48 protein-coding genes (1 of these 48 only partly in view) are annotated in these 49249 nt (G+C 72.0%); 26 read left to right on the top strand and 22 right to left on the bottom strand.

Going from position 1 to position 49249, the window contains the following annotated elements; translation table 11 throughout:
* Positions 1–82: 82 nt before the first annotated feature.
* Together OP04_RS56530 and OP04_RS27760 are read left to right on the top strand one after the other, a co-directional pair.
* Positions 83–292: an OmpA family protein gene (locus OP04_RS56530; protein ID WP_269746708.1), complete on the top strand. Its 210-nt coding sequence runs from the start codon at positions 83–85 to the stop codon at positions 290–292.
* Between the two features lie 57 nt (positions 293–349).
* Complete coding sequence (locus OP04_RS27760; RefSeq protein WP_157240428.1) at positions 350–2233, top strand: OmpA family protein; 1884 nt, start codon at positions 350–352, stop codon at positions 2231–2233.
* A 15-nt stretch (positions 2234–2248) separates the two neighbouring features.
* On the opposite strand, the gene OP04_RS27755 is transcribed toward OP04_RS27760, so the two are convergent.
* The 4 genes from OP04_RS27755 to OP04_RS27740 form a co-directional block, all read right to left on the bottom strand.
* Positions 2249–2866, bottom strand: coding sequence for a response regulator (locus tag OP04_RS27755; protein ID WP_033342826.1), 618 nt, complete (start codon positions 2864–2866; stop codon positions 2249–2251).
* Between the two features lie 70 nt (positions 2867–2936).
* Entirely contained in the window at positions 2937–4052 is a 1116-nt protein-coding gene (locus OP04_RS27750) for a sensor histidine kinase (RefSeq protein ID WP_033342825.1), read from the bottom strand.
* A complete protein-coding gene (locus OP04_RS27745) occupies positions 4049–4873 on the bottom strand; it encodes an ABC transporter permease (RefSeq protein WP_033342778.1) in 825 nt (274 codons plus the stop codon). Before OP04_RS27745 ends, OP04_RS27750 begins: the two co-directional genes overlap by 4 nt.
* Positions 4870–5703 (bottom strand): ABC transporter ATP-binding protein, encoded by an 834-nt coding sequence (locus OP04_RS27740; RefSeq protein WP_157240425.1) that lies wholly within the window; start codon positions 5701–5703, stop codon positions 4870–4872. The genes OP04_RS27745 and OP04_RS27740 overlap by 4 nt, the downstream gene beginning before the upstream one ends.
* 94 nt (positions 5704–5797) lie before the next feature.
* On the opposite strand from OP04_RS27740, the gene OP04_RS27735 reads away from it, so the two are divergent.
* The 6 genes from OP04_RS27735 to OP04_RS27710 all read left to right on the top strand — a co-directional run bounded on the left by OP04_RS27735 (position 5798) and on the right by OP04_RS27710 (position 12147).
* Entirely contained in the window at positions 5798–6625 is an 828-nt protein-coding gene (locus OP04_RS27735; protein WP_198153999.1) for an alpha/beta hydrolase, read from the top strand.
* Positions 6626–6642: 17 nt separating this feature from the next.
* On the top strand, positions 6643–7431 hold the full coding sequence (locus OP04_RS27730; protein ID WP_033342777.1) for an isocitrate lyase/PEP mutase family protein: 789 nt from the start codon (positions 6643–6645) through the stop codon (positions 7429–7431).
* A gap of 13 nt (positions 7432–7444) precedes the next feature.
* Complete coding sequence (locus tag OP04_RS27725; RefSeq protein WP_033342776.1) at positions 7445–8560, top strand: NAD(P)H-dependent flavin oxidoreductase; 1116 nt, start codon at positions 7445–7447, stop codon at positions 8558–8560.
* Entirely contained in the window at positions 8557–10044 is a 1488-nt protein-coding gene (locus OP04_RS27720; RefSeq protein ID WP_051799171.1) for an acetyl-CoA acetyltransferase, read from the top strand. Before OP04_RS27725 ends, OP04_RS27720 begins: the two co-directional genes overlap by 4 nt.
* A 351-nt stretch (positions 10045–10395) precedes the next feature.
* The gene (locus tag OP04_RS27715; protein ID WP_051799169.1) at positions 10396–11634 is read left to right on the top strand and encodes a PLP-dependent aminotransferase family protein; all 1239 of its coding nucleotides are present in this window, start codon (positions 10396–10398) and stop codon (positions 11632–11634) included.
* 93 nt (positions 11635–11727) lie between these two features.
* Positions 11728–12147 carry a MarR family winged helix-turn-helix transcriptional regulator gene (locus tag OP04_RS27710; protein ID WP_033342775.1) on the top strand — a complete coding sequence of 140 codons (420 nt, stop codon included), beginning with the start codon at positions 11728–11730 and terminating at the stop codon, positions 12145–12147.
* A gap of 239 nt (positions 12148–12386) precedes the next feature.
* Here OP04_RS27710 and OP04_RS27705 read toward each other — a convergent pair whose 3' ends face one another.
* From OP04_RS27705 to OP04_RS27695, 3 genes are all read right to left on the bottom strand, one after another.
* Positions 12387–13142, bottom strand: a complete 756-nt coding sequence (locus OP04_RS27705; RefSeq protein ID WP_051799167.1) for an ABC transporter permease — start codon at positions 13140–13142, stop codon at positions 12387–12389.
* Between the two features lie 94 nt (positions 13143–13236).
* A complete protein-coding gene (locus OP04_RS50175; RefSeq protein ID WP_051799165.1) occupies positions 13237–14061 on the bottom strand; it encodes a class I SAM-dependent methyltransferase in 825 nt (274 codons plus the stop codon).
* A 4-nt stretch (positions 14062–14065) separates the two neighbouring features.
* Positions 14066–15175, bottom strand: a complete 1110-nt coding sequence (locus tag OP04_RS27695) for an ABC transporter substrate-binding protein (protein ID WP_033342773.1) — start codon at positions 15173–15175, stop codon at positions 14066–14068.
* Positions 15176–15482: 307 nt separating this feature from the next.
* On the opposite strand from OP04_RS27695, the gene OP04_RS27690 reads away from it, so the two are divergent.
* Complete coding sequence (locus OP04_RS27690) at positions 15483–15731, top strand: winged helix-turn-helix domain-containing protein (RefSeq protein ID WP_033342772.1); 249 nt, start codon at positions 15483–15485, stop codon at positions 15729–15731.
* 91 nt (positions 15732–15822) lie between these two features.
* Here the strand turns inward: OP04_RS27690 and OP04_RS27685 are convergent, their stop codons facing one another.
* Positions 15823–16584: a PilZ domain-containing protein gene (locus OP04_RS27685; RefSeq protein ID WP_033342771.1), complete on the bottom strand. Its 762-nt coding sequence runs from the start codon at positions 16582–16584 to the stop codon at positions 15823–15825.
* Between the two features lie 59 nt (positions 16585–16643).
* Here OP04_RS27685 and OP04_RS27680 point away from each other — a divergent pair, with 59 nt between their 5' ends.
* On the top strand, positions 16644–17951 hold the full coding sequence (locus OP04_RS27680; protein ID WP_051799164.1) for an ABC transporter substrate-binding protein: 1308 nt from the start codon (positions 16644–16646) through the stop codon (positions 17949–17951).
* On the opposite strand, the gene OP04_RS27675 is transcribed toward OP04_RS27680, so the two are convergent.
* Positions 17948–18982, bottom strand: coding sequence for a sugar ABC transporter substrate-binding protein (locus OP04_RS27675; protein ID WP_033342770.1), 1035 nt, complete (start codon positions 18980–18982; stop codon positions 17948–17950). The two genes, OP04_RS27680 and OP04_RS27675, sit on opposite strands and share 4 nt — an antisense overlap.
* Before the next feature lie 80 nt (positions 18983–19062).
* Here OP04_RS27675 and OP04_RS27670 point away from each other — a divergent pair, with 80 nt between their 5' ends.
* From OP04_RS27670 to OP04_RS27665, 3 genes are all read left to right on the top strand, one after another.
* A complete protein-coding gene (locus OP04_RS27670; protein WP_051799162.1) occupies positions 19063–21024 on the top strand; it encodes a putative bifunctional diguanylate cyclase/phosphodiesterase in 1962 nt (653 codons plus the stop codon).
* Positions 21025–21144: 120 nt separating this feature from the next.
* On the top strand, positions 21145–21432 hold the full coding sequence (locus OP04_RS54845; protein WP_051799160.1) for a hypothetical protein: 288 nt from the start codon (positions 21145–21147) through the stop codon (positions 21430–21432).
* Positions 21429–22394, top strand: coding sequence for a protein kinase family protein (locus OP04_RS27665; protein ID WP_051799158.1), 966 nt, complete (start codon positions 21429–21431; stop codon positions 22392–22394). The genes OP04_RS54845 and OP04_RS27665 overlap by 4 nt, the downstream gene beginning before the upstream one ends.
* Here the strand turns inward: OP04_RS27665 and OP04_RS27660 are convergent.
* The 3 genes from OP04_RS27660 to OP04_RS27650 are packed head-to-tail and all read right to left on the bottom strand — an operon-like array spanning position 22367 to position 25023.
* Positions 22367–23122 carry an SAM-dependent methyltransferase gene (locus tag OP04_RS27660; RefSeq protein WP_033342769.1) on the bottom strand — a complete coding sequence of 252 codons (756 nt, stop codon included), beginning with the start codon at positions 23120–23122 and terminating at the stop codon, positions 22367–22369. The two genes, OP04_RS27665 and OP04_RS27660, sit on opposite strands and share 28 nt — an antisense overlap.
* Before the next feature lie 45 nt (positions 23123–23167).
* On the bottom strand, positions 23168–23917 hold the full coding sequence (locus OP04_RS27655) for a PH domain-containing protein (protein ID WP_198153998.1): 750 nt from the start codon (positions 23915–23917) through the stop codon (positions 23168–23170).
* A 53-nt stretch (positions 23918–23970) separates the two neighbouring features.
* Entirely contained in the window at positions 23971–25023 is a 1053-nt protein-coding gene (locus OP04_RS27650; RefSeq protein ID WP_051799156.1) for a serine hydrolase domain-containing protein, read from the bottom strand.
* A 250-nt stretch (positions 25024–25273) separates the two neighbouring features.
* Here OP04_RS27650 and OP04_RS27645 point away from each other — a divergent pair, with 250 nt between their 5' ends.
* The 4 genes from OP04_RS27645 to ligA all read left to right on the top strand — a co-directional run bounded on the left by OP04_RS27645 (position 25274) and on the right by ligA (position 31632).
* Positions 25274–27085, top strand: coding sequence for a rhamnogalacturonan lyase (locus tag OP04_RS27645; RefSeq protein ID WP_033342767.1), 1812 nt, complete (start codon positions 25274–25276; stop codon positions 27083–27085).
* Between the two features lie 166 nt (positions 27086–27251).
* Positions 27252–28262 (top strand): hypothetical protein, encoded by a 1011-nt coding sequence (locus OP04_RS27640; RefSeq protein WP_033342766.1) that lies wholly within the window; start codon positions 27252–27254, stop codon positions 28260–28262.
* A gap of 277 nt (positions 28263–28539) precedes the next feature.
* Positions 28540–29355: a SigB/SigF/SigG family RNA polymerase sigma factor gene (locus OP04_RS27635; RefSeq protein ID WP_033342765.1), complete on the top strand. Its 816-nt coding sequence runs from the start codon at positions 28540–28542 to the stop codon at positions 29353–29355.
* A gap of 168 nt (positions 29356–29523) precedes the next feature.
* Positions 29524–31632, top strand: coding sequence for an NAD-dependent DNA ligase LigA (gene ligA / locus OP04_RS27630; RefSeq protein WP_085066819.1), 2109 nt, complete (start codon positions 29524–29526; stop codon positions 31630–31632).
* A 104-nt stretch (positions 31633–31736) separates the two neighbouring features.
* On the opposite strand, the gene OP04_RS27625 is transcribed toward ligA, so the two are convergent.
* Both OP04_RS27625 and OP04_RS27620 read right to left on the bottom strand, forming a co-directional pair.
* The gene (locus OP04_RS27625) at positions 31737–31919 is read right to left on the bottom strand and encodes a hypothetical protein (RefSeq protein ID WP_033342764.1); all 183 of its coding nucleotides are present in this window, start codon (positions 31917–31919) and stop codon (positions 31737–31739) included.
* Between the two features lie 148 nt (positions 31920–32067).
* Entirely contained in the window at positions 32068–33072 is a 1005-nt protein-coding gene (locus OP04_RS27620; RefSeq protein ID WP_232323756.1) for an alcohol dehydrogenase catalytic domain-containing protein, read from the bottom strand.
* A 63-nt stretch (positions 33073–33135) separates the two neighbouring features.
* Between OP04_RS27620 and OP04_RS27615 the strand changes: the two genes are divergently transcribed.
* Together OP04_RS27615 and OP04_RS27610 are read left to right on the top strand one after the other, a co-directional pair.
* Complete coding sequence (locus OP04_RS27615; RefSeq protein WP_033342763.1) at positions 33136–33564, top strand: MarR family winged helix-turn-helix transcriptional regulator; 429 nt, start codon at positions 33136–33138, stop codon at positions 33562–33564.
* A 497-nt stretch (positions 33565–34061) separates the two neighbouring features.
* Entirely contained in the window at positions 34062–34802 is a 741-nt protein-coding gene (locus OP04_RS27610; protein WP_051799154.1) for a siderophore-interacting protein, read from the top strand.
* Positions 34803–35194: 392 nt separating this feature from the next.
* Here OP04_RS27610 and OP04_RS27605 read toward each other — a convergent pair whose 3' ends face one another.
* From OP04_RS27605 to OP04_RS27595, 3 genes are read right to left on the bottom strand one after another with little or no spacing between them, the layout of a single operon-like run.
* The gene (locus tag OP04_RS27605) at positions 35195–37813 is read right to left on the bottom strand and encodes an ABC transporter permease (RefSeq protein WP_033342762.1); all 2619 of its coding nucleotides are present in this window, start codon (positions 37811–37813) and stop codon (positions 35195–35197) included.
* Positions 37814–37817: 4 nt separating this feature from the next.
* Positions 37818–38552, bottom strand: coding sequence for an ABC transporter ATP-binding protein (locus OP04_RS27600; protein ID WP_033342761.1), 735 nt, complete (start codon positions 38550–38552; stop codon positions 37818–37820).
* Entirely contained in the window at positions 38552–38776 is a 225-nt protein-coding gene (locus tag OP04_RS27595) for a hypothetical protein (RefSeq protein ID WP_157240422.1), read from the bottom strand. Before OP04_RS27595 ends, OP04_RS27600 begins: the two co-directional genes overlap by 1 nt.
* Before the next feature lie 195 nt (positions 38777–38971).
* On the opposite strand from OP04_RS27595, the gene OP04_RS27590 reads away from it, so the two are divergent.
* Both OP04_RS27590 and OP04_RS27585 read left to right on the top strand, forming a co-directional pair.
* On the top strand, positions 38972–40174 hold the full coding sequence (locus OP04_RS27590) for a sensor histidine kinase (protein WP_033342759.1): 1203 nt from the start codon (positions 38972–38974) through the stop codon (positions 40172–40174).
* Positions 40162–40818, top strand: coding sequence for a response regulator (locus OP04_RS27585; RefSeq protein WP_033342758.1), 657 nt, complete (start codon positions 40162–40164; stop codon positions 40816–40818). The genes OP04_RS27590 and OP04_RS27585 overlap by 13 nt, the downstream gene beginning before the upstream one ends.
* Here OP04_RS27585 and OP04_RS27580 read toward each other — a convergent pair.
* On the bottom strand, positions 40815–41639 hold the full coding sequence (locus tag OP04_RS27580; protein WP_033342757.1) for a helix-turn-helix transcriptional regulator: 825 nt from the start codon (positions 41637–41639) through the stop codon (positions 40815–40817). The two genes, OP04_RS27585 and OP04_RS27580, sit on opposite strands and share 4 nt — an antisense overlap.
* Positions 41640–41728: 89 nt before the next feature.
* Between OP04_RS27580 and OP04_RS27575 the strand changes: the two genes are divergently transcribed.
* From OP04_RS27575 to OP04_RS27560, 4 genes are all read left to right on the top strand, one after another.
* Positions 41729–42613 carry an LLM class flavin-dependent oxidoreductase gene (locus OP04_RS27575; protein WP_033342756.1) on the top strand — a complete coding sequence of 295 codons (885 nt, stop codon included), beginning with the start codon at positions 41729–41731 and terminating at the stop codon, positions 42611–42613.
* 140 nt (positions 42614–42753) lie between these two features.
* The gene (locus OP04_RS48620) at positions 42754–44286 is read left to right on the top strand and encodes an NB-ARC domain-containing protein (protein WP_051799152.1); all 1533 of its coding nucleotides are present in this window, start codon (positions 42754–42756) and stop codon (positions 44284–44286) included.
* Between the two features lie 54 nt (positions 44287–44340).
* Positions 44341–44784, top strand: a complete 444-nt coding sequence (locus OP04_RS27565; protein WP_033342755.1) for a peptidoglycan-binding domain-containing protein — start codon at positions 44341–44343, stop codon at positions 44782–44784.
* An 80-nt stretch (positions 44785–44864) separates the two neighbouring features.
* Positions 44865–45266, top strand: a complete 402-nt coding sequence (locus tag OP04_RS27560; RefSeq protein ID WP_033342754.1) for a peptidoglycan-binding domain-containing protein — start codon at positions 44865–44867, stop codon at positions 45264–45266.
* Positions 45267–45312: 46 nt separating this feature from the next.
* Here OP04_RS27560 and OP04_RS27555 read toward each other — a convergent pair whose 3' ends face one another.
* From OP04_RS27555 to OP04_RS27540, 4 genes are read right to left on the bottom strand one after another with little or no spacing between them, the layout of a single operon-like run.
* Positions 45313–45981 (bottom strand): HAD family hydrolase, encoded by a 669-nt coding sequence (locus tag OP04_RS27555; protein ID WP_051799150.1) that lies wholly within the window; start codon positions 45979–45981, stop codon positions 45313–45315.
* Positions 45978–47063, bottom strand: a complete 1086-nt coding sequence (locus tag OP04_RS50165; RefSeq protein ID WP_051799147.1) for a glycosyltransferase family 4 protein — start codon at positions 47061–47063, stop codon at positions 45978–45980. The genes OP04_RS27555 and OP04_RS50165 overlap by 4 nt, the downstream gene beginning before the upstream one ends.
* Positions 47056–47442, bottom strand: coding sequence for a 6-pyruvoyl trahydropterin synthase family protein (locus tag OP04_RS27545; protein WP_033342753.1), 387 nt, complete (start codon positions 47440–47442; stop codon positions 47056–47058). The genes OP04_RS50165 and OP04_RS27545 overlap by 8 nt, the downstream gene beginning before the upstream one ends.
* A gap of 4 nt (positions 47443–47446) precedes the next feature.
* Entirely contained in the window at positions 47447–48394 is a 948-nt protein-coding gene (locus OP04_RS27540) for a zinc-dependent alcohol dehydrogenase (RefSeq protein WP_157240420.1), read from the bottom strand.
* A 108-nt stretch (positions 48395–48502) separates the two neighbouring features.
* On the opposite strand from OP04_RS27540, the gene ribA reads away from it, so the two are divergent.
* Positions 48503–49249: the 5' portion of a GTP cyclohydrolase II RibA gene (gene ribA, locus OP04_RS56850; protein ID WP_085066816.1), read on the top strand. 555 nt of this gene lie beyond the right edge of the window; 747 of the gene's 1302 nt are visible here — the first part of the coding sequence; its start codon is at positions 48503–48505; the stop codon falls past the right edge of the window.

Below are 49249 nucleotides of genomic sequence, written 5' to 3'. Positions count from 1 at the left end.
ACGCTCGACGCACCGCTGACCGGTGCGAAGGCGACGGTCAGCGGCGGCGGCCTGCAGCCGGAATCGCCCTACGTGCTGAACGATCACCGGCTACACGGAGACGGACAGCAAGGGCAAGGCCGCGACCAAGGCCAACAAGCGCCTGGCGCTGAAGCGCGCGAACGCGGTCCGTGACCAGTTGCGCAAGCTCGGTGTGAAGGCCCCGATCTCCACGGTCGGCGCCGGTGGCGTCAACGGGCTGGGCAAGGGCCAGAAGTTCAACCGGCGCGTCGTGATCGTCGTCCGCTACTAGTAGGTGTGATTCAGGGGGCGGCAGCGGCGACGCTGCCGCCCTGTCCCGGGGGGACTGATGAGGCTTTCTCGCAAGGGCTGGGTGGTCCTGGCCGTCGCAGCCGGGCTGCTGGCGGCGGCCGGCACGGTGCTGCCGTCGGCCGCGGCGCCGAACACCGGGTTCTACCTGTCGTACGTGGCCGGCAACCAGGTGAGCGGCCCGCCGGTGCCGGGACCGCAGGCGACCGCCACGCACCTCGCCTCGCCGCGCGACATGGCGTTCGACCCGGACGGCAATCTGTACGTGGCCGACACCGGCAACTGCGTCATCGAGAAGATCACCCCGCAGGGCGCGCTGTCGATCTACGCCGGCGCGGTCGGCGACTGCACGCCGGCCGGGCTGGACCAGCCGGTCAGCCTCGCCTGGACCAGCGGCTCGCTCTTCGCGGGCGTGGCGGACGACGGCTACATCTACCGGGTCGCCGCGAACGGGACGCTGACGCCGGTGGCCGGCACCGGTGTGCAGGGCACGCCGTCGAACGGGCCCGCGACCAGCCGGCAGATCGGCACGCCGGCGCAGATGGTCGGGCAGGGCGCGTTCCTCTACTTCGGAGACACGTCCGCGCACCTGGTCGTGCAGGTGGACCTGGACTTCAACGAGATGACGGTCCTCGGTGGCAACGGGCTGCCCGGTGGCGGTCCGCCCACGGTGTTCCAGTACGCGACCGACTCCTCGATCGACAACCCGTCGAGCATCGCGGTCAACGGGACCGGCTACGTCTACGTGGGTGACGCCACCAGCGACCTCATCTGGGAGATCATCCCGAGCGGTCTGCTCACCAACGCGTTCTCCTTCCCGGACCCGACCGCGATCATGATCGACTCGTACGAGCGGTTCTACGCGGGCAGCGCCGACGGCCACATCCGGCAGGTCGACTGGATCGGCGGTGTCGCGCACGAGATCGTGGGCGGGGCAGGGACCATCCCGGGCACGGTGCAGCAGGGGGCGGCGCTGGACACCTACCTGGGGACGGCGACCGGTCTGGAGGCCGGGCCGGGCGATGCGATCTACGTCGCGCTGGCCGGCAGCCACCTGGTCGCGAAGCTGGACCGGACCTGGCCGCCGTCACCGTCGGCCTCCTCGACGACGGACCCGCCGTTCACCGGCCCGGACACGCCGGTGGTCACCACGACTCCGTCGACCGCACCGGCCACCACCGCGGCACCGCCGACGATCGCACCACCGACGACCGCAGTGCCGACGCCGATCGTCACCACGCCGGTGCCCGTGCCGCCGAACCCGCCGCGGATCAACCTCAACCTTGCGCTGACCCTGGACGCACCGCTCAACGGCGCGAAGGCCACGGTCAGCGGCGGCGGCCTGCAACCGGGATCGCCCTACGTGCTGACCATCAACTCCACACCGGTCGAGCTGGCCCGCGGCACCACGAACGCGGCCGGCGCGTTCAACGCGGTCATCACCGTGCCGGCCAGGGCGTGTGTGAAGGGCGGCTCGCACCGGCTCGTCCTGACCGGTGTCGCACCCGGCGGCGCCACGGTCGAGGACTCCAGCTACGTCGTCCTGTCGGACACGTGCAAGGCGAAGAGCATCTCGAACATCGCGCCGCCGGTGAACAACACGGTGGTGCTGCAGTCGTTCACGTTCCCGCACCTGTCCGCCACCCTGCGGCCCAAGGCGCTGCGCACGCTCAACGACCTGAAGGGAGCGCTGTCCGGGGCCAAGGACATCACGATCACCGGCTACACGGAGACGGACAGCAAGGGCAAGGCCGCGGCCAAGGCCAACAGGAAGCTCGCGCTCAAACGTGCCAACGCGGTCCGGGCCCACCTGCGCACGCTCGGCGTCAAGGCCCCGATCACCACGATCGGCGCCGGCGGCGTCGACGGGCTGGGCAAGGGCCAGAAGTTCAACCGCCGGGTCGTGATCGTCGTCCGCTACTGACCGGACCGGCCGCGGTCACAACAACCCGCGTGACATCGCGGTGGTGACCGCGGCCGTCCGGTCCGACACGTCCAGCTTCGCGAACGCGCGCAGCAGGTGCGTCTTCACGGTCGCCTCGCTGATGTGCAGGCGGCGGCCGATCTCCGCGTTCGTGTGCCCCTGCGCCACGTGCCGCAGCACCTCCACCTCGCGCCCGGACAGCTGCGGCGCCGCCGGTTGCCGCACCTGCCGGACCAGCCGCCCGGCCACGGACGGCGCCAGCACGGTCTCACCGCGCCCGGCCGCCCGGATCGCGTCCGTCAGATCCGCCCGGCTGGCGTCCTTGAGCAGATAACCGGACGCGCCGGCCTCGACCGCGCGCAGGATGTCCGCATCCGTGTCGTAGGTGGTCAGCACCACGACCTTGACCAAAGGCAACTCGGCCAGGATCAGGCCGGTCGCGGTCGCCCCGTCGACGCCGGGCATGCGCAGGTCCATCAGCACCACGTCCGGTCGCAGCGCCCGCGCGGCGGTCACCGCCTCCGCGCCGGAACCGGCCTCGCCGACCACGTCCAGGTCCGGCTCCGCGCCCAGCATGCCGCGCAGCCCGTCCCGGACCACCGGATGGTCGTCGACCAGCAAAATCTTGATCATGCCGGACACTCCTCGACGCTGCGGTTTCGCCGTGGTCGGCGCTGAGCTGATGATTCGCTCGCAAGCTCGTTCAAGCGGGTACGTCCAGTTCGATCGTTGTTCCGGCCCCTGGCGCGGACGTGACCGTGAGGCGGGCGCCGATCTGCGCGGCCCGGGAACGCATGCCGCGCAACCCGTACCCACTGTGCTCTTGATCTGTGAAACCCACGCCGTCGTCGCTGATCGTCAGGTGGGTGCCGACCAGATCGATGGTGACCGTGGACGCGTGCGCGTGCTTGCGGATGTTGGTCAGCGCCTCCTGCACCGTGCGGACGATCACCACCTCGACCGCGGTCGGGAACTCGCCCGCGTCGATGAAGACGGTGGCGTCGTGCGCGGCGGCCAGCCGGGACAGCACCTGCGCGAGCGTGCGCCCGCTCAGGTCGGCCGGGGCCAGCACGGTCACCATCGCGCGCGCCTCGGCCAGGTTCTCCCGCGCCGTGCTCAGCACCAGCGCCAGATGCCGGTCGGCCGCGGCCCGGTCCGTGTCCAGTTCGGACTCGATGGCCTGGGCGAGCGTGACGATGCTGGTGAAGCCCTGCGCCAGCGTGTCGTGGATCTCCGCGGCCAGCCGGGACCGTTCCGCCGCCACGCCCGCGTCGTGCGACAGCGCCGCGACCTGCGCCCGGGACGCCTCCAGCTGGTCTATCAGCCGCGCGCGTTCCCAGCTCTGCCGGGAGATCCGGTTCGTGGTGCCGCCGATCAGCACGGAGAACGCCAGGCCGATCACCGCGATGCCGGCGTCGAGCCGCAGCTCCTCCCAGCCCGCCTGGGTGATCAGGTCGACCGGCAGCGGCGTGAGGTTCAGCCCGGCGGCGGTGAGCAGCGCGGGCCGGTGCGGCAGGCACAGGAACGGCATCGGGCACAGGCCGAACAGCGCGAACGTGCTCATCTCGTCCGCCGTCACCGCGACCACCAGCAGCCCGACCAGGACCAGCCCGAACCACGCGTTCCCGCCGACCGGGTACTCGCCCTCGCGCCGCGCGATCCGGCGGCCCCAGAACAGCCAGGCGGCCACGGTCAGCGCGAGCGCGGTCACCGCCACCGCGCGGGCGGCCGGGGACGCCTCCTCGTGCCGGGCGACCATCAGGATCACCAGCAGCAGCGCGGTGACGAGGAACGCGTCCCACGGCCAGAGCCATCTCACCGCGTGCGCCGGTCCGTCCACCGGAACGTCGCCAGGCACAGCGCCAGGCCCACCAGGCACCAGGCGATCAGGACCAGCGCGATCCTGCCGTGCTCCCACGAGCCCGCCACCTCCTGCGAGGCCACCGCGTCCGGCAGGAACACCGACCGGAAGCCCTGACCCATCCACTTCACCGGGAACCACGACGACACCGCCAGCATCGCATCCGGCAGCGCGGACACGTGCACGAAGATCCCGGACGTGAACTGCAACGCCAGGACCGGCAGGTTCATCACGGCCGGGGCGCTGCGCGCGGACCTGGCCAGCGTGCTCGCCGCGATCCCGAGCAGCGTGCACACGATCACGGACAGCGCCAGCAGCCAGCCGAACGTCACCCAGCGCCCCGTGTCGCTCGGCAACTCCAGGCCGAACAGCAGCACCCCGGCCGTGAGCATCAGCGCGACCTCCGCGACCGTGGTCACGGCGACCAGCACGATCTTCCCGATCAGATATGCGGAGGCCGTGGTCGGCGTGCCGCGCAACCGCTTCAGCGTGCCGTCCTCGCGGTCCCCGGCGATGCCCACGCCGACGCTGATGAACGCGGTCGACAGGATGCCGAACGCGATCATCCCGGCCGCGAACACCTGGCTGACCCGGACGTCCGTCGCACCGTCCAGCGGCTCGTCGAAGATGAACCCGAGCAGGATCAGGATCACCGTGGGCAGCGCGAACGTGAACACCACGGCGTCGCGCTCGCGGAAGAACTGGCGTACCTCGGCCCCGCCGCGGGACAGGCCGATGCGCAGGGTGGACGGCAATGCTTTCTCGGCAACCGCGGTCATTTGGCCTCTCCGATCAGTTCCAGGTAGACGTCCTCCAGGCTGCGGGGCTGGACCCGCAGGTCGGTCACCGGCGTCGCACGGCCGGTCAGCGCGGCCAGCAGCGGCAACGGCTCGTCCGTCACCACCCGCTGCGCGCCGTTCCCGTCGTGCCAGCTGATGATCGACTCAGCGGTGCGGCCGCCGATCGTGCCCGGCGTCCCCTCCGCCACGATCCGCCCGCCGGACAGCACCGCCAGCCGTGTGGCCAGCGCCTCCACCTCGTCCAGGTAGTGGCTGGTCAGCACGATCGTGGTGCCGTCCTCGGCCAGGTCCCGGATCAGCGCCCAGAACGCCCGCCGCGCCTCCGGGTCGAACCCGGTCGTCGGCTCGTCCAGGAACAGCAACTCAGGCCCGCCCACGATGCCGCAGGCCACGTCCACCCGCCGCCGCTGCCCGCCGGAGAGCGTGCGCAGCCGCGCGCCCGCCTTCTCCTCCAGGCCGCACCGCGCGATCACCTCCTCCGGGTCCCGCGGCGCCGGGTAGAAGCTCGCCACGTGCCGGACCATCTCCCGCACGGTCAGCTCCGCGCCGTCCTGCGCGCCCTGCGGCACGATCCCCAGCCGGGACCGCCACCGCCGCCCCGCCGAGTCCGGATCCTCGCCGAGCACGCGCACGTCGCCGCCGTCGCGCCGCCGGTAGCCCTCCAGGATCTCCACCGTGGTCGTCTTGCCCGCGCCGTTCGGGCCGAGCAGGCCGAACACCTCGCCGGGCGCGATGGCCAGCGCTATGCCGTCGACGGCGGTGTGCCGCCCGTACCGCTTCAGTAGCCCCTGCACCTCGATGACTGCCATGCCCTGAATTCTTCGGCCGTCGCGGGCCTGCCGGGACGACCGACGGACGGAATCGTCTGTCCACCGATCGACGGACACGGGTTAGATGGGTGTCATGCCGCTCGATGCGTACTACACCCGCCACCTCTCCGGGCCCGCCGCGCCGCTGCCGCCCTGGGTGCATCCGGCGGTGTCGACAACCGAAACCACGGCCGAGGGGGTACGCCTCCGCGTCTACACCCCGCGCGACGGCTTCACGCGCGCGCTGCTCTGGGCGCACGGCGGCGGATTCACCCGCGGCGACCTGGACATGCCGGAGGCGCACACGGTCGCGGGCGAGCTGGCCCGGCGCGCGGGCACGCTCGTGGTCAGCGTCGACTACCGGCTCGGCCACTACCCGGCCGGGCTGGACGACCTCGGCACGGCCTGGGCCTGGCTGCGGCGCGAGCACCAGGACCTGCCGGCCGCGATCGGCGGCGCGTCCGCGGGTGCGAACCTGGCGCTGGCCGCTGCCGTGCGTGCCGGCGACGCGCGAGGGCTGCTGCTGGCGTACCCGGTGGTGCACTTCCCGGTCCCGGAGCTGGACGACGTCACCCGGGTGGAGATGATGAGCCTGCCACCGGGCTTCCGGCACCCGCCGGCGTCGGTCGAGAAGATGTACCGCTCCTATACCGGACGGATCTCCGGCCTGCCGGACGGCGTCGTGCCCGGCAACGGGCCGCTGGACGGGCTGCCACCGGCCACGATCCTGCTCGGCGAGTACGACGACCTGCGCCCGTCCGGCGAGCTGCTGGCCCGGCAGCTGGACGAGCTGGGCGTGCCGGTCGGCATGCTGCTGGTCCGCGGCGTGCTGCACGGCCACCTCAACCACCCGGGCGACGTGCCCGCGTTCGAGGATTCGCTGAATTTCCTCGCCGAAGCCCTTACCGCGGTGCGTGCCTGATCTGTAAGGGTGTGCGCATGACCGATCTTCGCGACCGCTTCCGCGCGCTGCACGAGTCCGGCACGTTCCTGCTGCCGAATCCGTGGGACACCGGCTCGGCCCGCCTGCTGGAGAGCCTCGGCTTCGCCGCGCTGGCCACGACGTCCTCCGGGCTGGCCGCCACGCTCGGCAAACAGGATCAGCAGGTCACGGCGGACGAGCTGGTCGCGCACGTCGCCGCGCTCACCGGCGCGGTCGGTGTGCCGCTCAACGTGGACGCGGAGCGCTGCTTCGACGACATCACGGCCACGGTCGACGCGCTGGCCGGTGCGGGCGCGTCCGGCATCTCCATCGAGGACTACGACCCGGCCGCCGGTGCCGTCGAGCCGTTGGAGACCGCGGCGGCCCGGGTCGCCACCGCGGCCGGGGCCTGCGCCCGGCACGGCATCGTGCTCACCGCCCGCGCGGAGAACCACCTCTACGGCCACGCCGATCTGGACGACACCATCACCCGGCTGCGCGCCTACCGCGCGGCCGGGGCGGACGTGCTCTACGCGCCCGGCCTGCGTGATCCGGCCGACATCGCCCGGGTGGTCGCGGCCGTGGACGGCGCGCCGGTCAACGTGCTCGCGGTCGGCGGCGCGCCCGCCGTGCCGGAGCTGGCCGCGCTCGGCGTCCGCCGCGTCTCCACCGGCGGCGCGCTGGCCTGGGCGGCATATGGCGCGGCCCGGGACGCCGCACTCGAGCTGCTCGGGCCCGGCACCACCACGTTCCGGGAACGCTCCCTGACCGGGGCGGAGATCGACTCCGCCTTCGGCCGCGACTGAGAGGACACCGCTGATGCGCACCGCCTTCACCGACCTGCTCGGCGTCCAGCATCCGATCGTGGGCTTCAACCGGTCGCCGGCCGTGGTCGCGGCCGTGACGAACGCGGGCGGGTTCGGCGTGCTGGCCGCGTCCGCCTACGCGCCGGAGGAGCTGGACGCGCAGCTCACCTGGATCGAGGAACAGGTCGGCGGCCGGCCGTACGGTGTGGATCTGCTCGTCCCGGAGAGGTTCGCGCCCGGCGACCCGGACGATCTGATCGCCAGCCTGCGCGCGCAGATCCCGGCCGAGCATCTCGCGTTCGTGGCGGAGCTGCTGGACCGTTACGACATCCCGGCGACCGCCACCCGCGACATCGCGGACGAGTTCGCGGCCGGTGTCAGCCCGACCGGCGTGGCCGCGCTGCTCGACGTGGCGTTCGCGCACCGCATCGCGCTGATCGCGAACGCGCTCGGCACCCCGCCACCCGACCTGGTGGCCCGCGGCAAGGCCGCCGGCGTGGTCGTCGCGGCGCTGGTCGGCGCGCCCAAGCACGCGGTCCGTCAGCTCGCCGCCGGCGTCGACCTGCTCGTCGCACAGGGCACCGAGGCGGGCGGCCACACCGGCACGATCGCCACCATGGTCCTCACGCCGGAGATCGTCGACCTGGCCGGTGACCTCCCGGTCCTCGCGGCCGGCGGCATCGCGGACGGACGGCAGATGGCGGCCGCACTCGCCCTCGGTGCGGCCGGCGTCTGGTGCGGCTCGGTCTGGCTGGCCAGCCACGAGGACGTCGCGATCGCCGCGATCAAGTCCAAGTTCCTGGCCGCCACCAGCGCGGACACGCTGCGTTCACCCACCCGCACCGGCAAGCCCGCCCGCCAGCTGCGCAGCGCCTGGCACGACGAGTGGGAGCGGCCGGGCAGCCCCGCGCCGCTGCCGTTGCCGTTGCAGCCGCTGCTGACCGGCGAGGCGTGGCAGCGCATCGACGACGCGGCCGAGGCCGGCCACGAGGGCGCGCTGCGGCTGGAGTCGTTCTTCATCGGCCAGGTGGTGGGCTCGTTCACGGAGCTCCGCGGCGCCGCGGAGATCACCCGGACCATGGCGGAGGAGTGCGAGGCCCGGATCGCCGCGCTGGGGAAGGCGCTGTGATCGACGACCGCACGCCCGTGATCATCGGGGTGGGAGAGGCGTCCGAGCGGCTGGGCGAGCCCGGTTACCGGCGTCGCTCGGCGGTGGATCTCGCGGCCGCCGCGGCCAGGGAGGCCGGCGCTATCAAGATCAACATTATGGCGGGGGTACGGCAGTTCGAGATCTCCACGCCGTGGTCCCATGCGCCGCTCGGCCGTGCGGACAACTTCCCCCGCGCGGTCGCGGCCCGGCTGGGAGCCGATCCGCAGCGGGCGATCCTGGAGGTCACCGGCGGGCAGGCGCCGCAGAAGCTGGTCGCGGAGCTGGCCGGGGAGATCGCGGCCGGGCGGGCCGAGACCGCGCTGATCGTCGGCGCCGAGGCGATCTCCACGGCCGCCGCCTACGCCCACGCGGACGACCGGCCCGACTTCACCGAGACCGTCGACGGACAGCTGGAGGACCGGGGTTACGGGCTGGACGGGCTCGCGCCGAAGCAGCTGGCCGCGCACGGGCTGCTCGACCCGCCGGGGCAGTACGCGTTGTTCGAGCACGCCCGCCGCGCCCGCCTCGGGCTGTCCGGGGCGGACTACGCGGCCGCGATGGGTGCGCTCTTCGCGCCGTTCACCACCGTGGCCGCGGCCCACCCGCACGCGGCCGCGCCGACCGTGCGCACCGCGGCCGAGCTGACCGCGCCCACGCCGTCGAACCGGGTGGTCGCGGAGCCGTACCCCCGCTATCTGGTCTCCCGCGACAAGGTCAACCAGGGCGCGGCCGTGCTGCTGGCCTCCGTGGGCGAGGCCCGGCGGCTCGGCGTGCCGCAGGACCGGTGGGTGTTCCTGCACGGGCACGCGGACCTGCGCGAGCGCGACGTGCTCGACCGCCCGGACCTGTCCGCCTACCCGGCCGCGGTCGCCGCGATCCGGCACGCGCTCGGCCTGGCCGGGATCGGGCTCGCCGACCTGGACGTGATCGACCTCTACAGCTGCTTCCCGATCGCGGTGTTCGCGGTCTGCGACGGTCTCGGGCTGCCGGTCGACGACCCGCGCGGGCTCACCGTCACCGGCGGGCTGCCGTTCTTCGGCGGGCCGGGCAACAACTACGCGCTGCACGCGATCGCGGAGGTCGTCCGGCGGGTCCGGCGCGCGCCCGGCACGTTCGGGCTGGTCGGGGCGAACGGCGGGTTCCTCAGCAAATACTCCGCCGGCGTCTACTCGACCGCGCCGGCGCCGTGGCGGGACTCCACCGACGCCGCGATCCAGGCCGGGCTCGGCCGGGTGCCGCCGGTGCCGCTGTGCGACGACCCGTCCGGGCCCGCCGTCGTGGAGACCTACACCCGCAAACCCGGGCAGGACGCGGTGATCATCGGGCGGCTCGGCGACGGGCGGCGGTTCGTGGCCGCGGGCCCGCCCGACGGGGGCGATCTGCTCGGCGCGCGCGGGCACGTCGGCACCGCGGACGGGCGGGTGACATTTTCCCGGGAATTGCCGCCGGGGCCATCCGCGTAGCGCGGTTCGCCCCGTCCATCGAGACATATACGGAGACCTACGCCTGTTCTGCGCGAAACGATGCTCCACACTGGATTCACTCACGTTTCGCGGGACGCCCGCATGATGGAATTCCCATTCAAAGTGAAACCCGCTGAGCAGGGAAAACGGTAATTTACGCAGAGTCGAGGCGTTGATGAATGCCACTGCGATCCCGCACTCGCAGGTGGCATACCTTCAATATCACCGATCGGTGCGGCACGATATGAGCACGGACTGCGGCGATCCGATTACTCACGTAGAGTCCCTCTCTGCACGCCCTAGGCTGCCGCGGCCCGCAGCACCCGTGCCCCGAGGAGGACCGTGCAAGCCGTGGTCGACGTTGAGGATCTGCTGACCGCCGGACTCGACGCCCTCTCCAGCCACCAGCGCCGCGCGGCCCGGGTCATCTCCCTCGTCCCGACGGAGAACGCGGGCTCCCGCCTGGCCCGGGGCGCCTACGCCACGGACGCCGGGGCCCGCGCGTTCTACAACATCGACGGTGACCCGGACGGCTGGACGCTGCCGTCCCGCCGGCACGCCGCCCGGATCGAGACCGAGCTGACGCTGCCGCTGCTGCACCACGTGACCGGCGCGTCCTACGTGTCCGCCCGGCCGCTGTCCGGCATGCAGTCGACCGCGCTCGTGCTCGCCTCGCTCGGCGCGCCGCCGGGCACGGCCGTGCTCGTGGTGCACGCGGCGCACGAGGGCACCTGCCGCACGTCGCGGCTGGTGCGCCGGATGCGGTTCACGGCCGTGCACCTCACGCACCGGGACTGGTACCGGCCGGATCCCGGCGCGCTCACGGCCGCGGTCACGGCGCACCGACCGGCGCTGGTGATCTTCGAGGACGGCGGGCTGTTCCCGCTGCCGCTGGCCGCGCTGCTGCCCGAGGCCGCGGGCGCCCGCACGCACGTGGACATCTCCGCCACCATGCCGCTCATCTTCGGCGGCGTGCTGCCCAGCCCGCTCGGCCTCGGCGCGGACAGCATCGGCGGCGCCACCCACGCCGCGTTCCCCGGCCCGCAGCACGGGCTGCTCGCGATGCGGACCGCGCCGGTCGCGGAAGCGGTCTTCGCGGCCGAACGCGACCTGGTCGCCTCCCACCACCTGGCCTCGGTCTGCGCGCTCGGGTTCGCGCTGGCCGAGTTCGAGTCCCGGGCCGGCGTGCGGTACGCGCGGGCGATCGTGCACACGGCCCGCGCGCTCGGCGCCGCGCTCGCGGCCGAGGGGCTGACCCCGCAGGCGGCCGAGCGCGGCTACACCGGCGGTCATCAGCTCTGGGTGGACACCCGGCCGGTCGGCGTGGACGCCGCGATCGCCGGTGAGCGCCTGGCGGCGGGCGGCATCGACGTCGAGATCCGCTACGACCTGCCCGGCTTCGGCGGTGTCCCCGCGCTCAGTCTCGGCGTCGCCGAGGCCGTTCACGCCGGCCTCGGCGAGCAGCACGTCGCCCGCCTCGCCGGCCTGATGGTGCTGGCCATCCGCGACCCCGACGCCCGTGACCGTGTCGCCTTCGACGTGCGTGCCCTCCGCCAGCACCTCCGCAGCCCTTACATGCTGCCCGGCTGAGGGTCCGCCGGTGTGCCGGCCCCGTCGCCGCGGACAGCGCCTCGGCCGGCGGCGATAGACTGGGCGCCCGGCACCGGACGAGGGCAGGCGGCCATGGACCACGGCGACACGCTCTTCTGGCTCTCGGTCCTGATCCAGCGCAGATATGCGCAGATCTGCGCCGAGCTCGACCTGACCCCCACGCAGGCCACGCTGCTGTGCGCGATCAGGAACGAGCCGAAGCGGATGACGTACCTCGCCACGTCGCTCGGCATGACCAAGAATGCGCTGAGCCAGCTCGTCGACCGCACCGAACGGCGCGACCTGGTCAACCGGGTGAGCTCGGAGCAGGACCGGCGGGTCGTCATGCTCGGCGTCACGCCCGCGGGGAAGGTGCTCGCCGAGGCGGTGTTCGCCGAGACCGCCACGCGCCTGCCCGACATCGCGGTCGGCCTCAGCGCCGACGACCAGCGCGCCCTCGCACGCGTGGCCGCGCTGGTCGTGGACGCGGCCGGCCTTCCACCGTCCACCTAGAGCGGCCTGGATCGCGGGCCGGTGCGCGCGGCCGGGACGTGGTGGCGGCGCGGCTCGCGGCGCTCTTGACCGTGTGACGCGGAACCGGCTCCGATCGGGGGTCGGAAGCGGAGCGCCAGCGGAGTCTTCCGATTCCCGGAGGTTGGCCCGCGGGAGCATGCGGGCGGTACCCCGCTGGGAGCGGGAAGATCGGGTTTGAGGTTGTCGCCTTCGGGGCGTGTGCGGAATGGGCTCGCGCGTCAGCCGCTCGTGTCCCTGGCCCAGGGGAGCAGCAGGCGTTCGATGAGGGCGACGCCGTAGAACAGGGCCACGGAGATCACGGCGAGGAGCACGATCGCGGCGAACGCGGCGGGCGTGTCGAAGTTGGAGGTGCTGCGGCTGATCACGGTGCCGAGGCCGCGCTCGGGGTTGGAGAGTTCCGCGACGACGGCGCCGATCACGGCCAGGTTGATCGCGGTCTTGAGGCCCAGGAAGATCTGCGGCAGCGCGTAGTGGATGCGGATCTTCAGGAACGTCTGGCCGCGGGACGCGCACAGCGACGCGGCGAGTTCCAGCGACTCGATCGGCGCGGACGTCAGGCCCTGCTTCACCGCGAGCAGGATCGGGAAGAAGCACATGATCGCGACCAGCGTGATCTTCGGGGGCAGGCCGAAGCCGAGCCAGAAGAGCAGCAGCGGCGCGAGCGCGACCTTCGGCACCGCGTTCAGCGCGACGAAGACCGGCAGCGTCACCCGGTCGGCGGTACGTGACGCGGCCAGCGCCACGCCGATGAGCAGCCCGGCCGCGGCCGCGATCGCGAAACCGGCCAGCGTCTCGATCAGCGTGATCCAGGCCTCGCCGAGCAGGTAGTCCGGCTTGGCCAGGAACGCGTCGAAGATCTGCGGCGGCGACGGCAGGAAGAACTCCGGCACGTCGCCGAGCGTGGTGAACGACCACCAGGCCAGCACGACGCCCACGATGCCGGCGACGGGCAGCAAGGCCGCGCGGTGAGTCACAAGAGCCTCCACTTAGGATGTGCCGGGCGTGCGCGGGCACACCGGGAAGATGGCGGTCCCGGTGTGCTCGGGCACGCCCGGCACGGTGACGGACTCAGGCGCGCTGAGCGACGACCGAGAAGACCTCATGGCCGTGGATCAGCGTTGCGGGTTGCGCCATGATCTCCGGCACCCGGTCCAGTCGGGCCTTGTCCATGCCGGCGGCGAGCACCTTGTCGTAGGTCTGCGCGTGGATCGCGGTCACGAAGCGTGCGCCCGCATTGCCGCCACCCCAGTACGAGCTGAACGTCTTCGTCTCCACATCGGTCATGCCGAGACCGGTGAGCGTGGCGTGGATGCCCGGCGCCCAGCCCCGATCCGTACCGTGGGCGTCGAAGACCTTCATGCCGACGGTCCGCTGGAACTCCTCGATGATCTCGGCGCCGTCCCCGGCCACGGCGATGTTCTCCCGCCGCGCCCGGAAATCCTCCAGGCACAGCCATCCACCGGGTACGAGACGCTCGATCAGCCGCGCCGTGATGGCCTTGCGCGGCGGCAGGTGACCGAGCGTGAGCCGCGCGTGGATCAGGTGGAACGGCCCCTCCGGCAGTGGCGCGTCGGAGAGCAGGTCCAGCTGCACCACGTCGAGGTTGCCGTCCGGTGCGATCGCGGGGTGCAGGTCCAGCGCGACGACCCGCCCGGAGTCGCCGACCAGGTAACGCATCTTCTGCGCCACGCTGCCGGCGCCGGCGCCGACCTCGAGCATGCGGGCGCCGGCCCAGGTGCCGGACGGCAGCCCGGTCGCCGGGAAGGTCTCCCGGTCGATCAGGCCGGTGATCCGGTACATGGTGTCGTCGTCGAGCAGGTCGCTGAGCGCGTCGTGGTGCGAGCTCGACGTCGCGTGCAGGTTGCTGAGCGGGTACGGCCGGATGTCGGTCATCCGGTCACTTCGCCGCGGACGGGTTCGCGGCGGGCGTGCCACCGGGAACGAAGCTGAAGTCGATCATGTCGGCCACGTCCACCGGCGGCAGCTGCAGCACGCCCTCCAGGATCGCGGCGCCCTTCGCGGCCCGGTTCACGTCGATGAAGCCGATCGGCTGCGCCGGGTCCTGCGGGTAGACGTAGGACTTCATGATGGTCAGCTCCGCGGCCGCCACCTCGGGGTCGGTCTCCGGCACCTGCTCGGCCAGGATCTTCGCGGACTCCTCCGGGTTCTTGACCGCGTAGTCCAGGCCCTTCATCAGCGCGTTCGTGAAGTCGCGGACGAGTTGCGGCTGCTCCTGGATGAGCTGGGTGCGCGCGGTGAGCACGTTGCCCATCAGGTCGTTGAGGCCGTCGCTGTAGGGGAGCACCACCAGGTCCTGGTCCTTGGTGATCAGGCCCTTGCCGATCGCGGCCTTGCGCACGCCGGGCGTGCCGGCCACGAACAGGCCGATCGCGTCCACCTGACCGGCGATCAGCAGGCCGGCCACCTGGTCCGGCGCGACCTCCTGCCACTGCACGGTGTTGAGCTGCGCCTGGTCGATGTTGAACGCGGACGCGTAGGCGGGGAAGACCGACTTCGGGGCCGCGCCGGCGCCGACGCCGATCTTCTTGCCCATCAGCTGGCGTGCGCTGGTGATGCCGGCGCTGGGCAGCGTGACCATCGAGATCAGCGTCTGGGCGTGGATGGCGGCCACGATCTTCACGGCCTTGCCGCCCTTGGCGTACCGCGGGACCGCTCCGGACCAGTCCACCGCGCCGAAGTCGACCTTCCCGGACTCCATCGCGGCGTAGTTCTTCTCACCGGCCGCGCCGGCGATGATCTCGACGTCCAGCCCGGCCTCCTTGAAGAAGCCCTTGCCCTTCGCCACCGCCCCGGCCGCCTCCCGGCCCGGCAGGCCGAACGCGGTCATGTAGGTGGTCTTGCGCAGCTCACCCGGGGGCGTCTGCGCGGACGGGGTCTCCTCCGACGAGGTGCATCCGGCGGCCAGGCCGGTCAGACCGACGCCCGCCACGGCGCTGCCTGCCAGCAGCGCGCGGCGGCTCAGGGGCCGGTTCAGCAGTGAAGCCACTGCAACATCCCTTCCTGGAATTCCTAGCATTCTAAGTTGTCGCGGAGCGGCCGCGGGTGCGGCGAGGGGGGTCTCCTACGGCAACGCGGTGCGGGGCGGTCGCGGACCGCCCTCAAGGCGAGGGGGAGGGCCCGCCGTCGTCACCCAAAGTTGCTGACCAAGAGCAAACAGGAGCGGACCCTCGGCACGAAAACCTAGAATGCTTCTCATTCCAAGTCAACCGGGTCCGTTGAGGATTCTTGGGATGCTTGTTATCCGAGGTTGAGCGTGATGTCATGGCAGGCGCTGACCAAGGGAGTCCCTCACCATGCCCGCCACCCCCATCTACCAGCAGATCATGGCTGACATCCGCACGAAGGTCGCCTCCGGCGAGCTCAAGCCCGGTGACAAGCTGCCCTCCATCGCCGAGCTGACCGTGGCGTACGAGTGCAGTGCTGAACCGGTCAAGATGGCGCTCCGCATGCTCAACACCCTCGGTGAACTTCAGGGTCACCAGGGGCGCGGCGTCTATGTGCCCTCCGGCGCCGCGACGCCGTCCCGGCCCCAGGCGATGTGACCGCTTAACCGCTTTTCCTGCGTTACTTAATGTAATTGCTTGGTTGCTGAAATGGGTCGACTACGGAGTGCTATCCGTCATTCGAGTGACATCAGTCGTCCCATGCGAGACGCGGCCGCCCGCCCGCGAGTGATACCACGCGCGCCAGAAGCAATTTGTCGTCGATGGCGACCACGACCCGTTCGCCGCGCTGCACCTTCAGCCCCTCGCCGCTGACCGCGCCGCCGAGCGCGGTCGCGTCGAACGTGACCTGCGCCGAGCCGGCGGTCGCCCACAGCCAGGCCGGCCCGCTGGGCACGCTCGCGCCGTCCGCGCCGGTGGTCCAGGTGATCGCCGCGACCATGTCGCGGTCCGCCGGGCGCAGGTGGGTGAACGCGAACCGGGCCCGCCCCACCCGGCCGTCGATCGTGGCCGCGATGCAGGTCATCGGCGAGTCGCCGAGCGAGATCCGGGCCGCGATCGTGACACCGGCCGGCACCTCGCGGTCGAGCTGGGCGGAGAAGCCGCCGACGGACATGTCGGTGGTACGGCCGGCCGCGGGCTCGTCCGCGCCGGGCCACCACACCGTGATCGTCGAGGCGACCGACTGGCGGGCGTAGCGGCGGCGGTCCGCGCCGGTCGGCCGCGGGATGCCCAGCTGCAGCTCCGCGCCGTCGACGCCGCGGACCGCGGCCCACCAGCGGCCCAGTGGGGTGACGCGGACCAGCGAGACGGTGTCGAACGGCTGCAGGCCGGTCCAGTCGCCGCTCCCGCGCCGCAGTCGCAGCGCCCGGTCCTCGGCCGAGATCACGGTCGCCTCGCCGCCGGGCTCCACGCGTACGGGCACGTCCACCCATCCCTGAAGATCCGCCATGACACTATCGTGTCTGAAACATACCGATAAATGCTCCTAAAATGGGCTAAGAAAGTAGCGTGAAGATCGCAGAAGAGATCCCTGCCGTGCCGGTGTCCCGTCGGCGGGTGCTGCGTGCCGCCGCAGGCCTCGCGCTCGCGTCCGTGGCCGGATGCGGCGGTGGCGAGGGCGCGGCCGCGGCCGACGCGGAGACCGTGCTCTGGTACTGGCCGGGCGGCCTCAGCGACACGCTGCTCAAGGAGGCCGTGGACCGATTCAAGGACCGGACCACGCTCAAACCCACGCTGATCGAGGGCGACTTCCGCGCCCAGCTGTCCGACGTGCTGAACGGCCCGCCCGAGGGCGTGCCGTCGATCGCCGGGCTCAAGGGCGAGGAGATCGCGTCGTTCCTGCCGCGCGCGGACCTGTTCGCGGACCTGCACACGCTCGGCGCGGACGACATCGCCGGCGAGTACCTGCCGTGGAAGTGGCAGCAGGCCAGCGCGCCGGACAACCGGCTGATCGGGTTCCCGATCGACATCGGCCCGACCGCCATGTACTACCGCGCGGACGTGTTCGAGAAGGCCGGCCTGCCGGTCGAGCCCGGCGAGGTGGCGAAGAAGCTCAGCACCTGGAACGACTACTTCGAGGCCGGCATCCAGATCGGCCGCGAGGTGCCCGGCGCGAAGCTGCTGCGCAACGCGGGGGAGCTGTTCACCATCGTGATCTGCCAGGGCGCGCAGCGCTTCATCGACGAGGGCAACCACTTCGTCGGCGACGCCACACACGTGCGCGCGGCCTGGGAGACCGCGGTGCGGCTGGTCAGCACCGGCGGGAGCGCGAAGATCCCGGTCCACGACGAGGTGGCCTGGAAGGCCGGCATGAACGACGGCTCGCTCGCCACCGAGCTGGGCGCGGCCTGGCTGGGCTACGACATCAAGGCCGGCGCGCCGGACGGGGCCGGGAAGTGGCGGGTGGCGGCCGGGCCGGCGTCCGGTGCGAACTACGGCGGATCGTTCCTGTCGCTGCCGCAGAACGGCCGGGACCCGGCGCTGGCGTACGAGATCGTCGCCTGGCTGCTCTCGCCGGAGAACCAGGCCCGTGCGTTCACCGACGCCGCGCTGTTCCCGGCCGCGCCGGCCACGTACACGATGGCGGCGCTGCGCGAGCCCGACCCGTACTTCGGCGGGCAGGTCACGGTCGAGGTGTTCGGCGACTCGGCCCAGCGTGCGCACCGCGTCTACGAGGCACCGGCCGACGGCGACGTGCACAAGCTCTACGTAAGTCAGCTGGAGGCGTACGAGCGCGGCGACAAGACCGAGACCGAGGCCTGGCGCGACGCGGTCGCGGAGGGCCGCAAGCTGGCCGCCAGCCTCGGCGTCAACTAGCTGGCCTCGCCGATCGGCCGCAGGTACTGCTCCGGGGAGCGGACGATCGCGTCCGCGGTGTCGTCGAACCACTCCGCGCGACGCGTCTCGGACAGCTGCCGGCCGATCACCGCTGCCGCGTTCACGTTGTCGATCAGCAGGCCGGGCGTCTGGATCCAGCCGATCGGCAGGGGCCGCCCGGTCTTCGCGGACAGCGCCTGCAGCCGCCCGGTCACGTCACCCTGCAGGTAGCTCTCCGTGGACACCAGCACCATCCGCCCCTTCCGGGTCAGCTCCAGCGACTGGTCGTCGAACCCGAACGCGCCGGCCACCCACGGCTCGCTGCTGTAGGCGCGCAGCGACCCGAGGGAGCTGACGTCCCGGCCGCCGACGCCGACGAACGCGACCGCGCCCGGGTTCGCGTTCCGCAGCGTCTGCCAGGCGCGCAGGTTCGCGGACGGCTCCTGCTTGGTGTCGAACGGGCCGGCCACGACCACGCTCGGCAGCAGCCGGCTGATCGCGTCCCGCACGCCGTCGACGCGCTGTTCCAGCGACGACACGCCCGGCGAGGTCGACCCGATCACCACCACGCCGCCGCTGCTGTGCGGCAGCCGGTGCGCGACCGCCTCGCCCAGCATCTCGCCGAGCCGGTAGTTGTCGTTACCGATGAACAACGACACGCCGGACCCGGGCGCGGGCGGCGCGTGCACCGCGACCACCGGCAGGCCGGCCGCGGCGGTGGCGCCCAGCGTGTCCGCGAACAGCTCCGGGCTGAGCGTGAAGACCGACAGGCCGGCCGGCCGGTCGCGCCGCAGGTCCGCGTACTCCTTCAGCTCGGCCGTGCTGTCCGCGACCCCCGGGCCGGACTCGGAGTGCGCGACGCCGCCGATGTCCTCCACGCCGTGCGCGAACCCGAGCGTCATCTCCTGCACGAAGTTGAACTGCCGGCTCCCGACCAGGAACACCACCGCGCCCGGCCGCCGCCCGCTCCCGGAGCAGCCGGACAGCGTCACCGTGAGCAGTGCCGTGAGCAGCACGCCGAGAAGCCGCATACGTATCTCATCGGCACGGTTCCGGATTCACTCAAGGAAACCGGACTCCGGTCGATGTGCGCAGGTGAGGGAGGTGCTGGATGCGTCACTGGTTGCAGCGCCGTGCCGTGGCGCGCAGCGCCATCGTCGCCCTCACGATCGGCCTTGCGCTGCTGGCCGGGCTGGCGTTCTTCAGCGCGCGCAGTACCGCGCAGGCATCCGCCAGCGTCGCCTCCCGGCAGCAGGTCAGCCAGCAGTGGAACGAGATCTACCTCAAGATCAATATTGAGTACGAGCTGCTGGTCGACTTCCTGGACCAGCAGAGCGCCCAGGGCCGCGCCGTGCTCACCGGCTCGATCGGGTCCGCCGAGGTGAACCTGCGCTGGCTCAACGCCAACGGCGGCCCGGAGGACAGCGCCCAGGCCCGCGCGCTGCAGAACACCTACGGCGGCTACAGCTACACGCTGCGGAACCTGGTCGACGCCACCCGCGGCACCGACGCGGAGCTGGTCGTCCAGCAGGCCCGGCAGGCCGCGCTCAGCGCCGCCGCGCTCCGCAAGCAGGCCTCGCTCAACATCGCCCGCAACAACCTGGAGATCGGCGACCGGCTCCGCGAGGCGCAGCAGGACAGCGGCCAGATCAAGCTGGCCGTCGGCGTCATCTCGCTCGCCGACCTGGCGCTGGTCGGCTTCTGCACCGTGGTGCTGCTCGTCTACCAGCGCAGCACCGAGCGCCAGGCCGCGGAGAGCCGCTACCGGGCCAGCCACGACGGGCTCACCGGCGTCGCCAACCGCAACCTGCTCACCGAGAGCATCGAGAAAGCCATCGCGCGTACGGTCCCGGGCGGCCCCGGCGTCGGCCTGCTCCTCATCGACCTCAACCGGTTCAAGGAGGTCAACGACACGCTCGGCCACCACGCCGGCGACCTGCTGCTCCAGGAGGTCGCCCGGCGGCTCACCGGCGCGTCCCGCGGCACGGACGTGGTCGCCCGGCTCGGCGGCGACGAGTTCGCCGTGCTGCTCTCCGAGGTCCAGTCCGCGGACGAGGTCATGGAGATCGGCCGGCGCATACTGGCCGGACTCTGCGGCCCGGCCGAGCTGGAAGGCCTCACGCTCGACATCAGCGGCAGCATCGGCGTCGCGTTCTACCCCACGCCCAGCACCAGCGCGGCCGAGCTGCTCCAGCACGCGGACGTCGCCATGTACGCGGCCAAACGCGGGCACAGCGGCATCAGCATGTACGACCCGGAGGCCGACCAGAACAGCTTCGAGCAGCTCACCCTGCTCGGCGAGCTGCGCCGCGCCATCGAGAACGGCGAACTGGAGCTGCACTACCAGCCGAAGGTCCGCGTCGGCACCCGCGCGCTCTGCGGCGCGGAGGCGCTGGTCCGCTGGCGGCACCCGACCCGCGGCCTGCTCGGCCCGCACCTGTTCATCCCGAGCGCGGAGCAGAGCGACCTGATGCGCCCGCTCACCGAGGCCGTGCTGGAGGAGGCGCTCGCGCAGCACCAGCGCTGGCGGCACGAGGGCCTGCTGACGCCGGTCTCGGTGAACGTCGGCGCCTCCAACCTGCTCGACCCGGCCTTCCCGGCGAGGGTCGGCGCGCTCATGGACCACTACGGCACCGCCGCCGGCCAGCTCACCATCGAGATCACCGAGTCCGCGCTGGTCGACGACCCGGCCCGCGCGGCCGCCGCGCTGCGCGACATGCGCGACCGGGGCGTGCTGCTCTCCATCGACGACTTCGGCACCGGCTACTCGTCGATGAGCTACCTCCAGGTCATGCCGCTCGACGAACTCAAGATCGACCGCCAGTTCACCACCGAGATCCTCTCCACCAGCCGCGGCCGCCCCATCGTCACCGCCATCGTCGACCTGGCCCACGCGCTCGGCCTCCAGGTCGTCGTCGAGGGCGTCGAGGACGAACGCACCCACGCCATGATCGGCGACATGGGCTGCGAGATCGCCCAGGGCTACCTCTTCTGCCGCCCCCTCCCCGCCGACGACTTCGCCCGCTGGGCCGTCTCCTGGTCCACCGAACCGGTCTCCGCAATGCCGTCCTAGCGACGGCGGCAGAGTCACCCGGCATCGCATCGGGTTCACAGGGAACCGGCAGGGCGGTCACAGGGTGGTGTGGACATGATCGCTTACCGTGGGTGGGGGTCGTCGAGGGGATGGGGTGCGGTGAGCGGATTCGTCAAGCGGTTCGTGCTGTCGATGGTGGCGTCGAAGCTGCAGCGCAGGGCGCATCGGGGCAACCCGATCGCGAGCGGGCTGCTCGGCATGGTCAACCGGCGGCTGCACGGACACCACGGCGGCCACGGTCACGGCGGTTACGGGCACCAGCCTTACGGGCCGCCGCCCGGTTACCACCACGGCGGCGGGTTCCGCGGCCACTACCGGCATCGCGGGCACTACCGTCACAAGGGGCACTACCGGCACAAGGGCCACTACCGCCGCAAGTTCTGGTGAGCCGGCTGGCACGGCACCGGGCGCTGTCGGCGTCGCTCGCGGCCCGTGACGACGCGGAGATCGCCGCGCTGGCCGGCGCCGCATCGACGGAAGGCATCGGCGGCGCGACCGGCACGATCGAGATCGACGGCGTGCCGGTCTTCGTCAAGCGCGTGCCGCTGACCGCGCGCGAGCTGGCCAGCCCCGGATCGACCGCGAACCTGTTCGGCCTGCCGCTCTTCTACCAGTACGGTGTGGGCTCCACCGGCTTCGGCGCGTGGCGCGAGCTGGCCGTGCACACCATGACCACCGAGTGGGTACGCGACGGGAGCTTCGACGGCTTCCCGCTGCTGCACCACGCCCGCGTGCTGCCGTACGCGTCGTCCCCCGCCGACCCGGCCGAGATCGACCGCTGGACCGCGTACTGGGCGGACGATCCCGCGGTCCGGGACCGCCTCACCGCACTCGCCGGCGCCACGTCCGCGCTCACGCTCTTCCTCGAGCACGTCCCGCACACGCTGGACGCCTGGCTGCGGCACCACCCCGACTACGCGTGGGCCGACGACGCGCTGCACGAGGCCGTCACCTTCATGGCCGCGCACGGGCTGATCCACTTCGACGCCCACTTCCACAACGTGCTGACCGACGGCGAGCGTGTCTACCTTGCCGACTTCGGTCTCGCGCTGCACGACGGCTTCGCGCTGTCGCCCGAGGAACGCGCCTTCCACCGGGAGCACCGCGACTACGACCGCATCTACACCGCCTCGCACCTGGTGCACTGGCTCCTGACCCACCACCTGGACGTGCCCTGGCGCGATGCCTCGTCCTGGCTGACCGCCCACCCCGACGGCGACGGCCTGCCACCCGGCGCCGCCGCGATCGTGGCCCGGCACCGCGAGGCCGCCACGCTGATGGGCGGCTTCCTGCGCGGGATGGTGGAGGGCGACAAGCGCGCTCAGTCCTTGCGCGCCACCGCGCCGTAGGCGTCGATCGGTTCGACCTCGGGGGAGGCCGGCCGCCAGCCGGAGATCTGGGTGAGACCGGGCTCCACCATGGACAGACCGGCGAAGACGGTGGCCAGATCCGAGGGGCTGCGCAGGATGTAGGGCACACCGCCGCTCTCGGCCAGCCGCTTTGCCCCCTCGACCACCGCCGGCGTGGTGTTCGTGCCGTCCCAGAACACCAGGTGACTGCCGGGCGTCGTCTCGGCCATCATCCGGGCGACGATGGTCCGTACCACCTCAAGATCTGGCTCGTAGCCCATCACGCCCATGAACATGACCGCGACCGGCTGCCGGAAGTCCAGCGTTCTCGCCGCCTCACGCAGGATCGTCTCCGGCTCGTGGTAGTCCGCATGCACGTACCTGACTGATTCATCGGTCAGCAGAGCGCGCGCGTGCGCCAGCACCAGCGGGTCGTTGTCCACATAGACCACTCGCGCGCCCGGCGCCACCTCGTGCGTGTTCTGCATCGTGGGCAGGCCGGTGCCGACGTCCAGGAACTGCCGGATGCCGGCCTCCGCGGCCAGGAACCGCACCACGCGGATCAGGAAACCGCGCGACAACCGGGCCATCGCCGCGATCTCCGGATAGACCCGCACAACCGCGTTACCGGCGGCCCGGTCCGCAGGGAAGTTGTCCGTGCCGCCCATCCAGTAGTTCCAGATCCGGGCGGCGTGTGGCACGTCGGTCCGCAGGTCCGGCAGCGTCATGCCACCGTTTCTAACCAACCCGGAGATCATCAGCAAGCGGCCCGATCAGGCATCGCCGCCAGAGAGCCGGCCGGCCGCTGCGATCCGGCGCCGCCGGCGCACCAGACCACGCGCAAGCTGTGCCGCGAAGAAGGCCAGCGGCAGGAGCCACAGAAGCAACGGTGTCACCGGCACGTCAAGGAACAGGCCGCCCAGCACCAGCACCAGCCCGGCGATCGCGCCCCCGAAGGCCGAGATGATCGCGCGCAACCACGGGTCCCCGTGCTCCCGACGGTCCAGCAGATGGGCGAGCGCGGCCGGTGACGGCGTCCAGTCCGGTCCGCGCCGGCGGATCCAGGCCGCACGCAGTGCGGCCACCTCGTCGTTCGCGTCGATGCCGCGCGCGGCCAGTTGCATCGGCTCCAGGCCCGGTAGGGTGCGCCGACCACCGGACGAGTCGTAGGCGTGCGCGGCCGCGATCGGGCCCGGCGCGAACGCCTCCAGCTCCGGGCGGTACTCCAGATCGATCTCCTGCAGCTCGGACCAGCGGATGCGCCTGCGGGTCCACAGCACCCGGATCTCCAGCCCGTCAGCGTCGACGATCGTGCGCGACGCCATCAGCCAGACCAGCAGCCCGGCGCCGCCCAGCAGCCCCGCCGCCAGCACGACCCGCACCCAGACCGCGATGTTCCCGTCCGCCAGCAACCCGCCGCCCACGCCGACGATGCCGAGCACCAGCAGCACCGACGCGATCACCGCGTTCCGTGCCGCGATCCCGTACGGCCCGAAGTACTCCCGCTCCACCACATCCGCCACTATGGAGAACCCAGTCAAGTTGATCGATCAGGCGGAGCGGGCCGAGCGGCCGGTCAGCCGCAGAAGACGTTCGTGATGAGCGTGGTCTGGGCGGCCTGCCAGGAGGCGTGTTCGGCCGGGTCGGCGGTGCGGGTGAAGAGGGAGACGGTGAGGGCGCGGTCGCGCGCGACGTCGATGACCGGGAGGACCTCGTAGCCGAAGCCGTTGCCGCCGTGGCCCCAGTAGCCGCCGCCGCAGGGGAGCGGGCGGTAGAAGATGCCCAGGCCGTCGCCGGTGCCGGGTGGGTAGCCGTAGCCGTCGGGCACGATCACCATTGTGCGCATCTCGGTGAGCTGGGCCGCGGGGAGCAGGCGGCCGCCCAGCAGCGCCCGGACGAACACGTTCAGGTCGGACGCGGTGCTGATCATCGAACCGTCCGCGCCGCTGTCCAGGCCGCGCACCGCGATCGTCGTGTCGGTGAGCGGTGCCCCGGGCGCGAACCGCAGATAGTTGCGGGCGTGCGGCGCGGGCAGGAACGGCCACGTCCCCGGCGTGATCGTCCGCCGGAGCCCGAGCGGACGCAGGATCCGATCATGCACCTCCGTCTCCCACGAGCGTCCGGTCACCTGCGAGATCAGCTGCCCGAGGATCACGTAGTTCGTATTTGAATAGCTCCACTCCGTACCCGCGATGGGGTGTTGAAAGGCAAGAGCGACAAGCGATTCCGGCGGGTACGTCCGCCAGCGCTCCCGGCGGTAGCTCACCGGCGTCAGGTAGTTCGGGATCAGGTCTTCCGTGTAGTCGGCGATGCCGCTCGTGTGCTGGAGCAGCTGACGGACGGTCACGGAACGGACGACCGGCTGGTCGAGCGTCAGGCGGCCCTCCGCGACCAGTTGCAGCACGACCACGGCGACGAATGCCTTGGTGCTGCTGCCGATCCTGATGTACGGATCATCGTCCGGGAAGCCACTGTGGACCGTCTCATGGTCGGTCCGGGCCATGACGCCGGTGACGCCGAGCGCCCGTAACGCGTTCACGTCCCGCCGCAGCCGGGATTGTCCGGGCGCGGCCGCGGTGACGGTCAGTAGAAGTGCCGCCGCCAGCGCGCATCGGATGGCGATTCGCATGCGCCCAGCCTGGTCTCATCCGTGCGGAAGCACACTCCTGCAGCCCCGACCCGCGACCGGGGGAGAACCCTACCAGCCATTGACAAGCTGCGATGTTACGCCTAGGTTAACCACCGGGAAAACGCTTTCCGCCTCCACCGGGAAGTGACCGCACGGCCGTGGTTCGCCGCGCCCTGGGTCGGTGCCGGCTCCACCGCCTGGCACCGGCGCACAGGTGGACCGTGACCCCGAAGGCATTGGACTCCCGTAGATGAAACGTATCAAGAAACGGTACGCGATCGCCACCACCACCGCGCTGCTGCTCACCGGCGGCGGCGTCACCGTGGCGAACGCGGCCGAGACGGCCGCCCCCGTAACACAGGCCGCCACCACCGAGAATCTCAACCGCGGCCTGGTCAGCATCCGCACGGACAAGGGCAACTTCCTCTCCTGGCGGCTGCTCGCGGCCGACCCGGCCGGCGTCGCGTTCAACGTCTACCGCGACGGCGTCAAGGTCAGCACCGCCGCCGTCACGAACTTCACCGACGCCGGCGCGCCCGCGAACGCGACCTACACGGTCCGGCCGGTCGCCGGCGGCATCGAGACGTTCGCAGCGGACGAGCCGGTGCAGACGCTCGCGGCCTCGCAGGACGTGCCGATCCAGGTGCCGTCCGGCGGGACCACGCCGGACGGCGTCGCCTACACCTACTCCGCGAACGACGCCTCTGTGGGTGATCTGGACGGCGACGGCGCGTACGAGATCGTGCTGAAGTGGGACCCGTCGAACGCTAAGGACAACTCGCAGTCCGGCTACACCGGCAACGTGTTCATCGACGCGTACAAGCTGAACGGCACCCGGCTGTGGCGCATCGACCTCGGCCGTAACATCCGGGCCGGCGCGCACTACACCCAGTTCCAGGTCTTCGACTACGACGGTGACGGCAAGGCCGAGGTCGCGATGAAGACCGCGGACGGGACGAAGGACGGCGGCGGCACGGTCATCGGCAGCTCCACCGCTGACTACCGGAACAGCTCCGGCTACATCCTCAGCGGTCCGGAGTTCCTGACCGTCTTCAACGGACAGACCGGGCGCGCGGCGGCCACCGTGGACTACGTGCCCGCGCGCGGGACGGTCAGCAGCTGGGGTGACAGCTACGGCAACCGGGTGGACCGGTTCCTGGCCGGGACCGCGTACATCAACGGCTCCTACCCGAGCATCATCATGGCGCGCGGCTACTACACGCGTACCGTCGTGGCGGCCTGGGACTTCCGGAACGGCGCGCTCACGAGGAAGTGGACGTTCGACAGCAACTCGTCCACGAACGGGTCCGCGTGGGCCGGGCAGGGCAACCACCAGCTGTCGATCGCGGACGTGGACGCGGACGGCAAGGACGAGATCATCTACGGCGCGATCGCGATCGACGACAACGGCGCCGGGCTGTGGCGCACCGGTCAGGGCCACGGCGACGCGCTGCACGTCGGCGACCTGATCCCGAGCCGCGCCGGCCTCGAGGTGTTCAAGGTCGACGAGGACACGTCGAAGCTGGCGCACTACATGGCGGACGCGCGCACCGGCGCGATCATCTGGTCCGCCCCGTCCTGCGGCTGCGACAACGGCCGCGGCGTCTCCGCCGACATCTACGCGGGCAGCGCCGGCGCGGAGTCCTGGTCGTCCGCGGTCGACGGGCTGCGCAGCGCCACCAACGCGAACATCGGCCGCAAGCCGTCGTCCACCAACTTCGTCATCTGGTGGGACGGCGACGGCCAGCGTGAGCTGCTGGACGCCACCAGCATCAAGAAGTACGGCACGTCGGCCGACACCACGCTGCTCACCGCGAGCGGCGTCCACTCCAACAACGGCACCAAGGCGACGCCGTCACTCCAGGCCGACATCCTCGGCGACTGGCGCGAAGAGGTCATCTGGCCGACCACGAACAACACCGCGCTGCGCATCTACCAGACCACGGACGCGACCAGCATCTCGCACGTCTCGCTGATGCAGGACCGCATGTACCGCGAGGCCGTGGCCTGGCAGAACACGGCCTACAACCAGCCGCCGCACCCGAGTTTCCAGATCTCCTGAAAGCAACACCAAGATCGGCCGGGGGTACGCGTACCCCCGGCCGATCCTGTGTTTGTGTCCTTTGAGGACCGGTCTTAACCCTCCCTTAGCAATCGGCTAGCGCCCCCTTATCGGCCGTCGGCGCAGGCTGACGCGGCTCGATCACCGTTCCGGAAGGGCGTTTCACATGTCACGCAAGAGACTCCTGGCGCTTGCCGCCGTGCTCATCGCACCGCTCGCCGCGGTCGTGGCGATCGCGCCGCAGGCCTCCGCGGCCAGCTCGAAGTTCTGCGAGGGCGGCAGCTACACCACGCTCGGCAAGACCGGCACGGACAAGCGCTTCCGCGGCACGATCGCGGCGCCGGCCGGCCGGTTCACGGTGCAGGGCCGATTCACCCAGTTCACGGTCGACCCGGCCACGTTCGGCATCTACGACTACGCGTGGACCGGCCGCGCGAACGTCGGCGACATGACCGGCGGCCGGCTCACCCCGGTCTACGCGAGCAAGGTGCCGGACCACCGCGGGCTCACGCTGACCAGCGGCATCGCGGTCGAGCTGCGCGACGAGGACCTGACGCTGTCCCGCACCGGCCCGAACGGCCTCACGATGAAGATCCAGGCGAAGGACTGCGCGCAGGGCGGCATCTTCCAGATGGAGGTGGAGCGCGGCGACGGGACCCGGACCCGGATCACGCACACGCTCGCGGACAGCGCGTTCTACTACGACAACCCGAACTTCCGCGCTCAGCTGGGCGTATTCCTCGGGGACGACTGCGTGAACCCGGCGACCGGTCCGGCCGGCGACCGCTGCGTGCGCGTCACTCCGCGCGTCAACATCGGCTCGGACATCGCGCCGCGGCTGGTGCTGAGGGACAGCGCGCAGGTCGCCACCCGCATCAAGCAGTCCGAGTGCGGGCCGGACTTCACGAACACGCTCGGGCTGGCCGAGACCGCGGACCACTGCGGCGCCACCAGCATCTGGGACGTGGCCAGCGGCGGCCGGCTCGGCATGGTGACCGGCGAGGACGCCACCGAGGTCGCGAACCCGCCGACGAACTGCACCGAGGACTGCGAGGCCGGCAACCAGGTCAAGGGCGGGCTGGCGGTGCTCGGCTTCCCGAACCCGGTGCCGGCCGGTGTCCGGCTGACGCCGCGTACCTCCACGACCGGGGCGGACGCGCCGCTCACCACGCCGTAGGCGTGCTCGATCGCGCGCGGCCGTCCGGTCGCGCGCGATCGGCGCTCGGGCGCGGGAGACCGGCCGACGAAAGATTCGCGAAAAAGTATGCGGGATGCGTTTGAACCCGGAAGGCCGTGGGAAGAAGCCTCGCCAACCTGATCGTTTGTCGACTGCGAACGAGTGAACACCGAAAGTAACTCATACTTTCGGCTATCCTCTTCCTCCGCCGTTCGGCTATGGTCGGGAAAGCCGAACGGGTATCCGGGCTGGCCGGACAAAGCGAAGGACCGCTCTCATGACCATAACCATCGCCCAGCCGACCACCACCGACCGCGAAACGATGACGGACGGTCGCGCCGCGGACGCCGCCGCGGACCTGATCGTCGCGCTCGCCGCGATGCCGTCCGACGACCCGCGCCGCGCCGCGCTCCGCGACCGCACCATCGAGGCCTGGCTGCCGCTGGCCCGCCACCTCGCCAAGCGCTACTCCGGCCGCGGCGAGCTCACCGACGACCTCGTGCAGACCGCGATGGTCGGCCTGATCAAGGCGGTCGACCGGTTCGACGCCTCGCGCGGTGTGGACTTCTCCGGCTACGCCATCCCGACCATCGTCGGCGAGATCAAGCGCCACTTCCGCGACCGCACCTGGTCCATCCGCGTGCCGCGCCGGCTGCAGGAGCTGCGGCTCGCGATCAGCGAGGCCAACAGCACGCTGACCCACAAGCTCGGCCGCTCGCCGCTGGTCGCGGACATCGCCACCTACCTCGGCATCACCGAGGAGGAGGTGCTGGAGGGCCTGGAGGGCGCCCGCGCCTACAACACCACCAGCCTCTCCACGCCGCTCGGCACGGACGGCAGCGCCGAGCTCGGCGACACGATCAGCGACGACACCGACGAGTACGCCGAGGTCGAGCTGCGCGCCACGCTCGGGCCGGCCCTGGCCATGCTCGACGCGCGCGAGCAGCGGATCATCACGCTGCGCTTCTACGGCAACCTGACGCAGTCGCAGATCGCGGACCAGATCGGCATCTCCCAGATGCACGTGTCCCGCCTGCTCACCAAGGCGCTGGTCAAGCTGCGCGGCCACATGGACGTCGACGCCTTCAACTGACCTTTCCCCTCTTCTCATGGCGGCGCCGGTCCGGCGCCGCCATTTTCGTGTGCCGGTGTGCTCATCGACCTCGGGATATTCCGTAGCGTGATCGGGGTGGGGCGCGGTTTGTCGTACCCCTGGAGTATGAAGATGATCGTCACGGAGTCCTGAGGAAACGAGAGCGTCATGAGTGAGATCGCCCCCGTCGTCGATGCGGCCCACGCCGCGCCGTTCGAGAGCACCGACGACTATCGCGAGGCGATCGAGCGGATGCGGGCGGCCGCCGCGGCCTACTACGCGGGCGAGGACATCGTGATGGACGATGCCACCTACGACGCGCTGTTCGCCCGCGTCGCCGCGACCGAGGCCGTGCATCCGGACTGGGCGGCGGCGGACTCGCCGACCGAGGTGGTCGCGGCCGGTGGCGGCGTGGTCGGCGACGTCGTGCACAGCACGCCGATGCTGAGCCTCGGCAACGTCTTCGACGAGGACGAGCTGCGCGTCTGGGCCGCCCGTCTGGAGAAGGTGATCGGCCGCCCGGTCGCCGGCTTCACGGTCGAGCCGAAGATCGACGGCATGGCGATCGCCGCGCGATATGTCGACGGCACGCTCGTCCAGGTCGCCACGCGCGGCGACGGGCAGGCGGGCGAGGACGTGACCGCCCAGGCGCGCGCGGTCGCCGGGCTGCCCGGTGAGCTGCGGCGGCCCGTCACGGTCGAGGTGCGCGGCGAGGTCTTCATGACCGACGACGACTTCACGAAGGCTAACGAGTTGCGTGTCGCGCACGGCGGCGCCCCGTTCGCCAACCCGCGCAACGCCGCGGCCGGCACGCTCCGCGCCCAGGACCGGGCCTACGTGGCGCCGCTGTCCTTCCTCGCCTACGCCGTGCACGACCTGCCGGAGGGCGAGGGGCTCACGCACAGCGCGGCCATGGCCGCGATCGCGGACCTCGGCGTCACCACCACCGCGGGCTCGCCGGCCGGCATGCCGCAGTGCACGACCGTGGACGAGCTGGTCACCGCCGTCACCGCGCTCGGCGCGCTGCGCGGGAAGCTCGGCTTCGACATCGACGGCGCGGTCGTCAAGGCGGACGCGCCGGCGGATCGGGATGCGGCCGGTTCGTCCAGCCGCGCGCCGCGCTGGGCCACCGCGTTCAAGTTTCCCGCGGACACGCGGACCAGCACGCTGACCGCGATCGAGGTGCAGGTCGGCCGCACCGGCGTGATCACCCCGGTCGCGGTGATCGCGCCGGTCCAGGTCGGCGGCGTGGTGGTCACCTCCGCCACGCTGCACAACTTCGACGATTTGGTACGCCGTGACGTGCGCGTGGGCGACACCGTGTTCGTCCGCCGCGCCGGCGAGGTCATCCCCGAGATCACCGGGGCGAAGCTGGACGAGCGCGCCGCCGACGCAGTGGCCTTCACGCCGCCGGAGTTCTGCCCGCGCTGCGGCGGCGAGATCGACCGCTCGCAGAAGCGATGGCGGTGCATGCAGGGCCGCGCGTGCGGCGCGGGCGAGTCGCTGGCCTACTTCGCCGCGCGTGACTCGATGGACATCGAGGGTCTCGGCGACAAGGTGATCCGCCTGCTGATCGCGGCCGGCATGGTCACCGACCCGGCCGACCTCTTCACCCTGGACGTGGAGGCCGTCGCCCAGCTGGACCGGATGGGCGCCACCTCCGCCGGCAAGCTCCTGGCGAACATCGAGGCGTCCAAGGCGCAGCCGATGTCCCGCGTGCTCACCGGCCTCGGCGTGCGGATGACCGGCCGCTCGATGTCCCGCCGCCTGGCCCGCCACTTCGGCACCATGGACGAGCTCACCGGCGCCACCGTCGAGCAGCTGCAGAACGTGGAGGGTGTCGGCCCGGAGCGCGCCACGACTATCGCGGCCGAGCTCGTCGAGCTGGCCCCGATCATCGCCAAACTCGCCGGCCACGGCGTCAACATGGTCGAGCCCGGCATCGTCCCGGCCTCCGAGCGCGCGGCCGCCGCGGCCACGGACCCGTCCGAGCGCCTGCCGCTGCACAACGAGGACGGCAGCCAGATGATCGTGGTGGTCACCGGCTCCGTGCCCGGCCTGACCCGCAACGAGGGCAACGAGGCCGTCGAGCGCCTCGGCGGGAAGTCCTCCGGATCCGTCTCCAAGAAGACCCAGCTGGTGGTGGTCGGCGACGGTGCCGGCTCCAAGGCGGCGAAGGCGGAGGAATTGGGCCTGCGCATCATGCCCTCGGACCGTTTCGCCGCCCTGCTGGCAGCCCACGACGCCGGCGAATCCCCTACTCTGGACGATTTCTAGAAGACCCGCTCATCGCTCGCAGAATGCGAGGGATTCGGCGTCGCCGGGAGGGGGATGCGGTTGATTCGCATTCTCCCTCCCGGTCTTCCGTGAGAATCGGTCCGCTAATCATTTGTGCCGCGGCGCGCCCTGCGGAGGCGCTCCGCGTGGCGGCGCTCGAGGCCCCACGCGCGGTGGTGCTCATGTATTCGCCGGAACTCCTCGGCCGCGGGGGAGTAGGAACGGGACGCGGTGCGGTCGCGCATGACGGCCAGCTCCGCGGTCGTGAACATCTGTAACTGACGCATTATTGAATGGTGGCATGGAAGCGTCTCTCCAGCGACCCCGAAATGCTTTCCCGGGGTGCGCCATATGCGACATGAGACGTGTATAAGAGGTCAACGGAAACAGCGTGACCGATTGCGCAGAATTCGTGGACGGCGGGCCTGTGCCTGCCTATTCTCGACCGTGAGCCGGCGCGCCGGCCCGGGTGAGGACGACGACCTTGCCGCTGACCGTGTTGCCCTCGACGGCCCGGTGGGCTGCGCGGATCTCTTCGAGCGGAAAGGTGGTGATCGGGCCGAGTGAGAGCGTGCCGGCGGCGAGCCGGTCGAGCGTGCGCTGGAGGATCGCGGGCGGCAGGTTCGACGCGTCACCGCTGTATGCGGTCAGGCGCACGCCGGTCGGGAGATAGCCGATCGGATAGAAGTCCTTGACGATCCACTCGTTCGACAGCATCCCGGCCATGCAGACGGTGCCGTGGACGCGGGTGGCGGCGAGCGTGTCCGGGAGCGTGGGCGTGCCGACCAGCTCCAGGGCGGCGTCGACGCCGTCCGGGACGATGCGGCGGACCTGCGCGGCCACGTCGCGGTCGTCGAGGAGCGGGTGGGTGACGCCGTGGGCGGCGAGGTCGTCCAGGCGGTCGCGCCGCCGGGTGGTGGCGAGCACGGTGGCGCCGAGGTCGCCGGCCAGCGCCGCGGTGGCGTATCCGAGCGCGGACGTGCCACCGCGGATCAGCAGCGTCTGGCCGGGGCGGAGGTCGAGGCCCACGGTCAGTGCGCCGTGCGCGGTCTGCAGCGTCTCCGGGACCGCGCCGAGCACGTCCCAGGGCAGCGCGGAGCGGAACGGGATGACCTGTGCGCGCGGTACCACGGTGTACTCGGCGTAGCCGCCGTCGAACGCGCGGCCCATGCCGCCCATCATCGCCACCACCTGCTGTCCGGGCCGCAGGTCGGTGCCGGGCGCGGCGTCGACCACGCCGGTGGCCTCGATGCCGGGCGCGATCGGGAAGCGGGCGTTGTCCGCGTACCCCAGGCGCAGGTGCAGCTCGGAGCGGTTGATGCCGAAGGCGTGCACGCGGATGCGTACCCACCCTGGCTCCGGCTCTGGAATTGGAAGATCTTGCAACTCGAGGTTCTCGACCGGTCCGGGGCCGGTCAGGACGATCGCTCGCATGGTCATGACTGGCGCCAACTTCCTTCCACAGAATAATATTCCAAGGAAGATAAAACAGTGGGGGTACGGATGAGCGAGCGCATCACGTGGCTGAACGACCTGATCCGGCTGGAGATCCTGCTGTGGGAGCGGGTGGACGCGCGACTGCGGGCCGCGCACGACCTGCCGCTGGCCCGGTTCCAGACGCTGCACGCGCTGGCCGACGGGCCACTGCGCGTCGGTGACCTGGCACAACGGATGAGCATCACGGTCGGCGGCGCCAGCAAGGTCACCGACCGCATGGTCACGCTCGGCCTGCTCGCCCGCGAGCCCGACCCCACCGACCGCCGCGCCAGCCGGGTGACGCTCACCGCGGCCGGCCGGAGCGCGCTCGACGCGGCCACCGGCACCTACGCCGCGTGCCTCGCGGAGATCGTCGACCCGGCGCTGCCGGCCGCGGACCGGCAGCGGATGCACGAGCTGGTCAGACGCCTGCTCACCGCGCTGGACGGGGGCTGACGTGCGGGGTCAGCGCCACCACAGTTCCAGCAGCGCGACGGCCAGGCCGACGACGGCGGCCGTGGTCAGGATGATCGCCAGGTACCCGGCGCCCGAGGTGGTGCGCTCCATCTGCTCTCTCCGCATGTCCTTCATGTTTCCGATGTGCCGGGCGCGCACACCTCGGGATCTCACGACCAGGGTCGCCAGCCCTCCAGAAAAGCCGCGATCAGGCCGACCGCGAGCGCGGTGAGCAGCAGGATCACGACATAGCCGGGGCCGGACGTGGCACGCTCCACGAATGTCCTCCGTGTTTCCACCGAGTTCCCCCTTCGTGACCCCGCACCCTCCGCAGTGGACATAACTTACGCGCCGCCCTGCGGACAGTCTTATGTGGGTAGTGCGGGACCTGCATCAATCGACAACCGCGCCCGTCGGAGAATGGGAGGGTGACAGGACCGATCAGCCGCAGTTCGGCGGCACGTGGCGGGGGCCGGAGCGCCGGTCTGGTACGACGGGTGTCCCACCAGGCGCGACGCCGCCGGCTCGAGGTGCTCCGCGTCGAGGAGCTGACGCCGACCATGCGCCGGATCGTGCTCGGCGGCCCGGAGCTGGAGGCGGACTTCCCGTTCCTGCCGCTGGCGGCCGCGGACAGCGTCCGGATCGTGGTGCCGGACGAGGAGACGGGCGAGCTGACGCTGCCCGCGCCGGGACGGCGCGACGCGATGTCGACCCGCGAGTACACGGCGCGCCGCTTCGACGCGGGGGCGGGCGAGCTGGCGATCGACTTCGTGCTGCACGCGCACGGGCCGGCCGGGCGGTGGGCGTCGACGGTGCGGGCCGGTGGGCTGCTGGGCGTGATCGGGCCGCGCGGGAGCCAGGTCTTCCCGGGCGACTGCGACGACTATCTCCTGGTCGCGGACGAGACCGGGCTGCCGGCGATCGAACGCTTCCTGGAGGAGCTGCCGGCCGAGGCGGTCGTGCGGGTGCTCGTGCTGGCCGACGGCCCGGCACGTGAGCTGGGCGGGGGCGGCCGGGACGCGGATATTCGCTGGCTGGGCGCGGTGCCGGTCGAGGCCGTGGTCGAGGCCGTGGCCGCGGTGCCGATCGGCCCGGGATCGTTCGTGTGGGGCGCGGGCGAGGCCGGCGTGATGCGTGGGCTCCGCACGCATCTGCGCCAGGACCGCACCATGGACGCGGAGCGGGTGTCGGTGCGCGGCTACTGGCGCGAGGGCGCGGCCGGCACGATCGAGGACTGACGGCAGCGTCATCGTCTCCCCGCGCGGCGCTGGGCTTCCGTGTCAGGGCACATGTTCGCCGCGACCAGCATGGCCTGCTCGCGGATCGACCGGCGCAGGTCTGTCGCGATAGCAAGGACTACTATTTCGTGAAATTTCGGGCACGGAGTGCCCGTGGAGCGTGCGGACACCGAAAGCTGAGCGGGAAATGGGTCCCACCGCGGCCAGAAGCCAAGAAGTTTTCGCGCCCGCGAGACATCACCCGAAGGTGTCGGGAAGACCCAGTAAATGGCGATATTTCCGGCGCAAACGCCCTCAGGAACGTCGGGCCCGCCCAGGCACCGCGCCAAAGATCGGGGCGTCCCCCATGTCGGAGTCCGACATGGGGGACGCCCCGATCTTGGAGGGGAGGCTCAGATCGTGACGCTGGTGGTGCGCAGCACGCGGCGGCCCGGCAGCTCGATGCTGAGGAAGGCGATCAGGCCCACCACCCCGACCACGGCCGGCCCCAGCCACCACGGCCCGGCCGGCCACGGACGCCCGAGGAAGCCGAGCGACAGGAACACCAGCGGCAGCACGGCCAGCCCGACCCCGCCCGCGGTGGCGAACGTCCAGATCAGCGCCGCCTCCCGGCGCAGCATCGCGCGGATCTGGGCCGGAGTGGCACCGGCCAGCCGCAGCAGCGTGATCTCGTCCCGGCGCTGTGCGGTCGCGGTGATCAGCTTGTTCGCGATGCCGAGCAGCAGGTAGCCGAGCAGCACCCCCAGCACCGCAACATTGAGCCACAGCTCCGGCGAGACCGAGGCGGACCCCGGGTCGGCCGGGCCCGCGACGACGCCCGGCCGGGCGGCGGCCAGCTCCGAGACCGCGGCGGCCACCGCCGCATCCCCGGACGTCGCGACCAGCAGCCGCTGGTCGAGCCCGGTCGCGTGCCCGGCGGCCAGGTCACGGGAGACGATCACCGGGCCGAAGCCGAGCCCGCGCTCGTACGTGGCCACGATCCGCGCCTGCACCGGCGTTCCGTCGCCGAGCGCCAGGTCGATCGTGTCGCCGACGCCGGCGTTGCGGGCCCGCGCCGCACCCGCGTCCACCGCGATCGTGGCACCGGTCAAACCGGACAGGTCGCCGTCGCGGATGCCCAGGTCGAACACGGACGCCGCCGCCGGGTCGAGCACCATCGCGGACGCCGCCTCCACGACCGGGTCGCCGAGCATCGAGTAGGTCCAGATCACGGTCGTGCCGCCGACCAGGGCCGCGCCGGTCACGCCGGGTACCCGGGCGACCGCGCCGGCCAGCTCGGACGGGACGCGGCCGAGCGCGGGCGCGGTCACCGCCAGCTGCGCGTGGGTGCCGTCCGCGAGGTCGCGGGTGGAGCCGGCCAGCACCGTGGTCTGGGTGAGTGCGTAGGTGAGCGTGAACACGACCGCCACCGCGAGCGTGCTGACGGCCGCGGCGGTCCGCACCGCGTACCCCCTGGTGTTGGCGACGGCGAGCCAGGTCGAGGCCGCGGCGCGCGACGGGAGCAGGCGCGCCATGACGCGGCCGGCCAAGGACAGCAGGCCCGGTCCGGACAGTGCCAGGCCCACGGCCGCGAGGATGCCGGCCATTGCGGTCATCGCGGCGCCCGCCTCGTTCCGGGCCAGCATCGGCGTCACCGCGAGCGCGTTCGCGCCGGCCAGCACGACCAGTCCGGAAGAGAAACGCCAGGCAGAGGGGGTACGGGGTTCCGCCCGCGATCCGGCCACCGCTTCGGTCGCGGGCATCCGGGAGATTGTGGCGACCGCGCACAGCGCCGCGATCCAGGCGGTCAGCGTCATGAGCAGCACCGCGGCCAGGCCGGGCAGCGGGCTCCACTGCAGCGGCAGCCCGGCCGGGGCCATGCCGAGCGCGACCAGCAGTTCCCGGAAGCGGCCGGCCAGCGCGTACCCGGCCACGGCGCCCGGCACCGCGCTGACCGCGGCGACGATCAGCGCCTGGCGGGTGGCGAGCCGGCGGATCTGCCGGGGCGTGGCACCGACCGCGCGCAGCAGCGCCAGCTCACGCCGCTGACCGGAGAACGAGACCGCGAGCGCGCCGCCCACGATGATGCCGATGACCAGCAGCGTCACGCCGGACAGCGAGCCGGCCATCAGCGGCAGCATGCTCCGGCCCGCGGCGGTCGCCGGGTCCGCGATGTCGCCGCGCGCGTCACCGGTGGTGACGGCCAGGCCGCCGCCGAGCGCGCGGGCCGCGTCCGCGACCTCGTCGGCGCGACCGGGCTCGGTGCGCAGCGCGACCAGGTCTACGCGGTTCTCGGTGCGACCGCTCAGGGTGATCGCGGCCTGGTCGGCGAACCAGGCGCCGGGGCCGGCGTCGTCGAGCACGGCCGTGACGCGGTAGTCGGCGATGCTGCCCGCCGCGGAGATCCGCACGGTGCCGCCGGTGGTGACGCCGGCCGCGCGCGCGGTGGCCGTGTCCAGCGCCACCTCGTCGGCGCCGTCCGGCACGCCGGTGGGCCGGCCGCCGTCCTCGGTGCCGCCGGTCTGCGCCGGGTTGCCGGTCTGCGCCGGATCGGCCGCCTGCGAGGCCGTCGGCGACGGGTCGGCGGCCGGAGAGGCACCGGTGGAAGCGGCCGGAGAGGTGCTGGTGGAATCGGCCGGCGCGGTGCCGGACGTCAGCGTCAGGGAGGACCAGTTGTGCCCGTCGACCGGGGTCACCCGGCCGTCCGTGCCGATCACCGCGGCGCCGATCGTCACGTCGCCGATCGCGGCGGTCACGCCGGGCAGCGCGGCCAGCCGGGCGATCGTCCCGACCGGGACGCCGGCGCGTTCCGGCAGCGTGATGGGCAGATCCTCGGGCACCCGGTAGGTCTGCGGCGCGGAGACCACCACGTCCGCCGACGCCAGCCGGCCGGGCTCGGGGTGACCGCGCAGCCCGGACTCCGCGACCACACCGATCGCGGCGACGAGCGAGGCGCCGCCGAGGGTGGCGCAGGCGACCGCGATCAACCCGGCGATGCGGTGCCGGGCCATGCGTACGGCGAGGTAGAGCATGGTGTTACTCCGTCTCCAGCTCGGTGAGGCGCCGGGCCAGCACGGCCGCGGCAGGGTGGGGGATGCTGTCGGCGATCCGGCCGTCCGCCATCACCAGCGCGAGATCGGCCCGTGCCGCCGCACCCGGGTCGTGGGTGACCATGACGACGGTCTGGCCCAGCTCGTCCACGAGCGTGCGGAGCAGATCAAGGACTTCCCTGGCGGTACGGAGGTCGAGCGCGCCGGTCGGCTCGTCCGCGAAGACCACGGCCGGCCGGGTGACCAGCGCCCTGGCCACGGCGACGCGCTGCTGCTGGCCGCCGGAGAGTTCGGACGGGCGACGGTGCAGCCGGTCGGCCAGGCCGACGCGCTCGACCAGCGTGCGTACCCACGCGTGGTCCGGAGCGACGCCGGCCAGGCGCAGCGGGAGCGTGATGTTGTCCGCCACCGACAGCGAGGGCAGCAGGTTGTACTGCTGGAAGATGAAGCCCACCCGGCCGCGCCGCAGGATCGTCCGCTTGGTCTCGTTGAGGTGGCTGATCTCCGTACCCTCGATGAAGGTCTTTCCGCTGCTGGGGGTGTCGAGCCCGGCCGCGCAGTGCATCAGCGTGCTCTTGCCGGAGCCGGACGGGCCCATCACGGCCAGGAACGTGCCGGCCTCCACGGCCAGCGAGACGTCGTTCAGCGCGTGCACGCCCCCGGGGTAGATCTTGGAGACGTGCTCGAGCGTGACGGCCGTCGTGGTCAGCGTCGGGATCATCAGTGGCCGGCCTTGCGGCGGTAGTTGACGATCAGCGCGGTGCCGAGCGCCAGCACGAGCACGCCGAATCCGGTGCCGAGCCACACGTTCACGGTCGACAGCGCCGCGTTCAGGCCGGCGGCGACCACGAGCGCGATCCAGAGCGCCAGGCGGGCCGGTTGGGTGCCGGTCTGCCGCGGCTCCGGCGTTGTCTGATCGGTCAGTCGGTACGGGTCGGTGTTCATCTCGATCACTCCTTCAGGGGGCGTTTCCCGATGTCTACGACGCTATGGGCGCTGCGGGCCGGCAACGATCCCCTCACCTGCCCACCCGTGGTACAGCAGGCTGTACTTTCCGGCCGTGGCCCTTGCCGGACCGCCCGCCCGGTGGCCTACGGTTCGCCGGTAAGCCGTGTGAAGACCGAACCGGGAGGCACCGCCATGTCCGTCGCCGAGGCCGTCCGCAGGCGTCTGCGCATCGGGATCGAAGCCGTGGAACGCGTCGCGACCGGCTGGTACACGTCGTTCCTGGCCGGCCTGGTCTGCTGGCCGATGCTCGTCGCGGTGGTCCTGCCGAGGGCGGCCCCGTTCGCGCTCGGCCGGCTGCGCGCGGTCGCGGACGTGGAACGCCGCCGCCTCGGCCTGCGCTCGGGGATGCCGCCGCAGACCTCGCTGCGGGCCGTGACCGGCGACCCCGCGACCGGCCGGGAGGTGCGCTGGCTGCTGCTGCACGCCACGGTCGGGTTCTTCATCGGCATGTTCGGCCTGACGATCGCGGTCGACATCGTGCGCGACGGCCTGTTCCCGCTCTACTGGCGGTTCGTCCCGGCCGCGGACGCCACGCCCGCGATCGGCTGGCCGCTGATCCGCACGCAGAACGGCGCCTGGCTGGTCGGGCTGATGGGTGTCGGCTACCTGTTCGCCACGCTCTACCTCGTACCGCTGATGGTCCGGTTGCAGGAACTGCCCGGACGCCGGCTGCTGCGCCCCGGGCCGGGCGAGGACATGGCGATGCGGATCGCGGAGCTGACCGCGACGCGCGCGGCCGCGCTGGACGCGCACGCGGTCGAGCTGCGGCGGATCGAGCGCGCGCTGCACGACGGCACCCAGAACCGGCTCGTCGCGGTGAGCGTGCTGCTCGGCGCGGCCCGGCGCGCGGTCCAGCGCGACCCGTCGACCGCGGACGACATCCTGGCCCGCGCGCAGGACGCGTCGGAGCTGGCCCTCGCGGAGCTGCGCGCGGTGGTGCGCAGTATTCTGCCGCCGGTGCTCACCGACCGAAGCCTCTCCGACGCGATCGCCTCGCTGGCCGCGACCTGCCCGGTCCCGGTGACGGTCGATGCCGACCTGCCGGGCCGCTGCGCCGCGTCCGTGGAGGCGACCGCGTACTTCGTCGCGGCCGAGGCGCTGACCAACGTCGCCAAGCACAGCGGTGCGTCGCGCGCGTCCGTGGTGGTCACCCGGCAGGCGGACACGCTGCGGCTGACCGTGACGGACGACGGCCGGGGCGGCGCGGACGCGGACGGCGGGACCGGCCTGACCGGCATCCGCCGCCGGGCCGAGGCGCACGACGGCACCGTGACCATGACCAGCCCGGTGGGCGGTCCGACCACTGTGGAGGTGATTCTTCCGTGCGGATTGTGATCGCGGAGGACGACGCGCTGCTGCGCGAAGGACTGGCGCTGCTGCTGCGCGCGGAGGGGCTGGACGTGGTGGCGACCACGGACAACCCGGTCACGTTCCTCGCGGCCGTGGACAAGCACACGCCGGACGTGGCGATCGTGGACGTACGGATGCCGCCCACCCACACGGACGAGGGCATCCAGGCCGCGGTCGAGGCCCGGCGGCGCCAGCCCGGGATCGCGGTGCTGGTGCTGTCCGCGTACGTGGAGCAGGCGTTCGCCACCGAGCTGTTCACCCAGGGCAGCGGCAAGCTCGGCTACATGCTCAAGGAGCGCGTCGGCCGGATCGAGGAGTTCCTGGACGTGCTGCACCGGGTGGTCGGCGGCGGGACCGCGATCGACCCGGAGGTGGTGGCGCAGCTGCTCACCCGCACCCGGCCGGACTCGCGGCTGGAACGGCTCAGCCCGCGCGAACGGGACGTGCTGGCGCTGATGGCGGAGGGCCTGGGCAACGCGGCGATCGCGGAGAAGCTGTTCGTCACGGACGGCGCGGTGCACAAGCACATCCGCAGCATCTTCTCCAAGCTGGAGCTGTCCCCGGACGACCAGACGGACCGGCGGGTCGCGGCCGTCCTGCACTACCTGCGGGACGAGGCGAAACGTTAGCTCAGCAGGGCGGCCAGCGCGTCTTCGGCCGGCGCGTCCTCCGGCAGGTAGACCACGATGCGCTGGCGGTCGTCCTCGGAGAGGTCCAGCGTCTCGTACCGCAGCCGCAGCGGGCCCATCAGCGGGTGGACCATGCGCAGCACGCCGTGCGCCCGGGGGAGGCCGGTCAGCGTCTCGGCCCGCTTCGTGAACGCGTCGCCGGCCAGGCGCTCCAGCTCGTCCGCGAGCGCGGCGCCGTCCGGGTCGTTCCGGAACGGGCCCTGCTTCAGCGCGGCGACCTGCTCGTCCGCGACCTCGTCCCAGTCCGGGAAGACCGTCCGCGCCCGCGGTGAGCCGAACACGAACCTGGGCAGGCTGGGCGGGTCGCCGGCCAGCACGCCGGCCTCACCCATGAGCCGACCGTAACCCTCCGTATATGCCAGCACCTCGCCCAGCCGGTTCAGCAGCACGGCCGGGCCCGGTCCGAGCCGGTCCAGCGTGGCCCGCACGCCGGCCCGCACGTCGCGCGACGGCGTGTCCGACTGGGCCACGCAGCTGAACGCGCCGTCCGCGGTCTTCGTCAGCCGGTAGAGGTGCGCGCGCTCGGCCATGCTCAGCCGCAGCGCGCCGGACAGCGAGTTCACCACCTGCACGGACGGGCGGCGGTCGCGGCCCTGCTCCAGGCGCGTCAGGTATTCCACGCTCACGCCGGACAGCGTCGCCACCTCGGCCCGCCGCAGCCCGGCCGTGCGCCGCCGCTCACCGGCCGGCAGGCCGACGTCCGCGGGGGAGAGCGCGGCTCTCCGCAGGCGCAGGAACACACCCAGCTCGTTGTCGGTCACCGGGCGACCGTAGCCGCCATCGTGGCCCCACGGCTACCACCTTCCGCACGGCCTCCCCGCCGGGTGGGCGACGCGGCAGGCTGAGCGGCATGAACGTGCTCTTCGGACTCGGCCTGGAGACCGGCGTGACCGAGGTCCCGGCGCTGCTCGCGCACGCGGACCGTGCGGACCGCGACGGCCTCGACCTGGTCACGCTCTCCGACCACCCCTACTTCGCGGACCGGCTGGACGCGTACGCCGCGCTCGGCGTCGTGCTCGGCCGGACGACCCGGATCCGCGGCGGCGTCAACGTCACCAACCTCGGGGTCCGCCCCGCGCCGATGCTGGCCCGCACGATCGCGTCCCTGACGGCGTTGTCCGGCGGACGTGTCGTGCTCGGCGTCGGCGCGGGCGGCCTCTGGGACGACATCGTGCGTCTCGGCCTGCCCCGGCGGACGCCCGGCGCGGCCGTGCGCGCGATGGCCGAGGCGATCACGCTGGTCCGCGCGCTGCACGGCGGCGGCCCGCCGGTCACGCTGACCGGCGAGTTCGTCTCCGTGACGGATCTGGCGCCGTCGCCGCTCTCGTGCCCGCCGATCTGGACCGGCTCCGGCGGCCCGGCCTCGCTGGCCGTGACCGGGCGGCTCGCGGACGGCTGGGTCCCCGGGCGCGCCGCGGACTGGCGCAGCCGTCGCGTCGCCGAGTCCCGCCCGGTGATCGACGCGGTCGCGGTCGCGGCGGGCCGGGACCCGTCCGAGATCGCCACGATCTACAACGTGGCCGGGCCGATCACGCGCGAGCCGCTGCGGGTCACCCGCGACGCGGACGGCACCTGGCTCGGCGGGTCGGCGGCGCAGTGGGCGGAGGAGTTGGCGTCGGTGGACGCGGGCGGGTTCGTCTACCACCCGTCGTTCAGGTCCGCGGGCATCCCGGTGGAGACGCTGGTCGCTCGGTGGACGGCGGAGGTCGTACCCGCGGCAAGGGTATTGATGTAGCTCTTTTGCAATGTGCGTTATTTGAAACTGTGTCTTTGCTGAATAAATGATCATTCGGAATTGCGCAACTGCGCATTATGGAGTGCCCGGGAATAGCGAATATTGATAGGCTTCGCCTGCGGACATATGAGGCGGGGGCCATGGCTGCGAACGGGGACGACAGGCGCATTCTGCGCGGAGGGCCGCCCGATCCCGGGCAGGCGATCACACTGGACGGGCTGGCCGAGGGCTTGCGACTGCTGCGGGCCTGGGCCGGCAGTCCGTCCTACGAGGCGCTCAAGGATCGGGTCAACGAGATCTGGGCGGTCGCCGGGCGGCCGCGGCACGAGCGGGTCGGCAAGACCACGGTCGTGGACTGTTTCCGTGCCGGTCGGCGACGGCTCAACGCCGACCTGGTGACGGCACTCGTCCAGGCCTTGCACCCCGATCAGGGGTACGTGACGCAGTGGCGCCAGCAGCTCCGGGTGATCGAGGGGGAGCACACGGCGGCGGCACAGGTCCGGGTGCGGGCCGGACTGCCGGAGCTGGCGCCGGGGTTCACCGGGCGCGGCGCCGAGCTGACCCGGCTGTGCCGGATCCTCGGCGGTGCTGCGCCGGTCCTACCGCCGGCCGGCAGCGGCTCGGCGTGTGCTCGGCCGGCCGGCCCTCGCCGCGCGCGACCTGCGCCGGTCGGCGCCGGCGACATCCTCGCGACGATCGCCGGTGGCGGTCCCGGGCCGGTCGCGGCGATCACCGGGATGCCCGGGGTGGGCAAGACCAGGCTCGCGGCGCAGGTCGCGCACCTGCTCGCCACGCGGCGGCAGATAGAACGAGTGCTCTTCGTCGACCTGCGCGGTTTCCACCCGGAGCAGCCGCCGGCCGATCCGGGCGCGGTGCTGGACGGGTTCCTGCGCCTGCTGCTGGCCGGCGGCCAGGAGATGCCGCGCGGCGCCGGGGCCCGCGCCGCGCTCTACCGGCGGCTGCTCGCCGGCACCCGCACGCTGGTAGTGCTGGACAACGCGGCCGGCGCGGACCAGGTCAGGCCGCTGCTGCCGGGCGTGCCGTGCTGCCCGGCGCTGATCACCAGCCGTCGCCGCCTCCACGACCTCGACCGGGCCGTGGCCGTGCCGATCGACGTGCTCGGCGCGGACGAGGCAGCCGGGTTCCTGCACCGGGCCGCACCGGACGTCCCGCTCGGCCATGACCCGGGTGCGGCCGCCCGGATCGCCGCCTGCTGCGGGCGTCTCCCGCTCGCGATCGTCGAGGTAGCGGCCTGGATGCGCGCCACGACCGGCTGGACCATGACCGACCACGCGGACCGGCTGGAGGACCGGCGCCGGACCGGACGACTGCCGTGCCAGGTCGAGCGCGAGATCAGCGGGTCCTATCTGGCGCTTCCCGCGGAGGCGCGCCGGATGCTGCGACTGCTGGCGCTGCACCCGGGCCGTTCTTTCGACGCATGGGCCGCCGCGGCGCTGACCGGCGACGTGCCGGGCGCGGGCCTGCGCCTGCTGCGCGACGAGCACCTGATCCGGTACGACGGCGCCGGCCGCTACGCCCTGCACGACCTGGTCCGCACGTTCGCGGTCTGCCGTGGACACGACGAGGACCGCCCGGCCGAGCACCGCGCGGCACTGGCCCGGCTGGCGCGTTCGGATTCGTTCGGGATTTCCCGCCTCGCGGCCCGTCCCTGAGAGGTTGGTTCGCGTCGGCAACCGCCGATATCTGAACGGGGGAAAGGAAACACCGTGATCCGTAACGTCATTCGATCCACGGCGACGCTCGTCGCGGCGCTGATCGCGCTCGCGATGCTCGCCGTGGCGATGCCGGGACAGGCCAGCGCCGCCCCGAGCAACACCGCCTCCCGTGCCGACTCCGGCATCGGGGTCATGGAGGCCAACTGCGAGCGCGGGCCGGATGTCTACGACATCGGTCCGGGCAACACCGGCGTGCGCGTCCGTGAGGTGCAGTGCCTGCTGAACTGGACGCTCTCCTGGGGTGCTTACCCCCACGTCATCGAAGTGGACGGCGACTACGGGCCGATCACCACCGGCGCCGTGAAGAAGTTCCAGAGCTGCGCGAACAGCCGCGGCTACTCGCTCGCGGTGGACGGGCGCGTCGGACCGCAGACGCTCCCGGTCCTGCGGGCCTGGGGCCAGTACGGCTACGACACCGGCAACGTCATCTGCTGATCGCCGCCTCGACCGCGCCCCGGCTCCGGCCGGGGCGCGGTTCCCACTGCCCGGCTCACAAGAACGAAAGGACACAACCCATGATTCACAGGGTACGGCGAACCGCGACCGTCATCGTGGCGTTGCTCGCGTTGGGCATGTTCGCGTCGGCGACTCCGGCACAGGCGGCCGGTCCTGGAATGACCGCCGTCGCCGCAGAGGTTCCATGCAACCCCGCCGGTCCGGGAGTTCCCGTCCCGCCGGGTCAGCAGAACCCGGCCGACGTCCGGCTGTGGCAGTGCTACCTGAACTGGGCCCTCACCATCGGGCTGACCGACCCGCTCCGAGAGGACGGCAACCTCGGAACGGAGACTCGCGCGCGTATTGCGCTCTTCCAACGGTGCGCGGGCATCGGCGTCGACGGTCAGGTCGGGCCGATAACGCTCCTCTTGCTGCGACAGTGGGCGGTCACGTCCTACACGACCGGCGCGCGCATCTGCTGAGCACGCACGGATCGGGACCGGTCCGGGTGACCGGTCCCGATGTGTCTCAGACCAGGCTCAGCACGTGGCCCAGCCCTCGCGGACCGGCCGGCGCCGGCTTGGGCAGGAGGAAGGCGAACATGCCGGCCGCGACCGCGCCCGAGTCGGTGAGCGGGTTGTCGCCGACCATCAGCGTGCGTTCCGGTGCCACGCCGAGCTGCGCGGCCGCGGCCGTGAAGCAGGTGACGGCCGGTTTGCAGGCGCCGTGCTCGAAGGACATGACGATCGTCTCGACGTACGGCGAGAGGCCCAGGCGGTCGAGCGCGGGCCGCAGGTCGAAGCCGGTGTCGCTGACCACGCCGACCTTGAGGCCGCGTTCGCGCAGGCCACGCAGCGTGGGGAGGGTGTCCTCGAACGCCTCCCAGGATTCCGCGGCCACGGTGAGCGCGTAGAGGCCGGCGCTGAGGCCGGGCAGCAGTTTGTCGCAGCCGGCCTCGGTGTAGAGCGCGGTCCAGACCTCGCGGTGCCGGTCGGGGGAGAGGTCGCGGCCCTTGGCCATCTCCTCGGCGGTGCTGCTGCGGTCGAGCACGCGCTGCCAGGCGGCGCCGACCTCGCCGGGGTCGAGCGGGCCGGCGCCCCGGTCGGCCGCGGCCTTGTGCAGCAGCGTCTCGCCGCTGCCGGAGAGGCGGATGAGCGTGTCGCCCGCGTCGAACAGGACGGCCTCGAACCGCTTCACTGCGTCTCCCTGACTGTGGACTCCGCCAGCGTGCGGAGCTCGGTGAAGAGCATGCGGGACGTGTCGTCCCAGGTGGGGAACGTGTCGGCCTTCCGTCGCGCGGCCGCGGCCATGGCCAGCCGGTACGCGTCGTCCGTGGCCAGGCGCAGCAGCGCGCCGGTGAGCGCGACGCGGTCGCCGGGCGGTACGGCCAGGCCCTCGACGCCGTGTTGCGCGAGGTGGGGCAGGTTGCCGGCGTTCCAGCCGACGACCGGCAGCCCGGCGGCCATCGCCTCGCCGTAGACCGTGCCGTAGGGCTCCTTCGTGCTGGCCAGCGCGAAGATGTCGGCCCTGCGGTAGAAGCCGGCGACCTCGGCCGGCGTGACGACGCCGTGCGTGACGACGCGGTCGTGCAGGTCCGGGCGCGCGATGCGGGCACGGACCTGGGCGGCGTAGGCGGGTTCCACGTTCTCGTCGCCGACGAGGTGGAGGGTGGCGGCGTTCGGGGGCAGATTCGACACCGCTTCGAGCAGGTCGAGCAGCCCCTTGCGGGCCATCCAGTTGCCGACGGAGAGGATGGCGGTCTGCCGGTTCTGCCGGAGATCCCCGGTCGGGTCGACCGGCTCGTCCGCGGCGTCGCGACCCGGCGGGACCACGGCCAGCAGATCTGCGTCGAAGCCCTGCGCGCGCAACGTCGAGGCTAGATCCTCGGACGCGATCAGCATCCGCTTTGCCCGCTTATAAAGCGATTTATCGAGAGAAGCCTGGGTGCGCTGCCGCACGGACGCGTGATCGATGCCGCCCGGCGGCTGGTGCAGGATCGCCGCGATCGGCGGGAGGCCGGGCGCGCCCAGCCACGGCCCGGCCAGCCCGGCCACGATGCTGTCCACCAGCAGCACGTCCGGCTTGTTCGCGCGGATCCGGCGCAGCATGGTGGCGCCGGCCAGCGCCGGCAGCGGGAAACGCCAGGCGGGCAGCGACACGAAGTCGATGCGGGCGCCGAACGCGGGCGCCCGGTCGGCGACGCGCCGATGGTAGAGGTACCCACCGGTCATCGTCGCCGGGTCACCGAGCGTGAGCAGCGTGACCGCGAACTCAGTCACCGAGCGGACCCTCGTATCCGCCGTACATCTGCGGGTCCTCCCAGACGCGCACCTGCAGCGTGGCGCTCGGCACCGGCCCCACGGCGTCGGTCAGCACCGCGTGCAGCCACTGCGAGAACACCTCGACCGTGACCGCGTCCTTGGTGGTCTCCTTGCCGACGATCTCGTCCAGATCGGCCTCGTGCAGCCGGTCCGTGACGCCACGCAGCGCGTCGTTGAGCACGTCCAGGTCGACGACCATGTCCCGCTCGTCCAGCCGGGGCCGCGTGACCCGGATGTCGAGCCGGTAGTCGTGGGAGTGCCGCACGCCCTCGGGCGGCGGCATTCCGGGCATCGTGTGATAAGCGCGGACTTCTCGGGAGGTGCCGACTTCGTACATGCCCCTATTCATATCGCAGCGCCGCGTGCAGGACCCCGGGTGCGCCCCGGTCCAGGCTCTCGTAGGCGGCGGGAGCGTCCTCGAACGCGAACTCGGTGGTGGCGAGCGCGCGCAGCGGCAGCGTGGGCATCAGGGCCAGGGCGGCGGCGCGGCGGCGGTCCCGGGTCCAGCGATCCTGCTGGGCGGCGGGGATCGTGGAGACCTGGCTGGAGCGGATGGTCAGGCGGCGGCGGTGAAAATCACCACCCAGCGGCAGGGGTACGGGTTTGGTGCCGTACCAGGAGCCGACGAGCGCGGTGCCCTCGTGGCGGAGGCGGGCGAGGCCGTCGGCGAGCGCGCGGGGCGCTCCGGAGGTCTCGACGAGGAGCGCAGCACTATCGTCCGATTTTTCGGGACTTAGCGCGGTAATTCCTACTTCCGCAGCCAGCGAGCGGCGCCACTCCTGCGGCTCCAGCGCCACCACGTCCGCACCCGCGCGGGTGAGCAGCAACGATGTCAGCAGGCCGACCGCGCCCAGGCCGGTGACCAGCACCGTCTCGCCCAGCACCGGCCCTGCGTCCAGGCTCAGCTGCAGCGCGGTCTCCACGAGCGGGAACATCGTCGCCAGCCGCAGATCCAGACCGTCCGGCAGCGTCAGCGCGTCGCCGGCCGGGACCGTGAACACGTCCTGGTGCGGATGGAAGGCGAAAACGGCCGTCCCGTCAAGGGTTCTGCCGACCGAGCTGTATCCGTACCCGAACGGGTAATGAAAGCCACCCTCGAACGCGCCGAGCGTCTCGTCCAGCGGCGTGCCCGCGTCCAGCTCGCCGCGGTAGGCCAGCAGTTCCGTGCCCGCGCTGATTCCGGAGTAGACAGTGCGTACCAGCAGCTCATCGGTCTTGGGGTCGGCAACGTCCACCTCCTCGACCGCGACCGAGCGGGGGGCGAGGAATCGGACCGCACGTGCGTTCACCGGCAACTCCAAAAGATCTTTTTAATGGACATATGGGAATATCAGCGTCGTTAGGCATTTATCGGTCTGGCGGTGGGCGCCGGCTGATCCACGTGGTAGCAAGGTGCCATGATTCTTACGCCACAGCGAACGGGCGACTCGGCGCCCGCGCCGGTCGAGGTCTGTTCCGTGGTGATACCCACGCCCTACGGAGAGTTCCGGACCCGCGTGTTCGAGACCGCGGCCGGGCACACGCTCCTGGCGATGATCCGCGGCGACGTCACCGGCAGTGAGCCCGTCCTCACCCGCCTCCACTCGGAGTGCCTGACCGGCGACGCGCTCGGCTCGCTGCGCTGCGACTGCGGCGTGCAGCTGCGCACCGCGATGCGCACCGTCGCCGCGGCCGGCCGGGGCGTGGTGCTCTACATCACCGGGCACGAGGGCCGCGGCATCGGCCTGGTCAACAAGCTCCGGGCGTACGTGGAGCAGGACAACGGCGCGGACACGCTCGACGCGAACCTGCGACTCGGCCTCCCCGCGGACGCCCGCACCTACGGCGAGTCCGCGGCCGTGCTCCGCGCGATCGGCGTCGAGTCCGTCAACCTGATGTCCAACAACCCGGACAAGGTCGAGGGCCTGCGCGCCGGCGGCCTCGCGGTCGAGACCATGGTCGGCCTGCAGACCGCCGCTCACGCGCGCAACGCCGGCTACCTGGCCACCAAGGCCGCGCGGATGGGCCACGTCGCCCCGATCGGCGACGAGCCGGTCAGCGTGCCCGAGGCCGGCATCGACGTCCGCGGCCTGATCGGCGAGATCCGCCCGCGCACTGACCGGCCCTACGTCATGGTCCGCGTCACCCAGACGCTCGACGGCCGC

Source organism: Catenuloplanes japonicus, assembly GCF_000717135.1.
Lineage (GTDB): Bacteria > Actinomycetota > Actinomycetes > Mycobacteriales > Micromonosporaceae > Catenuloplanes > Catenuloplanes japonicus.
This window is presented reverse-complemented; position numbering and strand designations above follow the sequence as displayed.

Coding starts and splice junctions, on each gene's coding strand:
- OP04_RS27625 (WP_033342764.1), bottom strand. CDS start 31,919: ATGCGTCAGTTACAGATGTTCACGACCGCGGAGCTGGCCGTCATGCGC.
- OP04_RS27560 (WP_033342754.1), top strand. CDS start 44,865: ATGATTCACAGGGTACGGCGAACCGCGACCGTCATCGTGGCGTTGCTC.
- OP04_RS27755 (WP_033342826.1), bottom strand. CDS start 2,866: ATGATCAAGATTTTGCTGGTCGACGACCATCCGGTGGTCCGGGACGGG.
- OP04_RS27620 (WP_232323756.1), bottom strand. CDS start 33,072: ATGACCATGCGAGCGATCGTCCTGACCGGCCCCGGACCGGTCGAGAAC.
- OP04_RS27635 (WP_033342765.1), top strand. CDS start 28,540: ATGACCATAACCATCGCCCAGCCGACCACCACCGACCGCGAAACGATG.
- OP04_RS27645 (WP_033342767.1), top strand. CDS start 25,274: ATGAAACGTATCAAGAAACGGTACGCGATCGCCACCACCACCGCGCTG.
- ligA (WP_085066819.1), top strand. CDS start 29,524: ATGAGTGAGATCGCCCCCGTCGTCGATGCGGCCCACGCCGCGCCGTTC.
- OP04_RS27690 (WP_033342772.1), top strand. CDS start 15,483: ATGCCCGCCACCCCCATCTACCAGCAGATCATGGCTGACATCCGCACG.
- OP04_RS27675 (WP_033342770.1), bottom strand. CDS start 18,982: ATGCGGCTTCTCGGCGTGCTGCTCACGGCACTGCTCACGGTGACGCTG.
- OP04_RS27615 (WP_033342763.1), top strand. CDS start 33,136: ATGAGCGAGCGCATCACGTGGCTGAACGACCTGATCCGGCTGGAGATC.
- OP04_RS27640 (WP_033342766.1), top strand. CDS start 27,252: ATGTCACGCAAGAGACTCCTGGCGCTTGCCGCCGTGCTCATCGCACCG.
- OP04_RS27670 (WP_051799162.1), top strand. CDS start 19,063: ATGCGTCACTGGTTGCAGCGCCGTGCCGTGGCGCGCAGCGCCATCGTC.
- OP04_RS27600 (WP_033342761.1), bottom strand. CDS start 38,552: ATGATCCCGACGCTGACCACGACGGCCGTCACGCTCGAGCACGTCTCC.
- OP04_RS27595 (WP_157240422.1), bottom strand. CDS start 38,776: ATGAACACCGACCCGTACCGACTGACCGATCAGACAACGCCGGAGCCG.
- OP04_RS27735 (WP_198153999.1), top strand. CDS start 5,798: ATGCCGCTCGATGCGTACTACACCCGCCACCTCTCCGGGCCCGCCGCG.
- OP04_RS27730 (WP_033342777.1), top strand. CDS start 6,643: ATGACCGATCTTCGCGACCGCTTCCGCGCGCTGCACGAGTCCGGCACG.
- OP04_RS27740 (WP_157240425.1), bottom strand. CDS start 5,703: ATGGCAGTCATCGAGGTGCAGGGGCTACTGAAGCGGTACGGGCGGCAC.
- OP04_RS27605 (WP_033342762.1), bottom strand. CDS start 37,813: ATGCTCTACCTCGCCGTACGCATGGCCCGGCACCGCATCGCCGGGTTG.
- OP04_RS27660 (WP_033342769.1), bottom strand. CDS start 23,122: ATGACGCTGCCGGACCTGCGGACCGACGTGCCACACGCCGCCCGGATC.
- OP04_RS27545 (WP_033342753.1), bottom strand. CDS start 47,442: ATGTACGAAGTCGGCACCTCCCGAGAAGTCCGCGCTTATCACACGATG.
- OP04_RS27650 (WP_051799156.1), bottom strand. CDS start 25,023: ATGCGAATCGCCATCCGATGCGCGCTGGCGGCGGCACTTCTACTGACC.
- OP04_RS27760 (WP_157240428.1), top strand. CDS start 350: ATGAGGCTTTCTCGCAAGGGCTGGGTGGTCCTGGCCGTCGCAGCCGGG.
- OP04_RS27710 (WP_033342775.1), top strand. CDS start 11,728: ATGGACCACGGCGACACGCTCTTCTGGCTCTCGGTCCTGATCCAGCGC.
- OP04_RS27685 (WP_033342771.1), bottom strand. CDS start 16,584: ATGGCGGATCTTCAGGGATGGGTGGACGTGCCCGTACGCGTGGAGCCC.
- OP04_RS27745 (WP_033342778.1), bottom strand. CDS start 4,873: ATGACCGCGGTTGCCGAGAAAGCATTGCCGTCCACCCTGCGCATCGGC.
- OP04_RS50175 (WP_051799165.1), bottom strand. CDS start 14,061: ATGACCGACATCCGGCCGTACCCGCTCAGCAACCTGCACGCGACGTCG.
- OP04_RS27575 (WP_033342756.1), top strand. CDS start 41,729: ATGAACGTGCTCTTCGGACTCGGCCTGGAGACCGGCGTGACCGAGGTC.
- OP04_RS27590 (WP_033342759.1), top strand. CDS start 38,972: ATGTCCGTCGCCGAGGCCGTCCGCAGGCGTCTGCGCATCGGGATCGAA.
- OP04_RS48620 (WP_051799152.1), top strand. CDS start 42,754: ATGGCTGCGAACGGGGACGACAGGCGCATTCTGCGCGGAGGGCCGCCC.
- OP04_RS27725 (WP_033342776.1), top strand. CDS start 7,445: ATGCGCACCGCCTTCACCGACCTGCTCGGCGTCCAGCATCCGATCGTG.